We start from the raw sequence: 54189 nt of genomic DNA on the forward strand, positions 1-54189 counted from the left end.
GCCCTATGGCATGGTTTAAGCATCACTTTAAAAGTGGTCATCATCGCCACCATTGGCGGTATTTTCATTGGCACACTGTTGGCACTGATGCGTTTGTCTTCTATTCGCATCTTGAATTTAATTGCCCAAGGTTATGTCAATTTATTCCGCTCGATTCCACTCCTATTGGTATTGATGTGGTTCTACTTTGCTGTACCGTTCATCTACACCACAGTCACGGGAAATTATCTGACCATTGATACCGCTCTGGTCTCCAGTATTGTGGCGTTCATGTTGTTTGAAGCGGCTTATTTCTCGGAAATTGTCCGTGCAGGGATTCAGTCCATTCCTAGAGGGCAATCTGCCGCAGCTTATGCCCTAGGGATGACCTATGGCCAATCTATGCGCTTAATTATCCTGCCACAAGCCTTTCGTAAAATGACACCGCTACTGTTACAACAAACCATTATCTTGTTCCAAGACTCAACCATGGTGTACGCCATTGGCTTATTGGACTTCTTCCGCACCAACTACGTGCGTGGAGATTTGATGTCTCTATTAACGCAATATATTTTATTTGCAGGCTTGGTGTATTTCACCATCAGTATGTTAGCCACATATGCAGTAAAACGATTACAAAGGAGGTTAAGCGTATGAGCGACCAAAAAGTAATGATTGACCTCCAAAATGTCAGTAAATGGTATGGCGATTTTCAAGTTTTAACCGATTGCACAACACAAATTTGCCAAGGTGAAGTAGTGGTAGTCTGTGGCCCATCAGGCTCAGGCAAATCAACCCTGATTAAAACGGTCAATGGTCTGGAAGCCTTCCAACAAGGTCAGATCACAGTTGACGGTATTCCTATTAACGACCCAAAAACAGACTTAACCAAATTACGTAGTCGCGTGGGTATGGTGTTTCAGCACTTTGAACTGTTTCCACACTTAAGCATTACGGAAAATTTGACCATTGCCCAAATTAAAGTATTGGGCCGCTCTGAAACTGAAGCGAAAAAGAAAGGTTTAGGCTATTTAGAACGTGTCGGGCTGAGTGCACATGCTCATAAATTTCCAGCACAACTTTCAGGTGGACAACAACAACGTGTCGCTATCGCCCGTGCACTTAGTATGGACCCGATTGCCATGCTGTTTGATGAGCCGACATCTGCGCTTGACCCTGAAATGATTAATGAAGTTCTTGATGTGATGGTCGAACTGGCACATGAAGGCATGACCATGATGTGTGTCACCCATGAAATGGGTTTTGCCCGCCAAGTGGCCAATCGTGTGCTGTTTATGGATCAAGGTAAAATTGTCGAAGACTGTAGTAAAGATGAATTCTTTAATACTAAACGTGGGGATCGTGCTCAACAGTTCTTAGACAAGATCTTGCACTAGCATAGAGACGTGTTATCCCACCTTAAAAAAAGCAGGTCAAACGATCTGCTTTTTTTAAATTTAGATTCTAGTCTAAAACCAAACGTGCATTGGTGGCTTGAACAGGACGGTTATTCGTATACCCCATCAGTGCAGCGAAGTTTGCGATTTGCTGCGCTGATGCCTGTTGTATATCTTTTAAGACCACCCAACGTACACCCTCAGTACACGGTGGTGTCATAAGTGAACCATTAAAACGATAGTAGCCATGTGTCGCGGGTAAAAAATTCATTCGCTCTCAAACTTAACCCTTTCTTTGATTGTCTTGGTTGCCATAGCCGTTCCAGTGTTAAATTCTTTTTGCCTGCTTCATACATTACCGCAACCACGGCCAACTCACCTTTTTCAGAAACATGAACTAAATGTAATTCTATGGGAAAGCTTTTCCCTTTGATCATATTTTCTGAGGGGCTGAGATGCATTTGCAATAATTGAAATCGTTCACCCTCTAAACTTAAATAACTACCTTGATGAAAATTGATTTGTACCGTATGGGGAAGTTGCACAATATCGCTGGCAGAAGTTTTGTAGTTAAAATGAAGTGCTGCGAGTTCTGCTGAAATCACACGTTCTATATTAATAGGTGATTGATTATATCCCGCACATGCTTGATATTGGGGATTCAACTGACTCCAGTGCTTTTTCTGCTTGATAGCCCCAATCTGATGTTAACTCACTGGCTGACCAACCCACCACACAGGGAAACCCAAACAATGCTGCTATTATTTTATACTTCATATTCCTTCATCAAAAAATAGATCTCAAATGATCCAATATCCTCCATGAATTGACTAGGCTCCAGCAAAACTAAAAATGACATTTCAAACAGATTTTTTCATGTTTTGTTTCAGTGCTTTAAGGATTTAGACAAAACAAAAATACCTCTTTCGATTAAGCTTTTTATTTATTTTTTTAATCTCGACCCTAAAATTGAAATGATCATATATGACAAAAATTACAATTAATAACATTTAGTTATGTGAATTTTCCATCGTTATAAATAAGAAATGAATCTCGATGTAATTCCTAAAACTTTTGGCTTGATTTTAGCCACGCACAATCAAAATGCAGACTTTTTGTTATTTGCGTTCCAAAATAGAACAAATTCAGTTCAAATTGAACCCCATACATTTTTTCCAGACTATTTTTTTTGCTCTCAGCTCAAATGCATCCAAATTTTGCAGTAAATATACAATCACATATTTAAAATAAATAAATGTAATATTTTCAGATATTTATAATTAAATCATATTTTCATAAACGCACCAGTAAGATGCGTGAACACCATCATGGTGCATATTAATGCTTTATATCGGGTCTTATTATTTTTAAGCAAAACTTAATCAATATTTCCTTTTTGCTTAGCTCTTCACGAAATGACAAGCATCAGTATACTGAGCTTCTTTTTGCAAAATTTTGCACTCAAATGGAACCTAAACATGCAAAATATTGACTTACTTTTTCTTCTTCTTGGTGCAGTTTTAGTCCTCGCCATGCATGCAGGTTTTGCTTTTTTAGAACTAGGGACAGTTCGACATAAAAACCAAGTGAATGCCTTAAGTAAAATTTTAACGGACTTTTCACTCTCTGCAATTGCCTACTTTTTTGTAGGTTATTACATTTCTTATGGACATCACTTTTTCCATATCGGGGATACTTTAGCAGCGGATCATGGCTATAACCTAATGCGCTGCTTCTTCCTGCTCACTTTTGCAGCCGCAATTCCAGCAATCATCTCAGGTGGCATTGCTGAACGTGCCAAGATGCGTTCTCAAGCCATTGCAACCGTTTTGCTAGTAGCTTTGGTTTATCCTTTTTTTGAAGGTATCGCTTGGAATGGCAACTTTGGCTTACAACAATGGTTGCAAAGCACTTTCGGTGCAAGTTTCCATGATTTCGCAGGTTCTGTGGTTGTGCATGCTATGGGAGGGTGGATTGCCCTTGCTGCAGTTATTTTACTTGGAGCACGTCACGGACGTTATAAAAAGGATGGTCGGGTCAGTGCTCATCCACCCTCTTCTATTCCTTTCCTAGCCTTAGGTTCTTGGATATTAATTGTAGGTTGGTTCGGCTTTAACGTTATGAGTGCACAACGTTTAGATGCAATTTCAGGACTCGTAGCAATTAACTCCCTCATGGCCATGGTCGGTGGGACATTAGCAGCTAACTTTGCTGGAAAAGATGACCCAGGTTTCTTACATAATGGTCCTTTGGCGGGTCTTGTTGCAATTTGTGCAGGTTCTGATGTTGTACACCCTATAGGTGCTTTAATCATTGGTGCTATTGCAGGACTTATGTTTGTTAAACTCTTCACCTATACGCAAAACAAGCTCAAAGTCGATGATGTACTCGGCGTATGGCCTTTACACGGCGTATGTGGCGCATTCGGTGGGCTTGCAGTTGGTGTATTTGGTCAAAAATGGCTTGGTGGCTTAGGTGGGGTAGCTATGATGTCGCAGTTAATTGGTACATTGTTGGCAATTGGCATAGCCATGCTTGGAGGACTTGTTGTTTATGGCACTTTAAAAGCCACGATGGGGATTCGTTTAAGTCAAGAGGATGAATTCCGAGGAGCAGACTTGTCTATTCATAAAATTTCTGCCAACTCTGATGACAGCATGTTCTAAAATCATGTTCAATTTCAACGCGACCCTTATGGGTCGCTTTTTTATTCTCTGATTTAAACGTCAGTCATTGCTGTTAAATGCTTAAAAATCTCAGACAATGCCGTAATCTGTGGGGCATTTATTGTTACCAATGGTTGATGAAAGCCTGATAACCACAGGGCTTGCATTCCTGCCTGCTGTGCACCGTGTACATCATTAATCGGATGATCCCCAACAAATAAGCACTGCTCAACTTCAACATGTAATTGTTGTGCCGTATCAATAAAAATATCTGGTTTTGGTTTAGCTTGTCCAAATAGCCCAGAAGTATTGATCACATCAAAATAATGCGCAAAGCCCAAGCCATTTAATATAGACAAGCGTGTTGCATGACCACCATTTGAAATAATCGCAAGTTTATATCCCGCTTGCTTTAAATGGGTCAACGTTTGTTCAGCATCGGGCATTGCCACAGCACAGCGACCAAATTGTTCAAACCAAAAATTACTTAAGTCATTCAAATCAGGAGCTAAATTCCAACTAAGCTCCTGTAGCAAAGCATAAGCCACTGAAGCACCAATACTTGTGTGGGTTAAATGTTCTTTTAAGGGATAGCCCCCATTGTCTATACGATTGACGATAGTCTCTATCTGTACAACATTTACACTTTGTAATTGTACGTGATAATAATCCGCAAGCTGTTGGCTAAACGCAGCAACACTGCGTCCACGGTGGGTTAAGGTATTATCTAGATCAAATAAAACTGCACGTATCACGCTGTCTTTTCCCAATATTGTTTAGACTCAACCTAACATCGAATTGCTGCACCACTTTAGCCTTAAATGAATAAGTAAATCACTGATTTTGCTAAAAGCGATGAAAGACCAAAACCGTTAAGCCTGCTTTAAGCTAACACTGTTGGAATAGCAGCTTATTTTTATTTTACGGCGTATCTTGTGTCAGATCAGCAACGTTTTTTTCTACTTCAGTTTTTTATTTTGACACTTGGTTTTTCCATTTTATGGCTCCTCTTTCCAGTGGCAGGAACATTGGATTTACACCTGATTCAACCCTATATGGATCGGACAGGTCATTTCCCATTAAAACGAGATTGGGCCCTAGCCGAACTCAATCATCGCTATGTCAAAGACATACTCATTGCAGTTTACTTGATTTACTTACTGAAATGGGTTGCATCGTATAAGTGGACTGCCCTAAAACCACAGCGCTGGCAAAGTGGTTATTTCATTGGCTTAGTCCTTATCAGCACCAGTTGCATTGGCATATTAAAATCACAATCTGGTCATGCATGCCCATGGGATATGACACTCGCTACCGCACATGATTTCTTTTGGGACTTTTCAGCAACAGCAGGTCATTGTTTTCCTGGTGGACATGCTGCCACAGGATTTGCTCTATTTGTGGGATATTTTGTCTATCGACTCACTGAGCCAAAACGTGCATGGTTTTATTTGTTTGCTGCCCTGATTTTAGGTTTTGTAATGGGCTGGGCACAAATGATGCGTGGCGCACATTTCCTCAGTCATAATCTTTGGACAGCATGGGTTATCTGGTTAATTAACGTATTGGCTTATGCATTGTTTTATAAACGTTTTCTTGGGACTCAAATAAGCCCTAAACTATAAATTAAACATCACCTGAACTTGTAAGCCGCCCAGAGCTTCACTTTGCCCAAAATTCAATTTTGCCCCGACTTTCTCTGCGGCTTTATCGACAATGGACAACCCTAATCCACTGCCGACCTCTAAATGATGATGAACGCGATAGAACCGTTTTAAAATCTGATCATAAAGCTCGGGGGCAATTCCTGCTCCACTGTCTTCAATTTGGAGAATTGCTCGCTGATCTTGCTTATAAATGGAAACATTAATCACTCCCTGCTCTGGGGTATATTTAATGGCATTATCAAGCAAATTATAAACAATCGAATGCACAGCTGAACTTTGACTCTTAAGCCAAATTTGTTCTTGTTGCTCTAAACCTAAATCAATATTCTTGGCAAGTGCCAACTCCATCAATTGCTCCATACAATCTCCAACCAAATCACTTAAGCACACCTGCTGTACTGACTCTAAAGTAGGGACAGATGCATCCTGTTTGGCCAAATTAAGTAATTGAGAAACCAAATGCTGAATCCGAATTAAACCTAAACTCAGATTTTTTAAAGCCTGATGTTCTGGAAATTCATGCAATAAAATTTTCATTTGCAAATTGAGTGCTGTAATCGGTGTTCTCAGTTCATGTGCAGCATCGGCAATAAACTGTTTCTGTTCTTGCTGGAACAATGAAATCCGTTCAAACAAACGGTTCATTTCGTTGATAGTCGGTAAAATTTCAACAGGATAACCAGCTGGACGAATTGCCGTAAGCTCATGTGGTTCACGCTGTGCGAGTTCAGCTTTAAACTCATCTAAAGGCTTTAAACTACGTCCAATAATCCAATTTAACCCCCATAGCGCCAAAGGCATAAACAATAAATAAGGAATCAACATATTCGCTGCAAGTTCTAAAGCCAGTTTTTGTCGCACGCTCCGTTGTTGACTGACCTGAATCTGATATTTTTCTGTAGGTAGAACATAGGTGTTCCACAAACCTTGTGCGGTATGGTGAGTATAAAAACCTGCTTTTTTTACAGGTTGTATTAGGAGGTCAAACTTATGTTCACGCTGTTCTGGAAATTCATACGACCAGACATCTACAAATAAATCCTCTTCATGATAGTGCCGACTTACTTCAAATTCACTCTTGATCGGAGCGGGGTCATGTTCTGCCACACGTTCAGCCAAATTTCGCATTTGTGCATCAAGTATTTCATTGGTCTCTTCAAGGGCAATCCGATAAGCTGCAATCACCAATAAGCAACCCATTACAATACTGAATAAAGAGGTGTAAGTGACCAGTTGTCGCTTTAAGGAAATTGAGGTTGCTTTTGCCACTTATGATTCAACCTGCCCCAAACGATAGCCCAAACCACGAATCGTTCGAATAAAATCTTTGCCCAATTTAGCGCGTAAATGGTGAATATAAACTTCAATGGTATTGCTGTTAATTTCCGAGTCCAAATCGTATAATTTTTCTTCCAAATTTGCTTTGGAAAAAATTTTATTGGGATGGCTAACCAAAGGAATAAGTATCGCCCATTCACGATTCGATAAATCAATCGTTTGCCCTTTGTATTTAGCTAAGTGTAAATCCTCATCAAGCTCTAGCCCTGAAAAACTCAGCGTTTGTCGCTGATTTTGCTGTTTCAAAGCCCCGCTACGACGTAACAGAGCTTGTATACGGGCAAGTAACTCATCAAATTCATAAGGTTTAATTAAATAATCATCAGCACCTTGGTTTAAACCATCAACACGGTTTTGTAACTGATCTCGTGCAGAAATAATCAATACTGGTAAAGTCGGATACAGTAGTCGAATATTTTTTAAGACTTGCATACCATCCATCATCGGGAGACCCAAATCGAGTAATACCACATCAAATGCATGTTGTTGTAACTGTTTTAAACCATCAAAACCATTATTTACCCACACCACATCAAACTGCTGATAGCGCAAAAGGGTTTGCGTGGACTCAGCAATCATAAAATCATCTTCAATAATCAATATTTTTGACATGAATTAAGCTCTCGCCTTGGTCGAGGTACACTGTTCTAGCATATTATTTTTCGAATCAATCACTTCACTTTTCACCTCAAGTAAACTGAGTAAACTTGGGAATAAATGATCTTGACTCAATTCTTGGCTTTTTTGCTGAGCTAAGCAAGTCATTTGTTGTGGATTTTGCTTTTTCCATGTTTCAGAAAACCACATCAGCATCGGCACATGAGTCTGTTGGCTCGGTGCGATAGCATAAGGTGAACCATGTAAATACAGGCCGTGCTCACCAGTCGACTCACCATGATCGGATAAATACCAAAAACCCGTCTCAAAGTTTTGATTTTGCTTTAATACGCCAATCAGCTGGCTTAATATATGATCTGTATAAACAATTGAATTATCATAACTATTTTTTAGTTGTTCCGAGCTACAGCCTTGAATAGCATTGGTCTCACACATTGGTTTAAATGGTTGAAAACCCACTTGTGAACGTTTGTAATAAGCAGGCCCATGGCTACCCATTTGATGCAATACAATTAAACGTGGGGTTTTATCATCACTCGCGATACTGGCAATATAAGCTTTGAAGCTATCCACCAAAATTCCATCCGCACACTCACCATCTGCGGAACACCACTTTTTCTGTATAGGCTCAGGAATCTTAAACTGCTCCACGCGATCACACACGCCTTTGCAACCTGAATTATTATCAATCCACGTCACTTTATAGCCTGCACGTTGTGCTAAATCTAATAAGCCTTCACGATGTTTAGCCAGTTGTGCATCATAATTTTCACGTGTCATCCCAGAAAACATACAAGGTACTGACACAGCCGTTGCTGTACCACATGAACTTACTTGGCTAAAGTTAATAACGTTGAGTTTTTCAAGTTCAGGATTGGTTTTTTTTGCATACCCATTTAAAGAAAAGCTTTCTGCACGCGCAGTTTCACCGACAACCAAAACCATGAGCTTCGGCAATTTTTTCTGTCCAACTTGTTCCACTAAATGCGCATCTTCACCATACTTCACGAGTGGTAAATGCTGCTGCGGTCTATTCTTTTTATAATACGACAGTGTTGAGCTAATCGCATTTTGCGGTGAAATCATCCCTTTAAGATCGCGATGCTCACGGAAAATAGAAGCATAATCCACAAAGAAAACAAACAGCAGGCTGGCAATCACTGCAACAGAAATGGCACTACCCAATAGCTTATGTAACAAAACGGCCTTAAGCGGATCACGACGAATCTTTATCTTAAAGAGAACGACCAATGGCAAGATCACCATCGTCCCAATCCAGAATAAAAGATGCCAAGACAATAAATCACGTACTTCATTACCATCGGTTTGCATCATGTTTTGAATTTGATCAGGCGTGATTGCAACTCCTAAACTATTGACAAAATAGGCACTCATGCCACCAATCAAGATTAAAATAGCGGCAACAGATTTAGCGATTGGGCGCCACTGTATAATTTGAAACACCAGATTATATAATGCCAATATCACCAATACGGTCGCAGCAATGAATGCATAAGCTTTCAAGCCTTGGTATGGTGTGAGTAACTGAATTTGCTTATAAAACATAAAGTTTAATGCCACAGCTAACCACACAGCCAAATACGCATTAAAGCGTAAAAGCGATATTTCTTTGAAGACAGACTGCAAATTGAACATCTTAAATTATGTCTTTGTGATCGGATGTCCCAATGTAGTTTTCTAAACTTAAAACTCGCTTAAATAGAAAAGAGTGCTGTCGCTTTGTGTCAATTCATAACGGTAAATTAAACTATCGGATGAGATTTTTAAGACCCAACGTATGCTTTGATATGTGGAATACCCTTGCTCAACCAGAACATGAATAGAAGTATGGCTTTTATGTGCAGGGCCCGTCGAAGGATTTTATGGTGGTGTATATTGCGCCACTAGATGTTTTTGTTTTCGGCTAAACGAGAGAATAAACAAGCTCTGTGCTGAATGTCAGATACTAAGATTTCATCTTTTGGGCAAAAATTAAGGCGTTTCATAAAACGCCTTAATTAGATTGGCTTTAGTCTGTATATGCCTGAGCCTGTTCTACAGCTTAAAATTTGTATTCGATCCCAGTGCCGACTACAGGTTGCTTGGTTTCAAAAGATGCTTGTTCAAGTGTCAAAATTCCTGCATAACCATAAGCTTTGACTTGCTTGGTAAAGGCATAATCAGCACCTGCAATAAACTGCTGCGCATCAAAGTCGTCTTTAGCCGTTTTAAAACTGGTTGAGTTTTGACTGTATTGCGCTTTCACTGTCCAAGCTTTGGCATTCTGAAAGTTATATTCAGCCCCAACCAACCAGCCTTGTGCGTCGTCTATGGCAGCCGCGGCAGCATCATTGCCTTGTACATCCGCCACTTCAGAAGTTTGATATAAAGCTTTCAACGCCAAACCATTATTCAAATTGACTCGACCAATGGCACGTAAGGTATCTGCTGCTGCAAAAGCACTGCCTGCCACCCCGCCTGTCACCTCAGGCGCTGATGCATTCAAAATACCACGTCCTGCAAAGGTTGATGGAATGGCCTTATCATAACCAATCCCGGCAACAAACTTTTTACTGTCATAAACCACTGACGCTGACCATGCATCGCCCAGACCACGTCCTGCAACTTTTGCTCCGCCTTTGGATTTTTCAATACCCCCTGCTTCACCAGTGGCTAACAGTGCAGTAGCTTTCAGTTTTCCTGTGCCAAGCCCCCAAGCTGGCGTTTCATAGACCACAACATTATCTATACGGTTTTCACCAGTGAAAATCCCTGCCACATCAGCTTTGTTGGCCACATAGTTATTAAAGGTATCTACCACTGAAGACAGTTGTTTAACGGGAGTATCAATTTTGCCGACTTTCAATGTCCCTAATTTTTGGTCTTGTAAGCCAACAAGTAAATTACGTGGAACAAAAGTATCTGTGCTACCCCCATTGTCCACATAGAAGGTAAATTCTGCTTGATATAGTGCATTTAAACGATCTGTGAGTTTTTCTTCGCCTTTTAAGCCTAAAAAGGAGTTATTAGAGTTCAATTCAACGACATCACGGTCTTTATTTGGAGAGGCATTATCTTCAGGTAAATAATCGGCCGTGACATCAATTTCACCATAAAAAGTAGGTGCTGCGAATGTTACCCCTGCCACTAGGCTTAAAGCGATTGCGACTGCAATTTGTGTTTTCATTATCAAAATATCCTACGGTAAATTTGTTACAAATATTACCGTTCAGACATATATGACAGAACGATTAAAAAAATATTTAGTTATATTTTTTAATAATTTACATCACTATTTAGCATTTTTTATGATTTGTTTATGAAAGCATTATGAAAAATCTGAATGCGTTGCAATGGCACGCCATTTAAAAATAAACCACAAACTCAACATCGCAATGACCACAATAATACACAGATAATGGAAATAGCCGAGCCAGTCGCCCAATATCCCGCTGACACTATATAATCCACCACTGACGGTGGCCATCAATGCCACTTGAAAGGTAAAATCGGTGCCTGCCATCTGTTTACGACTATATTGCATCACTAGGGTGAGCATGACCACCAACAGCATAGATGAAGTCATATCTTCAAAAGCATTAATCAGATAAATTAACCACGGCTGAATGCCATACTTAATTTCATACTGAAAAGCCAACCATGCATAAGCTACCAAACTGAAGATTTTAAGCAGCGAGTACGCTACTAAAGCAGTGGAACGCCGAATAAATTTCAAACTATAGCCCGCAAGTCCAGCACCCATTAAAGCGGCACAGGCCCCCAGCATGGTTACATATAGACCAATCTGGGAAAAACTTAAGCCTAAATCAACCATTAAAGGCTTCAATAGTGGCCCTGCTAAACCATCCGCTATTTTAAAGCTCAAAAGCACTGCTAACCATGCTGCGAGTACAGGACTCTGGATAAAATAAGCTAAATAGTTTTTGATCTGTTGAAAATTAAAAGATACGGTTTGCGTTTCTGAAATCTTTCTATGCTGTGGCTCTGAGTAAACTAAAATCGCCACTGTATTTATAAAAACAATTGCCGCCAAAATCAAAAAAGTAGATTGCCAACTCAGCCAATCCAGTGCCCACAAGATTGCCCCGCCACCGACAATAAAACCAAGACGCGATCCAATCACCTGAAAGGTATTACCCCAGTGCTGTTGCTCCCCTTTTAAAATATTGACCGCCAACCCATCGGTTGCAATATCTTGCGTTGCCCCGAGCAAATTCATACTGAGTAGGCCCACAAAGAAAGCCCATAAATAAATAGGTTGATTTAATCCATCAATCGGGAGGAAAGACAGCCCAATCAACACCAGTACAGTCAATAGTTGTAATGGAATAATCCAACTACGATAGTGACCAAAACGGGTGATCCCAAAACGATCTAACAAAGGCGCCCAAAACACTTTAATCGACCACGGTAACATCAGCAGTCCAAAACCTCCAATCTGTGCCAGTGAAACCCCCTGTGCTCTCAAAATCACGGGCAAAGCATGGGTCATAAACCCCACAGGTAAACCTTGTGCCCAATACAGAGAAAATAGCAAAATATATACATTTCGGGTCTGTAACATGGTCGTCCTAAATTCATCAATTGGGCAAAGTGTTCATTTTGGCTCGGTAGGCATTCACTATTTTGCCAATGAATTCAAACCGATCAATGCCTATTATTGAAATCATATTCATCTTGATCGTTTGAGTAAAATAATAATGAGTCCATCTTTTCCAGAACTACCAGATCAAGTGCCTCATCGTAATTCGTCTGCATTCACTCGCACTATGTTTAAGCAGATTTTTTTAGTGCAAGGTTGGCGCTTTGTTGGTGAATTTCCCAACCTGCCTAAAGCGGTAGCAATTATCTCGCCGCATACCTCCAATATTGACGCATGGCACGGTTTCACCGCCTTGCTAGGTTTAGGCATTCAAATTACCATTTTTGGTAAGAATAGTTTGTTTCATACCCCGTTGAAACCATTGCTGGAATGGATTGGGGTGATTCCTGTGAATCGCACCCATGCCCAAGGCTTAACCCAAGACATTATCGCGATTATCAACAGCAAAGAAAAAATTTGGGTCGGTATGGCGCCTGAAGGCACCCGTAAACACGCCGAATCTATTCGTAGCGGTTTTTATCGTATTGCTCACGGTGCACAAGTTCCGATTGTGATGTTCTCTTTTGACTATACACAAAAGACCATTCACTGCTTGGGCGTGTTTCATCCTACTGGGCATTTTGAGCAAGACCTTGAGAAAATTTTAGATTTTTATGTTGGTAAATTTTCAGCCAAGAACCCAAAATGGTTGGCCAAGCCTTTACAAAAACGCTTAAAAAATCGCTAGTAAATCAAGGTCGAATCTGCTGAGATGTGCAGCATTATTTGTTTTACATTTTAGTACTTTTGACCATGAATTTTGCTCGTTTATCTCTGATTGGTGCACTCACACTGACTATGGCAGGATGTGATCTTGCATCAAAGAAAACACCAACAACAACTCCCATTCAAGCCCGTGAACCTGTGATTGCCATTGCCCTCGGCGGTGGAGGTGCCAAAGGCTTTGCACATATTGGTGTACTGAAAGTTTTGGAGTCACATGGCATCAAACCCAAAATTGTCACGGGAACCAGTGCTGGCAGTTTTGTGGGTAGTATCTATGCCAGTGGTAAAACACCTTATCAACTTCAACAAATTGCGCTGACTTTAAAAGAATCGGACATTCGAGACTTAACCCTCAATTCACAAGGTTTTGTGCAAGGACAAAAACTGCAAGACTATGTCAACAAACATGTCGGCAATAAACCGATTCAACAGTTCCCCATCCGCTTCGCTGCAGTCGCTACCCGTCTGGATACAGGACGTAAAGCCGACTTTATTAAAGGCAATGCGGGTCAAGCTGTTCGAGCATCCTGTAGTATTCCGAACGTTTTTGTCCCTGCGGTGATTGGTGGAACCAAATATGTCGATGGTGGCCTTGTTAGCCCAATTCCAGTGAAAACTGCCAAAGATATGGGCGCGGATATTGTAATTGCGGTTGATATTTCAGCCCGTCCCGTTGGAAACAAGCCACTGAATATGTGGGGTTTGCTCGATCAAACCATTAACATCATGGGGCAGCAAAGCATCAATGAAGAGCTAAGCCAAGCAACTGTAGTGATTCAACCCAAAGTTGGCCACCTAGGTACTTTAGACTTAACAGCGAGCAATCAATCTATTTTAGAAGGTGAAAAGGCAGCACAACTCAAAATTAAGTCAATTGAAAAAGCCATAGGCGACTTTAAAAAGTCACCAGCAGCCTTTAAACCTGCACCTAAAGCCAAATTCTAAAAAGTTTGATTTTTAATATTCAAAGACTTATTCATCTGCTAAATTGATATAGATGCTGCTGCATCTATATCCCTATAACGAATATATGAGTAGATGTATGGAATTTGCTTTTGAACCTTGGCACTGGTTTGTATTGGGCGTTCTGTTAATGTTATCAGAGCTGATTCTGCCTGCTTTTGCCGCATTGTGGTTCGGTATTGCGGCCATTATGGTTGGTATTCTGTACTGGATGTTCCCAATGATGGGCGTTACCACGCAATTTGTAACGTGGATTATTTTGTCGATTTTATGCACTTTACTTTGGTTTAAGTTTATTAAACCACTTTCGACTGACAAAACCAAAGCAGGACTGTCTCGCGAAGCAACCATCGGTCAAATTGGCATGGTCATTCAAGCGAGTCCTGAAAATGAACACATACGCGTTCGCTTTCCCATTCCAGTTCTCGGTTCAGATGAATGGAACTGTCGCACTTTAGATAAAGTCCAAGTCGGTGACCGAGTGCGTGTCGTTGAAATACTGGGCAATGATTTAATGGTCAAAGCACATCTCTCAAGCAACGAAAATACTTAAAAGTGAGTTAAGACTATGTCTGGTGGATTTATTATTGTTTTAGCAATTTTGGCTTTTGCCGCTGTCACCATTTTTAAAGGTGTCCGCATTGTACCGCAAGGTTATAAATGGATTGTGCAACGTCTGGGTAAATACCATACTACATTGAGCCCAGGTCTCAACTTTGTGATTCCTTATGTCGATGAGGTGGCTTATAAAGTCACGACCAAAGACATTGTATTAGACATTCCCTCTCAAGAAGTGATTACCCGAGATAATGCGGTTTTGCTCATGAATGCCGTGGCGTATATCAACATCACCACGCCTGTAAATGCAGTCTACGGCATTGAAAACTATACATGGGCCATTCAAAACTTAGTACAAACATCACTACGTTCTATCGTGGGTGAAATGGATCTCGATGATGCACTCTCATCTCGTGACCATATTAAAGCCAAATTGAAAGCGGCTATTTCGGATGATATCTCAGACTGGGGCATTACCCTAAAAACCGTTGAAATCCAAGATATTCAACCTTCTTCAACCATGCAAGCTGCAATGGAAGCACAAGCTGCTGCAGAGCGTCAACGTCGTGCAACCGTGACCAAAGCAGACGGTGAAAAACAAGCCGCGATTTTAGAGGCAGACGGTCGTTTAGAAGCATCACGTCGTGACGCAGAAGCACAAGTCGTCTTAGCAGAGTCTTCTCAGCGTGCCATTGAAATGGTCACTTCGGCTGTGGGCGACAAGGAAATTCCTGTTGCTTACTTATTGGGTGAACAATATGTCAAAGCGATGCAAGACATGTCTAAATCAAACAATGCCAAAACAGTGGTTTTACCAGCCGATATTTTAAGTACCATCCGTGGTGTTATGGGACGTAAAGATATTTAACTGACTCCTGCGTTTAGCCAAAAAGGACAGCTTTCGAGCTGTCCTTTTTGTTCTACCTGCGAAAACAATAAAAGCCTGCTAAATTACGCATCATTTTTAATATTGTAAAATTCTTCCAGCTTTTTTGAGCATTTGAATTTTAATCTCTCTGCCATCTTAATATGGACATCGTATGAGCTCCCTCAATCCCACCCTCATTACTTTTCTTTTTTATATTGTCGCCATGGTCATTATTGGTCTGGTTGCCTACCGTGCGACCACCAATTTCTCTGACTATATTTTAGGCGGTCGCCGCTTAGGAAGCTTTGTCACCGCATTATCTGCGGGGGCATCCGACATGAGTGGTTGGTTACTCATGGGACTACCAGGCGCAATTTATCTCTCTGGTTTATCTGAAGTTTGGATTGCAATTGGCTTGATCATCGGAGCTTGGCTAAACTGGTTATTGGTCGCAGGACGCCTGCGTGTACATACCGAAGTGCAGTTCAATGCGCTCACCTTACCAGACTATTTTTCCAATCGCTTTGATGACCAAAAGAAAGTCTTGCGTATTGTCTCAGCCTTGGTCATTTTGATTTTCTTTGCAATTTACTGCGCCTCAGGCATGGTGGCAGGTGCACGCTTATTTGAAAGTATGTTTGCCATTCCCTACAGCACTGCACTTTGGATCAGTGCAATTGCAACTATTAGTTATGTCTTTATTGGCGGGTTCTTAGCAGTCAGCTGGACTGATACCATCCAAGCAGGTTTAATGATTTTTGCCCTATTGCTCACGCCTATTGTAGTTCTTCTGAGTTTCTCCGACTTAAACCATATGACTACAGTCCTTGAAGCAGCACGCCCACAAGCTTTTGATGTACTTGGTAATTTAAACCTTGTTGCCATCATTTCTCTATTGGCTTGGGGCTTAGGCTATTTTGGTCAACCTCATATTTTAGTGCGCTTCATGGCTGCCGATTCTGTTAAATCTATTCCCAATGCACGTCGTATCGGTATGACTTGGATGACACTCTGCTTAGGCGGTGCCGTAACGGCGGGCTTTTTTGGGATTGCCTATTTTGCAGAACACCCTGAGCTAGCTGCTGTGGTTAATGCCAACCCTGAAACCGTGTTTATGGAGCTTACTAAAATTCTTTTCAATCCGTGGATTGCTGGAATTGTTTTAGCTGCAATTTTAGCGGCGGTCATGAGCACTTTGAGCTGCCAACTTTTAGTATGCTCAAGTACCTTGACCGAAGATTTTTATAAATCGTTCTTACGTAAAAATGCCTCACAAACCGAACTGGTTTGGATCGGTCGTTTAATGGTGCTACTGATCGCCCTGCTTGCAATTTGGATGGCAGGTAATCCTGAATCTAAAGTTTTGGGCTTGGTAGCTTATGCATGGGCAGGTTTTGGCGCTGCATTTGGTCCACTCATCATTCTGTCTTTGTTCTGGAAACGCATGACTTTAAACGGTGCACTCTCGGGTATGATTGTCGGTGCGGTTGTGGTCATTCTTTGGAAAAACCTTTTTGCAGCTACAGGCCTTTACGAGATTATTCCCGGCTTTATCTGTTCACTCATCACGATCGTTGTTATCAGTCTTTTGGGTAAAGCACCAACGCAAGACATTACAGATCGTTTTGAAGAAGCAGATCGTGTATATAAAGCATCTCAATAAACCGCTACACATATAAAAGAGGACATCAGCTGTCCTAAAATATTAGAAGAAGAGCCTCAACTGAGGCTCTTTCTAATTTTTCAACGTTATTTATCAAAGAAAAAATAAGTTTTAAAGCTTCTTTTCAAATCAATTCACATGAACATTTGTTGCACATCTAATCTTCTTGTGCCAAATGTCTTGCGAAGCTCACAAGTAGATGGCAATGACTTGGCTCTTAAACAAACCGAATATCGCTTCAATCATCGCCACGCTAATTTATACGCGATTCACTGAAACTACTCCATAACAGTCCACTTTTACGTCCTAACCCCAAAAAGTTTCAATATAAATCAAACTTCGAGCACTTAAGAATAAGTTTGACCAAATAAATTATCCGTCCAGCATCGCTTTATATTGTTATTTCTAGTTTGGGCCAATCCAAAATTTGATATAGGGTAAGTTGAGGGGTAAAAGCACAGATAAAAAATAAGCCCTTGTTTTTACAAGGGCTTATTTAGATATTTGGCGGAAGCGGTGAGATTCGAACTCACGGAGGACTCACACCCTCGTCGGTTTTCAAGACCGGTGCATTAAACCGCTCTGCCACGCTTCCATGGGCGACATAATATAAACATTCGATCTACTTGGCAAATACTTTTCTTTAAAAACCGCACTAAGTGGCTAAAATTAAAACAAAATCATTTAGTTCTCTAAATTTTCACTGTTTTCATAACGAATCGCATTCACATACCAAAGTTTTTTGCCCGTTGGTGTCACGACTTCAACCTCATCATCAACTTGCTTGGATAGTAAAGCTCGTGCCATAGGCGAATCGATTGAAATATGCTGTGGGTGATGATCATAAATTTCATCTACCCCCACAATCCGTAAAGTTTTTTGCTCACCTGCTTCATTTTCAATATCTACCCAAGCCCCAAAATAAATCTTGCCCGCTTGCTCTTCTGAAAAATCAATAATTCGCAACTCTTCAAGCCGTTTCCCTAAGTAACGAACACGTCGATCAATCTTTCGTAACAGCTGTTTGTTGTACTGATAATCTGCGTTCTCGCTACGGTCTCCGAGGCTTGCTGCCCAGTTTACTTTCTTGGTAATTTCAGGCCGTTCTTCATGCCAAAGGTGCTTTAATTCTGCCACTAATTTGTCGTGACCAACACGTGTAATTAAGTTTGATTTCATGATGAATGTCGTCTAAATCAGCTGGTTTATTTACAACAAAGATTTATTTTATCCCTTATTTCTTCACAACAGAAGTTTATAAAATAAATTCCCTAATTAAATTAAATCGTTATGTTACATTTCTTAAAAAAATATTGCACAAAATTTGACACTTTAGAATTTGCCCGATATTATGCGCACATCTTAAATTAGCTGCTTATTTTTTAATCTATGTAGTTTTTCTACATAATTCCTTTAATCCCATGTCATTTTGAATGACGTCATGAATGCCCAACCCCTTATTGAATTTAGCAAACTTGAACTCGTTTTAAGGCATGGTTTTGCCTTTGCGTTCTGGGGCATAAATTACTTGTAGCGGAGACAACATGCACAGTAGTTCAACTTCTGGATCGAGGCTTTGCCTTAATTCATTAACTTTCTCTCTCCCGTTGAAAGCCCTTGCTTTAAGTACTCTGTTAATTCCTTTTCATAGTATTAATGCAAGTAAGACTTACCAATATGATAATGTCGTCAATCATAATAAATTGACTGTCGTTTCAGTGGAAAATCCAACGACCGTTTTTAAAGATGGTCAACATTTGCATGGTTTTGGTTATGACCTTGCACGTAACTATGCAGATAGCTTAAATGTAAAGCTAGACTTCAAAACGGTTCCTGATAATGCCACGGCACTCAAATGGGTCGCTCAAGGCAAAGCAAATTTTGCAATGACAACCGCCAGCGTTCAAACGATTGAACAAAAGCATTTGTCTACTTTTTCTGCAACTTGTGGTGATTTGAACGTTTTACGTAAAAATGGCCTCAATACTGAGCTGAATTGGGTGTTTAAACATGCGAATGATCCACTCACCCAAACAGCCAGCGGATTCGTATGTCAAAGTAAACAATCAGGTTCAATTGGTCAATTGGCCTCTTTTTACAACCGCAATGTCGTGAAGCCTGAAAACTGGAATACGATTCAACGTGATTTGCGTCAACGTATGCCGATCTATAAGGCCAGTTTTAAAAGCACAGCGCAAAAATACGACTTAGATTGGCACTTGTTAGCGGCCATTGGTTATCAAGAATCTTATCTTAAACCGAACTCTGTTTCTCCTACAGGTGTTCGTGGTTTAATGATGTTGACCAATAGCACGGCCAAAGCAATGGGTGTGAATAACCGTACTGATCCTGCACAAAGCATTCAAGGCGGTGCCAAGTACTACGACCAGATGCTGAGCCGCTATACCGATATTCCGTTCCCTGACCGCAACTGGTATGCACTAGTTGCCTACAATATGGGGCCAGGTGCGGTGAGCCAGATTCAAAAACGCATTCAAGCGCAAGGTAAAGACCCAAATAACTGGCTCAATCTTTATGCTTATTTAGAGCATAACCAAGCCAAAAATGGTCGCTACCGACAAGCGCTTCAGTATGTGACACGTATCCGTGCCTATCTTGAGCACATTAAAACCACGCCACAGTTGGTCAATATCTAAACTTTGCATACCCAGAATTGATCATCATCGCAAAAAAAAAGCTTACCTTTTGAGGTAAGCTTTTTTTGTTTCAGAATACTTAAGCTGTTAGTTCAAGTACTTTCTTAAATAAATCTTTTTGCTCTTGGCTTGGCTTTGCCGTTTGCAATGCCATTAATTGTGACATATCACCCTGAACTTTTATTTTTCCTGTCATGAATGCTTGCATTGCTACTGCCATATCAAACTCAAGGAAGACTTTACGTAAAGTTTCAGCGTCCATGTTCAAGGTTGTTTTCGCATTTGAAGACAAGCCTTTTTTAATTGCGCCACCATCTAAAGATAATTCGGTATTACCCGCATTGTCAGCAACAACTAAGTTAATTGCAAGATTTGCAAGTGCAGGTGGAAGGTTTAGATTCCCCGCTTGAGCAGTTAATGTTTCTACGGTTGAAAACCAATCATCAGTTAAAAAAGCAGGCATGATGTTTCCTCAATTCTTTGTTCGTTGTGTGCTGCCTATCCAGACGGCATCATTGTGAAGCTAAATACGCTTGCAGATTGTTATAGCATGTATATCTTATATGTGCCTAAAGTTTTTTGTACGTACCGTTCATATTTTATATTTCTTATACAAAGTTTATCAAAATCATTCACATAAAAAAAACACCAATCAATGATTGGTGTTTTGCATTGGCTGAAATGACAAAATTAATCTGCCACAAAGCCAAGATTGACCATGTTAATCCGTTTGCTTTCAGGTTCATCTTCCGTTGAACAACTTTCACCCTTAAAGTCGAACTCTCGTTCACTGTCTAAGGCTTCAAAGTCAAACAACTCACGATCGGCCAATTGTGATGGGGACACATTTTGCAAGGCACCAAAAATACTGTGTAGGCGTTTTGGATGGGCCTTATCCCACTCTCGCAGCATGTCATTCAACATAGCGCGTTGCAGATTTTCCTGAGAACCACACAAGTTGCACGGAATAATTGGAAACTGACGCATTTCGGCATATTTGATGATGTCTTTTTCTTCCACATAGGCCAGTGGACGAATCAAGATATTCTTTTTATCAGAAGACAACAACTTGGGTGGCATCGCTTTCAAACTGCCACCATGGAACAAGTTTAAGAAGAACGTCGCCAAGATATCATCACGGTGATGTCCCAATGCTACTTTGGTTGCCCCTATTTCTTGTGCAAAGCCGTATAAAGAACCACGGCGTAAACGTGAACACACTGCACAATAGGTCTTGCCCTCAGGCGTCAACCGTTTGGTAATGCTATAGGTGTCTTTTTCTAAGATATAATAAGGAATATTATTTTCTTCTAAATAGCGCGGCAATACATCTTCTGGGAAACCAGGCTGCTTCTGGTCCAAATTCACCGCCACCACATCAAAATTGATCGGTGCAATGCGTTTAAACTGCAACATAATATCGAGTAAGGTGTAACTGTCCTTACCACCTGAAATGCAGACCATCACTTTATCGCCTTCTTCGATCATTTTAAAATCACGAATGGCATGACCCACCTGACGGCGTAGCTTTTTCAACAAACGATAATACGCAGAGCTAGTGGGTAGTTCTGGTTTAAAATTAAATCCCTGATCGGACTCAACTGGCGAGAACATAGACGAGTTAAACCTTAAAAAAAATACCGCGCAATTTTATCCGATTCGTCGTCATCTCGCACCTAAAGAATGTAAATTCTCATGAATTGTCATTGCTGTCATATTCATGTATTAAAATCGGTTTAACTTTGAACGATTGCGTTCATTTTCTGGCTGAACTGCTTATCTTTTGGACTTTTCCACATTTTTCCACAAAAGCTGTGGATAACTTTGTGGATTCTAGCAGGCTTGACAAGGTGTTCATCCCATACTTTAAGGCTTCTATTTAAATTGATCATTTTTTGATCAATTTATTTTTTATTTAATTTCAATACCTTATCTTAGTCAAGCAATCCTCATTAAAAATAAATTAATTATTTTTTTTGATTACTCTCTCAGCAATTGGACTTGATTTTTACAAAGTCATAGATTTTTTGAACTTAAAATAGTTTCAGGCTGTTATTTTTTTGCTAAACTCAATTCTAGTCACTGAAAACGATTTTTTACGATTAATAATAGATAATGAAAAATAAGCTGCTTTTGACTCATTTTTATGTTTTGGGGTGTATGACGATTTCGTTCATGGCACTGAATTGTCACGCAGGTCAAACCATCTATCAACTCAAAGATTCGAACGGCACGACTTTGTTGACCAATAAACAAAGTCGTTATAGCAATTTAAAAGTTGAAAAGAAAACCTATTATCCAGACAGCAACATCCACAGCTATAGCAATTGGGGAGCATCTGAATCCTCGGTATTACCCAGTTATAGTCGCAACAAAAATGCTTTTGACCACATTATTCGCCAAGCAGCGCAAACCCATGGTGTTTCAGAAGGCTTAATCAAAGCCGTGATGCATACAGAATCAGGCTTTAATGTGAATGCCCGCTCTCCTGTTGGTGCACAAGGCCTAATGCAACTGATGCCAGCAACTGCTCGTCGCTTCAATGTCTCGAATGCATACGATCCACAACAAAACATTAACGCTGGTGCGAAATACCTTGCGTGGTTGATGAAACGCTTTAATGGTAATACCAGCCTTGCCCTTGCAGGCTATAATGCGGGCGAAGGCAATGTGCAAAAGTATGGTGGCATTCCACCGTTTCGTGAAACACAAGACTACGTGAGACGTGTCAGCAGTCGATATAGCAATTTATATTCAGGCAGCTTAAATATCAGTTCAAATAGTCCAGCAAGTAATACTCAAGTCATTGCGCAATCTGCTAACTATAATGAAGACTCAGCCCCAAGCACACAGTTGAGCGTGAGTCGCACTGCGCCTGCACGCCAAATCATTCTAGCCTCTGATGGCAGTTATACTGATGCCCCCGGTTCCTATGCCACCACAAATGCAACCGCCTCCGCCCGTATTCATATTTCTGAATAATTTTTATAGCAGTTTTATTATTTTTTCTTGAATTTTGAAGAATTTCACCTCATATTGAGATCAATGATTTTTGATTTATAAATCAGATTATTTTTTTATTATAAGAGGATTTTCTCAATGATGCGGATTGGTTTGTTCTTGCTAACCAACCTCGCGGTACTGGTTGTAGCTGGCATTATCTTGTCACTCTTCGGTGTCGGTAGTTACCATGGCGCGGGTGGCTTAAATCTAGGTAACCTTTTGGTTATCTGTTTTGTCTTTGGTATGGTTGGCTCAATGATTTCTCTATTCATGTCAAAATGGATGGCGAAGAAAACAACTGGTACAGAGTTAATTGACCCCAATGCCCCACGTAACCAAGCTGAAGCATGGTTGCTACAAGAAGTCGCTCAATTGGCGCAACGTTCTGGTATTAAAATGCCGGAAGTCGGTATTTTCCCCTCTTACCAATCGAATGCCTTTGCTACAGGTTGGAACAAGAACGATGCATTAGTTGCCGTTTCTACTGGCTTACTTGAGCGTATGAATAAAGACGAGCTTCGCGCAGTCTTGGCTCACGAAATTGGTCACGTGGCCAATGGTGACATGGTGACTTTGGCGCTCGTTCAAGGTGTCGTGAACGCCTTCGTGATGTTCTTTGCACGTGTTGCAGGTGATTTTATTGATCGTAATGTCTTTGGACGTGAAGACGGAGAAGCACCTGGTTTAGCTTATTTTGCCATTACTATTGTGCTTGATATTGTCTTTGGTGTTTTAGCTTCTGCAATCGTGATGTGGTTCTCCCGCTACCGCGAATATCGTGCAGACGAAGCAGGTGCCCGTCTTGCAGGCAAACAAGCGATGATTTCAGCCTTGTTGCGTTTACAAGCAGAATCACAACTTCCAGATGCCATGCCTAAAGAAATGAAAGCGTTTGCGATCGCGGCAGGTCAAGAGCAAGGCTTTAGTTTAGCCGCTTTGTTCCAAACCCACCCGACGATTGAACAACGTGTTGTTGCTTTACAACAGCTCGATTGTCCATAAAAAACTCGTTCACTAGATTTTAAAAAGCCTCCTCTTGGAGGCTTTTTTGTGACTCTGCATCACAGATGCATCTTCATTCAATCGTCACTTCGATACAGCGTAATAAACTACCATTTGGGTCAATGATACAAAACTGGCGGATCTCGTCAAAATCCTGAATATCAGTCATGCGGGCAGTTCCCCACAACGCCCAATTCACTTTAGACCAATATTCATAATAGGGGTGAATCTTCGCTACGCGAATACAGGCACTATGCCATGAACTGTTTGGATCTAAATGTGGATGATGGAAAAATTCCAGTATCATCGTACCCAAACGCAAAATCATCCACTCTGCGGATTGATAGATCAGATCAAAGCCCAAGCTTTAGTAAAATGAAGCCGTGCATACCAAATCAATCACTGGCAAATTCGCCGTAATCTGACCTTCAAATTTCATCAGCAGCTATCCTAGGTTTAGTCCTTGTAACCAATGCCACATCACACTGCCACCCCACCATAATAAGCCAATAAAACAGACCAAAAAGATCAGGCCAAACAAATCGGGGATGTGTAGCCAAAGCCATGCAATTACTGGATTTCGCCAAAATGCGGACTGTTGCTGTTTCTTTTCCAATTTTTCATGAAGAAAGGGATGAGTCACATGATGCTCTGAATGAATTTGGTATTCTTCCCGAATATGGTCATGAACCACATCCAGTGCTTTACGACTCGGACGGATAAAAATATCAAACAATGTCCCTAATACAGGGATAAAACCAACGACGGCATCAATCATAGCCAGCTTCAACACTGGACTTAATTTCTCTTGCGGCACGCCAATTTGTTTAGCTTTATAAATGGCATAACAAGTCAAGGCAAAACCCGCGATATCCCCAGCGATGGGAACAGTACTCAGCGCTGCATCGGCACCTACACCCTGCTTGGTGAACGGAATACGCACCACCGAATCCATCATATTGGCATATTTGGCCAAATCACGCTCTAAACGAATGACATCTTGCTGGCTCATTTTTTTTTGTTCTAAGGGTTCAGGCATGTTGGTACTGACCTCCATTATTTCAACCACATTAACATCATAAAACCACTGAATTATGCTGGTTTTTATCACTTTTTTCTGTGCTAACTTTGTGCTGAAACAAGTGCTTATAGGCTTAGGACAAGCTTAAAATTTGCGATGCAATCAGCAGATATACCACCACGCCTGATGCATCACAAATTGAAGTGACCAAAGGTGCAGATGCACTGGCTGGGTCGAGTTTTAGGCGGTTTAAGATAAACGGCAGACTCATACCAATCAGACACCCCATCAACACAATACCCATCATACTTAGCGCCAAAACCACGGCGACCAAAATATCCCCACGGAAATAGCCCAAAATAGAGACTGCCGTTGCCATGGTTCCACCTAAGCACAGCGCAACCAGACTTTCACGTCCGAGCAAATAAAACCAGTCTTTAAAATGTACATCACCCGTTGCTAGTGCGCGTACCATTAAAGTTGCGGACTGGGACCCTGCATTTCCGCCACTTCCCACCAGTAAAGGGAGAAAAAATACCAAAACGATATGTGCTGCAATCAAGTCTTCAAAATGCGCAATTCCCAGCCCTGAGAGTAAACTGCCAAAAACCAGAAATACCAACCAAAACACCCGCTTCTTATACAGTAAGAGGATTGGAGCCGTTTTAATACTCATCTGCGGACTGGCCGCAACCGCACTACTTTTTAAAATATCTTCTGTGGTTTCTTGTTGTACCACATCCATTGCATCATCGTAGGTCACAATCCCCAATAGACGCTGCTGCTCATCAACGATTGGCAAAGCCATAAAATCATAATGGGCCAATTTCTGTGTGATACTTTCCTGATCTTCACTGACTAAACCCGTGATGACATGGTGAGTCATAACCTGTCCAATAGATTGCTCAGGCGGGGCTTGGATGATTTGTCTCAGCGAAATCACCCCTTGCAGACGATGCAATGTATCAATGACATAAATTAGATATAAAGTTTCACTTTCCGCTGCATGTAACCGTATATGTTGAATCGCCTGTTGCATAGTCATTTCAGCATGTACCGTAATGACTTCAGTGGTCATGATGGCACCTGCGGACTCAGCAGGATAATCCATCAACGTCTTCAGTTGGACTTGAATCTGCGCATCTAATTTAGAAAAAAGTTGAGTTTGAAGCGCGAGAGGCAAGCTTTGAAATAAATCGGTGCGATCATCCGAATGCATGTGAGCCAGTAAGCTCAGCAGCAAAGTCTGAGGCAATCGCGCTGCTAGCTGCTGCTGCTCGGTCAACGCTAAAAACTCAAAAACATAACTGGCTTGAGGTAATTTTTCCAATAGCTGAATTTGCGCAGGTATAGGCAGCCCCATTAAAATATCAGCCAAATCCGCAGTGCTGTACTGTTTTAGGCTTTGGATAAAAGCATGGTTATCGGGCTGATTTAGCTGATCTTCAAAACCTTGCTGTGAAAATGATGGATTTGGCATATAGCACTCAAATATTGTTCTTCTTTATTTGTCCGAGTATAGCAAAGGATCTTTAAATATCTGGAGCATCCTGTGGCTACAGTTTAAAGATCCGCTATGCATATTAAACTCTATACATGTTTCGGCTTGGACTTAGACTTCATCCTGCTGAGTTCGCCCATGAAACACATGACGAACCAGAACATACATTAAAGGTATAAACAACAATACCAGCACGGTTCCAAAAATCACTCCACCGAGTACACTTACTCCAATTTCCTGACGACTTGCCGCCCCTGCACCAAAGGCAAAAACCAAAGGGGTCACACCTGCCCCAAAAGCCAAAGATGTCATTAAAATCGGACGTAGACGTAGGCTGGCCCCTTCTAATGCAGCTTGAATTGCTGTTTGACCTTTTTGCTGTGCCAATGAGGCGAATTCCACAATTAAAATCGCATTTTTGCAGGATAAACCAATCGTGGTGAGTAATGCGATCTGGAAATAAATATCATTTGGAAAGCCCGTCAGATAACTAAACAAAATATTACCACCAATCCCTAATGGAATCGCACTCATCACTGCCGTTGGGATACTCCAACTCTCATACAGTGCTGCTAAACATAAAAAAATAAAGCCAATGGAGACCAAATACAGGAGCAATGCTTGGTTATTAGACTTATTTTCTTCATAAGATAAACCACTCCAAGCCAGATCAATCCCCTCATGTGCTTGTAGCATTTTCTGGACATCTTGCATGGCTTGACCCGAACTAACGTTTCTGGCGGTATCTGCTTCCATTTCTAGGGCGGTATAACCCATAAAACGATTTACCACTTCAGGACCGCCACTCCAAGATACTTGGGAAAAATTGCTAAATGGAATCATTTGGTTCAGATCATTGCGCACCGTCCAAGCCTGAAGATCTTCAGGTTTAGAACGGAACGCGGCATCAGCCTGCATAATCACCCGCTTAATCCGACCACGGTCAATGAAATCATTGATATAAGTTCCACCCCATGCACTCGACAAGGTACTGTTAATCGCAGTTTGACTAAGCCCATTGGCTAATGCCTGCTGTTGGTTAATATCAACCTTGAGTTCGGCTTTATCTGGGTTGGAACGTTTATCTAAATTGCTAAAACTAGAGTACTGCTTGGATGCTTCCTGCAAAGCCTTGAACTGTGCTTCTAAATAAGCACGACCTTCACCATTAATGTCTCGGATCCAGAACTCCATACCATCGGTTTGCCCCAAACCATTCACCGATGACGGCAAATTAATATTAATTTGTGCATTTCGATGTGCATTAAAATGAGCAATTGCACGCTCTCGAATCGCTTGCGCTGAGTTGTCCTTCCCCTTACGCTCATCCCAATGTTTGAGTGCAATAAAGCCTTGACCCAAGTTTTGTCCTGTCCCCGAGAAGTTACGCCCATAACGGATCATTACCAAATTGATATTGGCCTGTTCTTGGTCTAAGAAATATTGGCGAATCTCTTCTCCAACGACACGACTTTGACTCAGTGGTGCACCATCAGCCAATTTAAATTGCACACTTAAAATACCTTGATCTTCACTTGGAATAAAACTGGTCGGCAAAACCCGGTAAAACAACGCAAACACGGTAATGAGTGCCACAAAGATGAGTAACATGATTTTACTGTGTTGAATCGTCTGAGTGCTTAATCGTAAATAATGCTGTTTTAACTGATCTAGCTTTAAGTTGAACCACGTTGCCCAACGGGCAGATTTATCATTCGGTTTCAAAATGAGGGCACATAAGGCAGGAGTGAGCACCAATGCCACCAATAAAGACAGTGCCATGGCCGCCACTAAAGTGATGGAAAACTGACGATAAATCACTCCCGTTGAACCACCAAAAAATGCCATGGGAATAAATACAGCAGTTAACACCAAAGTAATCCCGATCAATGCTCCGCTGATTTCCTGCATAGATGTAATAGAGGCCTGCTCTGCACTCATATTCTGTTCATGCATCAACCGTTCAACGTTTTCCACTACCACAATCGCATCATCCACCAAAAGACCAATCGCTAAGACCAATGCAAATAGTGTTAAGGTATTAATACTCATCCCAAGTACGTATAAAATAGCAAGTGTGCCTAAAATCACGACAGGTACTGTAATGGTCGGAATCAGTGTTGCACGCCAGTTTTGTAAAAATACAAACATGACCACAATCACCAGAAGCACCGCTTCAAATAGTGTTTTGACGACTTCCTTAATCGACTCTTGCACAAAAGGTGTGTTATCACGCGGATAAACAATTTGATAACCTTCAGGCAGTTTAGAAGACAAGCGGGCAACTTCTTGTTTAATCAATGCAGACGTTGCTAAGGCATTGGCACCTGAGGACAGAGAAATCCCAATCCCAGCTGAAGGAAACCCATTAATGGTATTAAACGACTGGTAATTTTCCGCGCCCAGTTCAATCCGAGCCACGTCTTTTAAATAGATAAAACCGCCATCACGGTTCGATTTCACAATAATGTTTTCAAATTCTTCAACAGTTTTTAACCGTGTGCCAGATGTCACTTTAGCATTCAAATATTGATCTGATAGGGTTGGCAAATCGCCGATTGCCCCTGCCGCAACTTGGGTATTTTGCGCTTCAACCGCTGCACGAATATCACTGGGCATCAGTCCATATTGGCGTAGTTTATGTGGATTGAGCCATATACGCATAGCATACTGAGAACCAAAAACATCAACCTCTCCAACGCCATCAATACGGGCTAAGTCTTGCTCTAAGTGGGTCATCATATAATCTGACAACTCAATATTATTGCTTTTTCCTGTTTGGTCATATAGACCAATCACCATATGCGTATCGCCCAAAGACTTATAAACATTGACGCCTTGACGTTGTACATCTTCAGGTAAACGGTTAATCACACCATTGACCGCATTTTGTACTTGAACCTGAGCAGTATCAGGATCGGTACCATTTTCAAAGCTAATGCTGATTCGACTACGACCATTTGAATCGCTACTGGAGCTAAAATAAAGTAAATGATCAATCCCTTTTATTTGTTGTTCTAAAACCTGAGTGACACTTTCTTCTACAGTCTCAGCCGATGCCCCTGTGTATGTTGCACCTACCGTAATTCTAGGCGGTGCAATATCTGGATAACGTTCCACAGGCAACTGAAAGGTTGCAAACAAACCAAATGCCATGACAATAATTGCGAGTACACCTGCAAAGATTGGCCGATGAATAAAAAACTTAGAGAGCATGGAATGGTGTTACTCTAGGGTTAGGGTCTGAATCTAAAAACTTCATGTAACTACATGCATGATCTTCCATGACGAATCATTAAAAAACAAGACCTAACAACATGAAAGAGAACATTAAAGCGAAATATGAAGAAACTATGAAGAAATATTTTTGACCATTTGATGACAACCACTAATTTTCTGTAGTTAGACATGAATTTGACATGTTTAATCCAAATACTAACGACACAACACTAACTAAACTTTGAGGGCAAAATGCTAAAAATGCGCTATCGCTTACAAGGTCTCTAGGCTTAGCTGACAATCAGCAGGATAATAAAAACGGTACAGTCGTAGCTACAATACCCCATCAATAATGAATACATTCAGGCTGTATAACTGATTATCGGGCATCGAGAGCAAAAATAGGTACGACCTAACCAGACTTAAATCGAATCCAACATACAACAAGCAACACCATCCGATTTTATGGTCATGTGCATGCCATAAGGCTAATAGCCCATCTTTATATCCTTCTCGCTGAAAACGATTCCCCCCTTTTAGACTGGTGTGCAATCTCGGTTATAAATAAGAGAAAGATACACTGGCAACGTTTTAAACATTTATTAAAGCAAGTTTAGATTGTATTTTCACTAATTACACAGCTCTCGGTCATAAAGCAATTCACAGCTTTTAGAAGCAAAGAAGCTCGTTATTTACATTCCCGAAGCAATCAGATTACGTTTTCTGCTCAGCGCGCATTGCTTCGTTTTTCAATGGCTTTCGGTAAAAAATAAAAATATGAGTATATGGTTCTACCCTCTTTATCTAGCTTTATCTAAAAGCACAACGGCATTCATCACATCTTTAAGCGACTTTTAATATAACTTGGGTATTGTGTTTAAAATTTTAAAATAATGGCAGCTATGACTCTATATTCCCCATTTAAAGGTAGCTCTGGCGTTAAACGCATTTTAAATGCAACGCAATATTCTCTTTCTGGTTTCAAAGCCGCTTTTGCCCATGAAGCTGCTTTTCGTCAAGTTCTTTGGATTAATCTCATTCTTATTCCTGTAAGCTTTTTATGTGATGTGAGCCGTTTTGAACAAGCTTTAATGGTTGCAGTCTGTTTACTGGCGCTCATTGTTGAATTATTCAACTCGGCAATTGAAGCCGTGGTGGATCGAATCTCTCTTGAACGTCATGAACTTTCAAAAAATGCCAAAGATATGGGCAGTGCTGCACAATTCGTTTCTTTGAGTATGATCTTTATTGTATGGCTATTTATATTAATCCCTTAAAATTTCAAATCTGATCGCTCAGTTGATATCTAATCACAATTAAAATCACCAACCATAAAAAAACCCTGCTTTCGCAGGGTTTTTTGAATCAAGTCAAAGCTTAGTGAGCTGAGAATTGGTTCATTGTGTTTTTAGCATCATCGTGCGCTTTAAGAGCGTTGTCACCAGAGAAGATTTCTTTGTGATCATCACCGATGTCAGAACCCGCCATTGCTTGGTGTTTAACACAAGCGATACCACCACGGATTTCTTTACGTTGTACGCCAGCAACATAAGCCAACATACCTTCAGAACCGAAGTAACCTTGTGCAAGCTCATGAGTAGAAAGAGCAGCAGTGTGGTAAGTAGGAAGTGTGATCAAGTGATGGAACACACCCGCTTCACGAGAAGCATCAGCTTGGAATGTACGTACTTTCTCATCAGCATCAGCAGCTAATTCAGTTGCATCGTACTCAGCGCTCATTAATTTAGCACGGTCGTAAGCAGAAACGTCTTTACCTTCAGCAACCCAACGGTCGTAAGCTTGTTGACGGAAGTTTAAAGTCCAGTTGAATGATGGGCTGTTGTTATAAACAAGCTTAGCATTTGGAACTGTTTCACGTACACGGTTAACCATGTGAGCGATTTCTTCAACGTTTGGAGTTGCAGTTTCGATCCAAAGAAGATCCGCACCATTTTGAAGGCTAGATACACAGTCAAGTACAACACGGTCAATTTGAGTGTCAGCACGGAACTGGTATAAACCAGAAGCTAAACGCTTAGGACGGTGTAATTTACCATCACGCTTGATCAAGATTTCATCTTCTTGGGCATCAGCGATGTCAATTTCAGTTGTGTCTAAGTAGCTGATGTATTGAGAAGCAATGTCACCTGGCTCTTTAACCACTGGGATTTTTTGAGTTAAGTCAGCGCCTTCAGAGTCAGTACGCGCAACGATGATACCGTCATCAAGACCCATTTCTAAGAATGCATAACGTAATGCATGGATTTTAGCGATGAAGTCTTCGTGTGGAACAGTTACTTTACCAGCTTGGTGACCACATTGTTTAGCATCAGATACTTGGTTTTCGATTTGAAGTGCACAAGCACCAGCTTCAATCATTTTACGAGCAAGTAAGTAAGTCGCTTCTTCGTTACCGAAACCAGCGTCGATGTCCGCAATAATTGGCACAACGTGAGTTTGGAAACCGTCGATTTGAGCAGTGATTTCAGCAGCTTTAGCAGTATCACCAGCTTCGTTTGCTTTTTTAAGCGCACGGAATAAATCGTTAAGTTCTTTCGCATCAGCTTGACGTAAGAAAGTGTAGATTTCTTCGATCAAAGCAGGTACTGAAGTTTTTTCGTGCATAGATTGGTCAGGAAGTGGACCAAATTCTGAACGAAGTGCAGCAACCATCCAACCAGAAAGGTAGATATAACGACGTTCAGTTGTACCGAAGTATTTTTTGTTCGCAATCATTTTTTGTTGTGCGATGAAACCGTGCCAGCAACCCAAAGATTGAGTGTATTTGCTAGAATCAGCATCATAAGCAGCCATATCACGACGCATAATCGCAGCTGTGTATTTAGCAATGTCTAAACCAGTTTTAAAACGGTTTTGTAATTGCATACGCGCAGCATCTTCAGGACTGATGTCTGCCCAAGTGCTACCGAATTTTGCTTTTAATTCGCGGATTGCATCAATCGCTGTTTGGTATGTAGTCATGATATTTCCTGTAATAATATTAGGATTTTCTTCAACGAATGGCTAAAATCAGACCCTCGAGCTTTTGCTTAGATTTAGAGCGCTTCGTTGCGATGAATACAGATTAGATTGGCAGAAAAAATTAATCCAATATTCTGCATTAATTTTCGGTATTTATTTAAAAAATGGGTAGATAAAAGTCGAATTATATTTTACTCAATTCACTTTAAGTTCATGTTATTTATTATTTTATATAAAATATAAAATGCTTTAAATTTAAACATTAAGTTCAATATTTCTTCATTAGACTTAAGTCTCGGCAGTTCAAAAAAACAGTTTAAACTAGAAATCAATGTTTCATTTAGCTCAAATGACAAAAACCATTTGCTTGGGTTAAAGTATATTTTTCACACATTTATTCCACTAATAATAGTAATTTCAAACCAATTTTTTTGCCTAAATTACCATCAACCATCGTGCCTTCCCAATCTAAATATTGACCCAAATTCCAATAGATTTTCAGATTAAAAACATTCTATTTAGCGCACCTTTTAAGAAGAATTCCGAATACACTTTGATGCTTTTTTTTTCATCAGTTTCTCACACAAGCCCGATGGCTTATGGCATAATGCAAACAATTTCATGATTTTATTCTCGGTATTTTTTTTATGAATCTGGAGCGGGTTGATCTAAACCTATTAATTTACTTGGACGTACTCTTACGTGAAAAAAATGTAACCCGAGCTGCTGAACAATTGGGTGTCACCCAACCAGCTATGAGTAATATCCTACGTCGCCTTCGTAACTTATTTAACGACCCTCTCCTGATTCGCTCTTCCGAAGGGATGACTCCCACAGAACGTGCTTTAGAATTACAACCCCGCATTCGCGACGCACTTTCCGATCTTTCCATGATTTTGGAACCTCGTACCGAGTTCCGTCCTTATACCTCAAATCGCGTATTCCGTATTATGACTTCGGACTATGCTGAAGCAACTTTGGTTCCTCGTCTCGTGAAAGCGCTTCGCTCTGAAGCACCCAACGTCGTTTTAGACTTTTTAACCCCAAGTGACGTGTCCTATCGCGACATGGAACAAGGGAAAGTCGATTTAGCCATCAACCGCTTCAATGAAATTCCACAAAGCTTCCACCAAGTTCTTGTTTGGCGTGACAGTTTCTCTTGCCTACTTAACAGTAAACACCCTGCTGCTGGCAATTTGAACTTAAAAAGCTATTTAGATGCTCAACACATTTGGGTCTCTAAAACTGGTATGGGCGTTGGTTTCGGCGTCAACCCTGAAAAACAAGCTGGACTCGGCTGGATTGACCAAGCTTTGGAACGGATTGGGCAAAAGCGTAAAATTTCGGTCTTTACTCGCCACTACCAAATGCCTGCTCTACTGGCATCTAATGTCGACTTAGTTGCAACCTTACCAACACGTATTGCACGCTTACAAGCCAAGAGCCAAAGCCTACTCATCAAAGACCCTCCGTTTTACATTCCAGAGTTTGAGCTCAAGATGGCATGGTGTCCTCTACTCCATCATCATCCTGCGCACCGTTGGCTCAGACAACTCATTTTATATGTGGCACGTCAAATGATTGAGGAAGAAAATCGTGAGTTTCTGGGCAATAACTCACAATTCTCACATTATTAAGCATTCAAGTTCTAAATAATTCATTTTCATACCAATACTCAGGTATGATAGAAGGCAGTAATTTATTACTGCCTTCATTTTTTGTGTTAAAAATATTCATAATAACGATGAATCACAGGTGGATTCCGTGAGCCTTTTTCAAAACATAGTTATCATTCTAGTCCTAATTGCTGGGGCGGGTTTCTTGTCTCTGACAGAAATAGCACTAGCAGGAGCGCGTAAAGTCAAGCTAAAAATCTTGGCTGAGTCTGGCGATGATCGAGCACAGAAAGTTTTGAATTTACAAGAAAATTCTGCCGACTTCTTTGCTGCTTCGCAGATTGGCTTAAATGCAGTGGCGATCTTGGGCGGTATTTTAGGTGAGGGGGCTTTTCGTCCTTATTTCATGACCTTTGTTTCTCGTTTTTATACAGGACCATGGGCGGAAACCATTAGCTTTGCATTGTCATTTACCTTAGTTACCTCCCTGTTCATTTTGTTTGCAGACCTCATGCCAAAACGTTTGGCTATGATTGCACCTGAGAAAATTTCGATTGCGGTGATCAACCCGATTCAAGTTTTTATTAAAGTCTGTAAGCCACTTGCTTGGATTATTAACGCAGTGGCCAATTTGCTGTTCCGCCTGTTTAAGGTCAACACGACACGGGATGATAACATTACCTTTGATGATATTTCTGCGGTGATGGATGCTGGTGCGCAAGCGGGAGTCCTACAAAAGCAAGAACACCATTTCATTGAAAACGTATTTGAGCTAGAAGAACGAAATGTTCCATCTAGTATGACCACTCGTGAAAATGTCATTTACTTTACGTTGAATGAACCTGAAGAAAGTATTCGCCAAAAATTAGCTCAATATCCTTATTCTAAATTTCTTGTTTGCAGTGAAAATATTGACGATGTGATTGGCTATGTCGATGCCAAAGACATTCTGGTCCGCATTCTAAATAATCAATCTTTACTGCAACTCAACGAAAGTACCATTCGTAATGTACTCACCATTCCAGACACATTAACCTTATCTGAGTTATTAGACCGTTTCCGCTCCACCAAAGAAAAGTTTGCAGTCGTGATTAACGAATATGCTTTGGTCGTAGGTGTGATTACCCTCTCAGACATTATGATTACCGTCATGGGTGACTGGGTTACACCGATTGAGGCTGAGCAACAAATTATTAAACGCGATAATAATTCATGGTTGATTGATGGCAGTACACCCATTGAAGATATTAAGCACGCACTTGAAATTGATGAAATGCCAGATGAAGAGAATTATGAAACGCTTGCAGGTTTTATGATGTACCGTCTGCGAAAAATTCCACGTCCTGCCGACACTGTTGAATATGCAAGCTTTAAGTTTGAAGTCGTGGATGTCGATCATTTTAAAATTGACCAACTCTTAGTCACACGCCTACTTGAAGAAATCAAAACATCTGAAAGTAAAAGTGATGAAGAATAAGCTACTCTTCTTTTAATAAAAAACCTTGCCTCTAGTGCAAGGTTTTTTTTTGAAATACTCAAAGCATCTTTTGAGTTATACAAATTAAGTATCTCTACCATACTTTATAGATATATATTATTTTTTAGAAAAATAGAATGGAAAACCACATTTGTTTAAGAGCATTTAAAAATTCTGTTGAATTGCATACTATCGCTATCACTTGATTAATAAACAGACTTAACACGTTCAAAGGATTGATTCATGCTGACCATATTAGGTTTAGGCATGATTATGTGCTTCATGTACTTAATCATGTCTAAACGTCTGAGCGCCCTCGTTGCCCTAACTCTAATCCCTATCATTTTCGCTTTACTTACTTATGTTTTAAGTCTTTTTGTTGATAATTTAGCTGGATTTAATATTGCCGAACTTGGCGATATGATGATGGAAGGCATTAAAAAACTTGCACCGACTGGTGTGATGTTACTTTTCGCTATCCTGTATTTTGCCATCATGATCGACACTGGGCTTTTCGATCCTTCAGTAAAATGGATTCTAAAGCAGGTTAAAGGTGATCCTTTAAAAGTGACCCTCGGTACCATTACCCTAACTTTAATTGTGTCTTTAGATGGTGATGGTTCAACCACTTACATGATCTGTGTCGCTGCAATGCTACCGCTGTATAAGCGTATTGGTATGAGCCCTTTAATCATGGCTTGTTTAATGATGCTTGCGAGCGGCATCATGAACTTAACGCCATGGGGTGGACCAACAGCGCGGGCAGCAACCGCATTACATGTCGATCCAAATGATGTCTTTGTTCCTATGATTTTGCCAATGCTCGTTGCTATTGGATGGCTATACTTCCTCGGCTTTATGTATGGTCGTATGGAACGTAAGCGTATTGGTATTGTGGAATTAGACATTAGCCATGGCGACAGTATTCAAATTTCACAAGAACCTGAAGCCAACCGCGCGCACTTAAGATGGTTCAATGCACTATTGACCTTAGTACTTATGGTCTGCCTAGTGATGGGGCTATTGCCTGCAGCAATTCTGTTCATGGTTGCACTGTGTATTGCATTAGTGGTGAACTATCCTGATTTAGACATGCAAAAGCGTTTGGTGGGTAACCACTCTGCCAGTGCCTTAGCTGTAGTCGGGATTATCTTCGCGGCAGGTATTTTTACCGGCATTCTATCTGGTACAGGTATGGTTGAAGCCATGTCTCAAGAACTGGTTGCAATTATTCCTGAAAGTATGGGACCGTATTTAGCGCCAATCACAGCTGTGATTAGTATGCCACTGACTTTCTTTATGTCGAATGATGCCTTCTATTTTGGTGTACTGCCTGTGCTCTCTGAAGCCGCTGGACACTATGGTATCAGCCCTGTGGAAATGGCGCGGGCTTCGATTGTTGGTCAACCCGTACACTTACTTTCACCTTTGGTGCCATCGACTTATTTACTCTGTGGATTAGCCGGTATTAACTTTGGTGAACACCAAGAATTTACCATCAAATGGGCAATCATTACGTGTTTAGTGATGCTCGTCACTGCAGTGATCTTTGGTATTTTCCCACTCTATTCAACTCTCGGCTAAATAAACAGCATGCAATGATTCAAAGCACACCATTTTGAATCATCTTCACACATAAATACCCGATGGATCACATCGGGTATTTTTTCATTTATAATACGTTGAAATAACTATACTAATAGAGTCAAACTCATGTCTTTTTCATTGCCTGCTGTGCTGGCATGTACCTTTTTTTATTCTGCACTGTATTTAATTTATGACTATTTTTTCCAGTACAGTCACACCTTACTGATTGTTACTGCTGTTGTTTTACTGATTTTGGCATGGCGTATCACACCTTATGCTTATGAACGTGGACAACGAAGCTTTAACGATACTCTGTCTTTTGGACAATATTTTTGGAATCCACTCATCACATGGTGGCGACTTTTTATTTGGCCTATCAGCCTACTATTGGCGTGGATTTTCAACTCCTAAATACTAGTCGATAAAAAAGCACCCGAAGGTGCTTTTAATCCTGCGATCTTAACGACCATATAATTCAAGTAATTGATCTAAAGTCGCTTGATAATGAATAGTAATATCTTCAGCTAAGATTTTATAGGCACTGTCAAACTGAACCATTGGCCAGCCTTCTTTCCAAAATGGGAAGATGTTGTGTAAATCATGGGTCACGGTTGCATCTTCACGTACAATCGCCTGCGCAACTTGTGACAAGACTTGTGCTGTTTCCGCGCCATCAATTGCCATGTAGTCGATACCACGCACTTTTAAAATGCGAATACGGTCTTTCTTGTAGCGAATTTTTTTGGCTTGGGCATCATTAAGACCCAATGCCAAAGCCACAGCCTCAACAAACTTACTTTCAAAAGATTGGTTCAAAGCCACAATCGCAAGTTTATGTGCTTCTTGACGACCAGCTTTCCCCCCTTTACGGATCTCTTCTTTTGCCTCTGTATCAAGCACATCGTCTTTCATAGACTGCAAAATGTCTAAAATTTCGATATCACTTAAAGATTCAGGAGATTGATCAGTCATGAACTGCCCTTAGACAAAAAAATTGAATCGTCTATTTTCGCATAATTCGGCATGAAAAAATTAAATTCTTCATCATTTCATACTGAATATTCTGATTATCGTATTTTTTTGCACGATAACGACGCAAATCCTCTATAGTAAAGGCTATTTTTTCATACGCTCTTTTTTTTGACGATGCAATCTAAACAAGTCCAACTGTTACTGCAACAATTAGAGACCCTTTACCCCGCTGCATTTAAGCGCAATTTTTTATTGTATAGCCAAATCAAAACACGTGGTATTTTGGATGACTGGCGGGAACTCGTTCCTTGGGTCTTGGCGGTGATGATTTTTATTCCGATCAGCCTTATTTTACAAAATTTTTTCTCAAATCATCTGGAAAAGTTGGATGCATTTCAAAGTCAGAGCTATGCCATTATTAGTATTTTATTGGTACTAATGTGGGTGCTACCCTTTGTCATTAAACAAATTAAACACTCATCGCACTCGCTCTATCAACTGTTACGTCACGCACCAATCAAGCTTGCAGTTGTAATTCTCTTGAGTGGGCTGAATTTAATGTTCACTGAAAGCAGTTTGCTGATGTGGATCTTGTTTTATTTTGGCGTTAACTTTGGTTTTGTCCGCTTCTATAAAGAGAATTTATTTCGTGACCATAGCCAGTCGCTTGAGCATTATCAACTACAACAACTTAGACGCATCTGCTTTTGGGCCTACAAGCAAACGGTCAAATCGCGCCTTAAATTACGTCTAATTTCGAGTCAATCTAGCCATTACCAAGCCAGAAAAATACAATTGGGACATGAAGCAGATTTATATGTAAAACTTCTCAAGTATGAACAGGCTTATTGCAAACAGATCAAACATCTCGATCTGGATAGTTATATTGATGAAAAATTATAAAAAAACCGAGCAATGATGCTCGGTTTTTTATAGACAGCATTTATGCCGTTTGCTTTAAACTGCCGACTGGCAATAAGCTTGGATCCAGTATCACTTGATATGATCGTGTTTCATCTACGCTGTATTCTTTTTGCTTAATGGTATCAACAAATATCCAATCTGCCTGTACTTGCTCAGCAGTAAAACTGACTTTCAAATAGCCACGCTGATTTAAATTGCAATAATTCAGCTCATCAATCAAGGTTGTAAAAGCAAACTCAAACTCTTTGAGTTGTTGCATCGGAATAGACAAATACTTTTCCATACCGGGCGAGGAAACTGAGCTTGTCGCCAACTCCACGCCTACAAACTGCCCTGTTAAATCATGTAAGTCCGATGCCCATGCATTATGTGTATCACCAGCCAAGACCACAACTTTTTTATTCAAATACTGCAGTGTGCCGTACAGCGTCTCGCGTTCAACTGCATAACCATCCCACGCATCTAAATTGTAAGGAACCACAGTCTTAATACGAGACAACTGCTCTACCGTTAAAGAAGGGTCATTATTTAAGTAACGCAGTTTTATTTCGACCAATTCTTTAATCAGTTGATTCACCTGCACTAAAACTTCTGGAGTTACCGCACCACTACTGATTGCACTGAGCACTTGTAACATTTCGGCTGGAATGAGCATTTTGCTCATCAACACCTGCTGACCCAAAACTTGCCATGTGGCTTTTGAGCTCGCAAGTTGCTGTGTTAACCATGCGCGTTGATTCAAGCCGAGTAACGTTCGATTTGGGTCTTGCATATCTGTAGTAAAGCGTACAGCATCCAAACCCGATGCGGTTAAATAGTCCGCATAATCTAACTGTTTACTTCGCGCCAAGATGCGCGTATCCAACATATTCAACTGCACCAAATTACCAAAGTTAAACTGGCGATAAATATTTAAATGATCTTTTTCAGAAAGCGGACGGATTGGCATCCATTCAAAATACGCAGCCAGCGCGGCAAATTTACGTTCTGCAAAATCACCTTCTGTGTCTGACTGATGGTTCTCAGCACCATCTTTCCATGTATCATTGGCTAACTCATGGTCATCCCATACCACAATAAAAGGATGGCGTTGATGTGCAGCTTGTAAGTCTAGATCTAAGCGATATAAGGCATAACGTTTACGATAGTCATCTAAGTGAATAATTTCTAAGTTGTTATCATCCGCCAGCGCACGTCCCATCGCTACTGCTTCTTCTGTTGCGTAGCCCCCCATACCATACTCATAGATGTAATCTCCCAAATGAATGACAACATCCACATCCTGTTTTGACATTTCTTTATAAATATGGAAATAACCCGCTGGATAGTTTGAACATGAACAAACTGCAAATTGAACGGCTTGCACCTCATCTGCTAAAGTCTTGGTTTGTCCGATCATCGAATAATTTGAAGCATATTTAAAACGATAGAAATAACTTTGCCCTGCAACTAAGCCAGTGGCATCGACTTTCACGGTAAAATCCTGCGTGGCAGTGGTCAGTACCTTCCCAGTTGCTACAATTTGTTTAAAGTCCGTGTCCTTTGCTACTTCCCACTGTACTTCTAAACGTGCACTAGTATCGCTAGGCGTCAAACGAGTCCAAATGATGACCTGCGTTTGCAAGGGGTCTCCACTTGCCACCCCATGTAAAAACTGTGCTTGAGTTGTCGGCTGTGTGTCGGAGTCTGAACCATCTCCTCCACATGCAGTCAGTGAAATCGGTAAAGATAACGCTCCAAATCCAGCCAAAGTTTTTTGAATCAGTTCTCGGCGGTTCATTTTTTTTGTCATGTGGATAGCCTAAAGACGATATGGACTTGAAATTTATGCGAAAAAGATGACATGCATATCTCAAGTCGATGACATTTTTATGAAGCCTGAACGAGTGCAGTACAGATGATTGTGCTAGTTTTTAAACATAAACCGCTGAATTGATTGAAAAGAAAGCAAATAAGCACAAATAGACTTGCCAATATTTATTTCCTCCTCTATTATTGCGCTCATGCCCGAGTGGTGAAATCGGTAGACACAGGGGATTTAAAATCCCCCGCCCACAAAGCGTGCCAGTTCGAGTCTGGCCTCGGGCACCATTCTTAAAACAATTAAGATGGTGCAATAAAAGAACCCAGCATTATGCTGGTTTTTTTATACCTATAATTTATAAATCAAAATCACTAAACCACAACAATATGAAAAAAATTCTAAGCTTTATTACTTTAATCCTGAGCCTTTCAAACATCACTCACGCAGAAACAAAGACTTCAGAGATAAATACTGAAAAATTTTATGATCTGTTCGCAGGGACCATCATTGAAAAAGACCAACAGCTTTACTTACATGCGTGTAAATCTGTAGATGCAGAGTTTAAATTAAGTTTTAACCATACACGTGATGAACAACACATACGCACACTCATAAAAACTTATCCAAAGTTTTGGCTGAATCTCAGTGCAAATACTGAAATGATTAAAGATCAATATGTGATGACGGTTGATGCAATTGAAAATGAGCACCTAAATCAAAGCTGTCATCTAAGTGACTTTTTAGATGAACTTTAAACCTTTCGTTCATCCAGTCTATCTCACGAACATAAGCATAGAGAGGGATTCACCACTCTCTATTGACCACCAACTCTTCCATTTCAATATCCATATAACCTGCACCTTGCACCACCATCATCATGGCTTCTGCAATAAAGTCTGCAGCAGTATCATCCAAAGATGAATCCAGATCTTCAAAATGGGGCTTCATTTCATTTATTTCAGCGACAGTTGCATTGGCATATTGATAAATATCATCTTCAGACTTTGCTTTCACAATTTTCTTGGCAAAAGCTTCAACATGTTGTTTCACTTCGGCAACAAGAATATCTGGATAGTATTCATCATCAAACATAGGGAGAAGTAAATCTGCAAACATACAGGCACTCAAAACGAGAAACTTAAAAAACGAGTCTGTATAACATAAACCAAACAAATCACCAAATAAAAAAGCAGAACCCCAAGATCCTGCTTGTTTAAATAAATGCTTCAGGTCAACTACGCTAATAGCTCAAGCTATCATTACTGCATTTTCCGCTAAGCTAAGTTCATTGCATTCCAAACTTTAATCGCATCGCTCATCGCTTTGACATCATGGGCACGTACCATAGACGCACCTTGTTGAATACTCATTAAATGTCCTGCTACAGAACCCACAGCTCGTTGCCTTGCATCAGCCCCACCTAAAGCTTCACCTATAAAGCGTTTTCGTGACAATGCGGACAAAATAGGATAACCCAGTTGGTTCAGTTGATGAAATTCTTTTAAAAGTTTAAGGTTCTGCTTTGCGTTTTTAGCAAAGCCAAAACCGGGATCAATCATAATATTTTCTGGCCGCACCCCTGCTTTTAAGGCATCATCCACACGTAGGGAAAGCTCTGTTATTACATCTTGAGTAACATTATCATAGTGATCTAAGCCATTCATGGTGGTCGGCTCACCACGCATATGCATAATAATTACAGGAATATTCAGTTCAGCAGCAGTCTCTAATGCCTTCGGGCGTGTCAAAGCTCGGACATCGTTCCAAATGTGCGCACCAGCGGCAACAGCAGCTCGAATCACCTCAGGTTGAGAAGTATCAATCGAAATAACCACATCAAGTTCAGCCAAGGCTTCCACCACTGGAACAACACGACGAATTTCTTCCTCGACCTCAACCACAGATGCACCTGGACGTGTGGACTCGCCCCCTACATCAATCACCGTTGCTCCATCTGCAATCATTTGCTTCGCATGTGCAATCGCCTGCACTTTACCATTATGTTGTCCACCATCACTAAACGAGTCTGGCGTCACATTCAGAATACCCATCACCTGCGGTACCGACAAATCGAGTGATAGTTCACCACAATGTAGGATTTTCTTTGGTAAAGCCATCAATTGCATCTAATTTACTCCAGTTCAACTGGGATTATCTTAACGCGTGTAGCAGAGCTGTGTGCTTATTTTTCTTTAAAACATAAAAAAATATGCACAATAAAAAACCACCCGAAGGTGGTCCTTTATTTCAAGAGTTAAATCTTAAGTTGCTGATGGCAACGGTGGTGGTGTGCTTGGACCATCTGTTGGTGTTACATCAATCACAGGATTTTCTGCAACATACACTTTCGGTGGTTGTGGCTCACGGCCTTCCATAATGTCACGAATTTGCTCGCGATCAATCGTTTCCCATTCCATCAAGGCTTTCACCATCGCATGCGCGATATCTTTGTTATTTTCCAAGATGTCACGTGCAACACGGTATTGCTCATCAATGATACGGCGGACTTCAGCATCAACCTGCTGTTGAGTTGCTTCAGAAATGGTACGGCTACCAATACTACCCATGAATGATTGCTGAGAATCATCTTCATACACCATTACACCAAGTTTGTCAGACATACCGTACTTAGTGACCATCGCACGTGCCATTTTAGTTGCACGTTCAAAGTCGTTTGAAGCACCTGTCGACATTTGGTTGATAAAGATTTCTTCGGCAATACGACCACCAAACAAAATTGAAAGTTCATTCAACATTTTGTCTTTATAGTGGCTGGTTTGGTCATGTTCAGGCAACTGCCATGTTACACCCAGCGCCCAACCACGTGGCATAATGGTCACTTTATGCACAGGATCTGTGCCCGGTAGAATTTCAGCCACAATCGCATGACCCGCTTCATGGTACGCGGTTGCGCGACGTTCTTCTTCACGAATCACCATCGACTTACGTTCAGGGCCCATATACAACTTGTCTTTTGCATCTTCAAAATCATGCATATCGACAGTGTTCTTGTTACGACGTGCAGCAAAAAGTGCAGCTTCGTTCACAAGGTTTGCCAATTGCGCACCTGAGAAGCCCGGTGTACCACGTGCCAGTACTTGTACATCGACACCAGTCACTGAAGGCAATTTCTTCATGTGAACATTTAAGATTTGCTCACGACCTTTAATGTCTGGTAAGCCAACCATTACTTGACGGTCAAAACGACCTGGACGAAGTAAAGCTTTATCTAGTACGTCTGCACGGTTTGTTGCAGCAATGACGATAATCCCTTCATTGCCTTCAAAGCCATCCATTTCAACCAACATTTGGTTCAAGGTTTGCTCACGCTCATCGTGACCACCACCTGTACCTGAACCACGGTGACGACCCACAGCATCAATCTCATCAATAAAGATGATACAAGGCGCATGGCGCTTCGCTTGTTCAAACATGTCACGGACACGAGACGCACCCACACCCACGAACATTTCAACAAAGTCAGAACCTGAAATACTAAAGAATGGCACTTTCGCTTCGCCTGCAATTGCTTTTGCAAGTAAAGTTTTACCTGTACCCGGTGGACCCACCATCAATACACCCTTAGGAATTGTTGCACCTAAACGTTTAAATTTTGATGGATCTTTTAAGAAATCAACAATTTCAACAACTTCTTGTTTTGCTTCGTCACAACCAGCCACATCGGTAAATGTGACTTTAATTTGGTCTTCTGCCAACATTTTAGCTTTCGACTTACCAAAACTCATTGGACCGTTTTTACCACCAGCTCCGCCACCCATGTTGCGCATAAAGAACATGAATAACAAAATGATTAAAAGTACTGGGAAGCTTGCGATCAAAAGTTGCATCAATAAACCTTGGCGTTGTGGTGCTGTACCTTCAACGACAACGTTATTTTTAATCAGATTAGGCATAAGCTCTGGGTCTTGAACCGCAGGACGAATACTTTCAAACTCTGAACCATTTGATTTTTGGCCATGAATTCGTTCGCCATCAATTGTCACTTGCTTAATTTGACCAGCATTCACCGCAGCAACAAACTCTGAATAATTCATTGCTGTCGGCTTTTCATTGCTACTGACGTTACTGAAAATAAGGATCAGTACACCCAGTATCACTAGCCACAATATGGCATTCTTGAAGAGATCGCTCAAAGCTTTATTCCCATATCAATCTAATTTGATCATGCCCTAGCGGGTGACCTTAAAGTTTCTGCTGAAGATCAGCTTCGCAAAATATAAAAAGGTACAAAATGCACAATTTTTAACGACTTGGCAAGTAAACTTTATTTGAAAGCCTTCTTACGGCCTTGTCCGACTAAGAATACTTCCTTCGATCGGGCACGTGATGCAGCAGGTTTTGCTGTTTTTAACACATCAAAGTTATCGACTACTTGCTTACGGAATTCGTCAAAGCCTGTACCTTGGAATACCTTTACAACAAATTGACCATTTGGACCGAGCACTTTCGTTGCAAAATCGATAGCTAGCTCACATAGGTAAATTTGGCGCGGTTGATCAACAGCCTTATTACCTGATGTATTGGGGGCCATATCTGAAATTACAACGTCTACTTTACGTCCATCTAAAATATTTAACAATTTATCGAATACTTCTTGTTCGCGAAAGTCACCTTGTAAGAAGGTCACATCTGGCAGAGCATCCATTTCCAAAATATCTGATGCAACCACCAATCCTTTATCACCGACCAATCTCCCTGCAATTTGAGACCAACTTCCAGGTGCCGCACCCAAGTCAACCACGGTCATACCCGGACGAATGATGTTATATTTTTCTTGAATTTCAAGTAACTTATAAGCTGCACGCGCACGATAACCTTCCTTTTGCGCTTTTTTCACAAAATGGTCATCGAGATGCTCTCTCATCCACGCACGGCTACTTTTGGATAACTTTTGGTTGGTAATGCGTGTTGCCATATCTCTCTAAAACATTAAAATTTCTTAAACTTAATTGTACGTTAAATTCTCTAGGCTTGCAGTATACATCTGTATCCAAATCTTGGGTTTTAGATGTTTTTTTCTATTATCTAAATCGATTATTTCCACAGAATATAAAGCGTTTAATTGCGCAGTTTGTTATACTAAGCCGTTTTTAAAATTAGGTTATCTTTATGGCGACTTTATCCATTCAGGAACGCAAGCGTTTGCGTCAAATCGGACATGCTTTAAACCCTGTAGTTATGCTCGGCGGTTCAGGTCTGACTGAAAATGTCGTTGAAGAAATTTTACGCGCTTTAAATGACCACGAATTGATTAAAGTCAAAATCGCGGGCGAAGACCGTGAAGAACGTGCTGCAATCATTGCAGAAATTGCATCTACTACGGGTGCAGAAGTAGTACAAACGATTGGTAAAATTGCATTGCTTTACAAAAAAGCGGCGAAACAAAATGCCAAATTGTCTAACTTAGTTCGTTTCGCACACGCAGCAAAATAGTTGTAATTTTTTTATGGCAAGTTACGAACTCAGTGCATTTGATCGTCGTTTTCAAGCAATTTCGCTTGTCGGTGCGATCGAACAACAAAGCCCGTATACCCTCAATATCGGCTTTTGGCTACGCGACCCTAATGTGTACATGCACTGGCCCGAAGTCGTGAATTCAAATCCTCGTCAAGACTTTTTATGGGAAAACACCTGTTTTGAAGTCTTTATCGGGGTAAAAGGCGAAGACTACTATCGCGAGATTAATCTCTCCCCTTCTCAAGCTTGGCAAGCCTATCAGTTTGAGGAATATCGTTATCCTGAAGATATGCCGCCACAGGTCGCTTACGATATTGAACTCAATCAATTGAAGCGCACCCACTATGGTTTAAATGTCAGTATTGATCTGACTGAGTTTATGTTGCAACACAAACTGAAATGGGCTGACCTATATCTAGGCTTATCTGCAGTGTTGAATACCTCACAAGGTGAACAGTTCTATGCCATGCAGCATAGCGGTCAACAAGCCGACTTTCACAACAAACGTGATTGGCTACATCAGTTCTAAGCTATACACAAACTAAGCATATAAAAAAGTGAGGCATTGACCTCACTTTTTTATGGATATATTTCAATTCAAGTCAGCACAAAGACCATTATTTACTTGAAACTTTATTCCAAGCCTCAAGCGTATGTTCTTTAGAGCGCTTAAAGGTTTCTGTTAACTGATCTTTATGCTTCACCGAAATTTCACTGACATCACCTTTTAGCTCTTTGCCCAGTTTAGTTAAATCATCTAAAACTGCAGTAAACTCAGTTTTTACAAACTCTTTTAGTTCTGAGATATCTTTTTGAGAATTTGCCAACTGCCCTTTAATGGTTTCTAAACGCTGCAACAATTCTTGTTTAAACTGACGCAATTGTTCTTGCACACTGGCATTCAACTGCTTTGCTTCTGCCTCAAGCTTTTCTTTACTCTCAACTACAGCTTCCGTGACTTGCTCTGATGCTTCTTTTGCCACTTGCTCTAGCTTTTCAGTACTTTCTGCGACGACTTCTTTCAGCGCAGGCTTTGGTTTAGCTACTCTTTTTGGTTCAGCTTTTGGTTCAGTCATGATTTTATTCCTGTTGTTATATAGACAGTGACAGCTTAACGTGATTTGATAAAATTTAGATTTTGATTTGTCAGACAATTATTTGTTGTTACATTTTCCTCACAAAACTTTAAAAACAGCTTTCGCCTCAAAATACAAGTCTTTTATATTATTTATTCCTTGTTATTGGCATGGACTTTAATAGTGCAGTTGCGTATAATGCCGTGTTAAGTTCAAGCGAGCAGACATAGGGAGGGTAGGTTTTTAGATAGCCTTCCTTTTTTTTCGTCTACTCGCTTTTTTACAGCCTAAATTTCAGGAGCTTTGGTTTGAGCACCCCAGCAATTTTAGCCCTTGCCGATGGTACGATCTTTAAAGGAACGTCTATTGGTGCATCGGGTAGTACGACTGGTGAAGTCGTTTTCAACACTGCCATGACTGGCTATCAAGAAATTTTGACTGACCCAAGTTATGCACAACAACTTGTGACTCTAACTTACCCACACATCGGTAACACAGGTTGTAATGATGAAGACGCTGAGTCAGGTCGAATTCATAAAGTATGGGCCAATGGATTGATCATTCGTGACCTACCTTTATTGCATAGCAACTTCCGATCAACGCAATCTTTAGGCGAATACTTAAAAGAACATAATGTCGTTGCGATTGCGGATATTGATACGCGCAAATTGACTCGTATTCTACGTGACAAAGGCGCACAAAATGGTTGCATCCTTGCTGGTGAAAATATTACTGAAGAACAAGCTTTAGAAAAAGCTCGTGCCTTTGGTGGTTTAAATGGTTTAGACCTAGCGAAAGAATGCTGTGACCCAACAGGCTTCGAATGGACCGAAGGTTCTTGGGTTTTAGGCAAAGGCTTTACACAACCTGAACTTAAATTCCATGTTGTTGCATACGACTACGGTGTCAAAACCAACATCTTACGTATGCTTGCTGACCGCGGTTGTAAACTCACTGTGGTACCTGCACAAACTCCTGCTGCTGACGTACTTGCGTTGAATCCAGATGGCGTGTTCTTATCGAACGGCCCTGGCGATCCAGCTGCATGTGACTACGCAATTAAAGCTGTAAAAACAATTGTAGAAGACGCTCGCAACTTACCTGTCTTTGGTATTTGCTTAGGTCACCAAATTCTTGCACTCGCTTCTGGCGCTAAAACGGTGAAAATGCCGCATGGTCACCACGGTGCTAACCATCCAGTACAGAACATCGAAGATGGTACGGTGATGATTACTTCTCAAAACCATGGCTTCGCAGTGGATGCAGAAACACTTCCTGCAAACTTAAAAGCTACGCACAAGTCTTTGTTCGATCAAACTCTTCAAGGGATTCATCGTACAGACAAGCCAGCGTTCAGCTTCCAAGGTCACCCTGAAGCAAGCCCTGGTCCGCATGACTGCGCACCATTGTTCGATCATTTCATCGAACTTATCGAAGCATCTAAGAAGTAATTAAGGAAGCGATCATGGCTAAACGTACAGACATTAAAAGCATCTTAATTATTGGTGCAGGTCCGATTGTCATCGGACAGGCATGTGAGTTTGACTACTCAGGTGCGCAAGCGTGTAAAGCCCTTCGTGAAGAAGGTTACCGTGTTATTTTGGTGAACTCTAACCCAGCGACCATTATGACTGACCCTACAATGGCAGACGCAACGTATATCGAGCCAATCACTTGGCAGACTGTTGCGCAAATCATTGAAAAAGAGCGTCCAGATGCTGTCCTTCCAACAATGGGTGGTCAAACAGCATTAAACTGTGCGCTTGCACTTGATGCCAACGGTATTTTAGAAAAATACAATGTTGAATTGATTGGCGCGACCAAAGAAGCGATTGAAAAAGCTGAAGACCGTAAACTGTTTGATGAAGCAATGCGTAAAATTGGTCTTGAATGTCCAAAAGCTGCGATTGCTGAAAACATGGAAGAAGCTTTAGAGATTCAAGCGCGCTTCGGCTTCCCTGTGATTATCCGTCCGTCATTCACGATGGGTGGTTCAGGCGGTGGTATCGCATATAACCGTGAAGAATTCCTTGAAATCTGTGAACGCGGTTTCGACCTTTCACCAACTAAACAATTATTGATTGATGAATCTTTAATTGGTTGGAAAGAATATGAGATGGAAGTTGTTCGTGACAAAAACGACAACTGTATCATCGTTTGTTCAATTGAAAACTTTGACCCAATGGGCGTGCATACAGGTGACTCAATCACTGTTGCACCTGCGCAAACATTGACAGATAAAGAATATCAATTGATGCGTAATGCATCTTTAGCAGTTCTTCGTGAAATTGGTGTGGAAACAGGTGGTTCTAACGTTCAGTTCGGTATTTGCCCGAATACTGGCCGTATGGTGATCATCGAGATGAACCCACGTGTATCACGTTCATCTGCTCTTGCATCAAAAGCAACAGGTTTCCCGATTGCAAAAATTGCTGCGAAGCTGGCTGTTGGTTATACCCTTGATGAATTGAAAAATGACATCACAGGTGGTACTACTCCTGCGTCATTCGAACCTGCAATTGACTACGTGGTAACTAAAGTTCCACGTTTCAACTTTGAAAAATTCCCACAAGCAGACGCGACTTTAACGACACAGATGAAATCTGTGGGTGAAGTCATGGCAATTGGTCGTAACTTCCAAGAGTCTGTAAACAAAGCACTTCGTGGTCTTGAAGTGGGTGTTTCTGGTTTTGACGAAAAAATCGAAGTGGGTGCTGAAGGCGCACGCGAAAAGATTCTTCAAGAGCTTAAAGTTCCGGGTCCTGAGCGTATTTGGTATGTAGCTGATGCTTTCCGTCACGGTTTTAGCTTAGACGATGTTTTTGAAGCAACCAAAATTGACCGTTGGTTCTTAATCCAAATCGAAGACATCATCAAAACTGAAAATGAAATCAAAACCCTAGGTTTTGGTGATTTGAATGCGAATAACATTCGTTCGTTCAAACGTAAAGGTTTATCTGACCTTCGCATCGCGAACTTGATGGGTATTTCACAAAAACAATTCCGTAAGCACCGTTGGAACTTGGGCGTGACTCCAGTTTACAAACGTGTGGATACTTGTGCAGCAGAGTTTGAATCTGACACTGCATACATGTATTCAACTTATGATGACGAGTGTGAATCAAACCCATCTGATAAAGATAAGATCATGGTGATCGGTGGTGGTCCTAACCGTATTGGTCAAGGTATCGAATTCGATTACTGCTGTGTACACGCAGCGCTTGCAATGCGTGAAGATGGCTACGAGACCATCATGGTGAACTGTAACCCTGAAACGGTTTCAACGGATTACGACACGTCTGATCGTTTGTACTTCGAACCAATCACTTTGGAGGATGTACTTGAAATCGTACGTACTGAAAAACCAAAAGGCATTATCGTTCAGTATGGTGGTCAGACTCCGCTTAAATTGGCTCGTGCTTTAGAAGAAGCGGGTGCGCCAATTATTGGTACATCACCAGATGCGATTGACCGTGCAGAAGACCGTGAACGTTTCCAACAAATGATTCAACGTCTTCAACTTCGTCAGCCAAACAACAGCATCGTAAAATCTGCTGAAGAAGGTATGGCTGAAGCATCGAAAGTAGGCTACCCACTTGTGGTACGTCCTTCTTATGTACTCGGTGGTCGTGCGATGGAAATCGTATACAACGACGAAGAGCTTAAACGCTACTTACGTGATGCAGTTCAAGCATCAAATGAAGCGCCTGTTCTTCTTGACCGTTTCTTAGATGATGCGATCGAAGTTGACGTAGACTGTGTATCTGACGGTAAAGACGTTGTGATTGGCGGTATTATGCAGCACATTGAACAAGCAGGAATTCACTCAGGTGACTCAGCATGTTCGATTCCTCCGTACTCGCTCTCAGTTGAAATCCAAGACGAAATGCGTCGTCAAACTGTTGCGATGGCGAAAGAGCTTGGCGTGGTTGGTCTGATGAACGTACAGTTTGCTGTGAAAGGCGAAGACGTTTACATCCTAGAAGTGAACCCACGTGCGTCGCGTACTGTGCCATTCGTTTCTAAATGTATCGGTGAGTCTTTAGCGAAAGTGGCTGCACGTTGTATGGCGGGTCAGTCTTTAGAATCTCAAGGATTCACAAAAGAAATCATCCCGACTCACTTCTCTGTAAAAGAAGCAGTGTTCCCATTCAACAAATTCCCGGGTGTTGACCCTATTCTTGGCCCTGAGATGAAATCTACAGGCGAAGTCATGGGTGTAGGTAAAACATTTGGTGAAGCCTTCTACAAAGCTGTGTTAGGCTCGAATGAACGCGTACCTGGTCTTCCTACAGAAGGCGAAGTAAAGCATGCATTTATCTCTGTGCGTGACTCAGACAAGCCTCGTGCTGTTGGTATTGCGAAAAAATTAGTAGACTTTGGTTTCAAAGTACTTGCAACTGGCGGTACTTACGAGTTTATTAAAGCTGCTGGTATTGAGTGTGAACGTGTAAATAAAGTCACTGAAGGTCGTCCTAATATCGTGGACCGCTTGAAAAATGGCGAAGTTCACCTCATTATCAATACAACTGAAGGCAAACAAGCTCAACAAGATTCGTTCTCGATTCGTCGTTCAGCGCTTCAAGCGAAAGTGTATAACACAACGACCTTGAACGGTGCTGATGCTGTATGCCAAGCTTTTGCAATTCAATTGCCAATGGATGTATACCGTTTGCAAGATTTACAAACTGTAGGTTAATTCGTTTACCGAGAAGTCCCGTCACCTCTCGGTGGCGGGCTTTTTTCATTTATAAACCTATATTTTTTACACTCACAGACTTGAGGGACAACAATGCAACGTTATCCTATGACTCCCCAAGGCAAGTTAGCCTTAGAGAAAGAATTACATCAATTAAAAAGTATTGAACGTCCACGTATTATTGCGGCAATTGCTGAAGCACGTGAGCACGGGGATTTAAAAGAAAATGCGGAATACCATGCTGCCCGTGAGCAACAAGGTTTCTGTGAAGGTCGTGTTCAAGACATCGAAGGCAAATTGGGTGCAGCTCAAGTGATTGATGTCAAAGAACTTGAACAAAACGGTCGTGTAGTTTTTGGGGTGACAGTCACTATCGAAAACTTAGATACCGAAGAACAAAAGACCTATATGATCGTGGGTGATGACGAAGCTGATTTTAAAATCAATAAAATTTCAGTGAACTCTCCTATCGCACGTGGCCTTTTGGGCAAAAGCGAAGGCGACGAAGTAAAAATTCAAACACCTCAAGGTGAAGTTGAATACGAAATTGTAAAAGTTGCATATATCTAAGTTTCTTTGATATTTACGGCTGTAAAACCCCTCGTTTGAGGGGTTTTTTGTTTTTATATTTCCCAAAATACCTCTCCTTTATCCTCTTATTATGGACAAGGGAAATTTCATTACAAAAATGCGATGGGTTTAAGATATACAAACCTGCCTACCAAAACCCAAAATTTAATTCGCCATGGATACTCCTTCCATCTAAAGAATACGGTTAGGATGAGGTACATCAAACAAGAGAGTGTTAGATTTAAGGCATTCATTCCCCTCTCTTTTTCAAAGCAAGACTTTTATTTGTTATAATTCCTTACACCCTACAATGTTATCATTCTATGTCTGAACCTTTGATCAATTCTCCTGTCAAACACTGGTGTGAGTTTGAGTTCATCTCTAAAACGGTGAAGAATCCAAATATTCACATTAAAGGGAATTATTCTTACTACTCAGCGTATTGGGATCAGGGTTTTGAACGTTGTGTCGTGCGTTATTTACATGATAAGCCTTCAACCATAGATAAACCGATTGATCAGCTCTATATCGGTAACTTTGTTTGTTTTGGCGCGGAATGCGTCATTATGATGGGTGGTAACCAACTGCATCGTACTGACTGGATTTCAGCCTTTCCCTTTGATACGCGTAGTTTTGTTCCCGCAGGTAATACCATCATTGGCGATGGATGCTGGATTGGCTCTCGTGCCATGATTATGCAAGGTGTGAAGTTAGGTGAAGGTGCTGTAGTAGCAACAGGTGCTGTCGTGACCAAAGATGTTCCACCCTATGCTGTTGTGGGTGGAGTACCTGCCAAGATTATTAAATATCGCTTTCCCGAAGCAGACATCGAAAAACTGCTTGCACTGAAGCTCTATGACCTAGATGAAAAGCAGTTTTTAAAAATGCGTGAGCAGTTACAGACGAGTGATATTAACGCTATAACCAATTTTATAGAAAGTTAAAGTCCTCTTTTAATATAATTTTCCCAATTTTTTATAAAATTATTTGAATGATCAAAATCACAGATTGAGACATTTCTTAAAAAAACACTCAGTTGATATTCTGAGTCATTACTGTTTCTAGCAACATTATAAGCATTCAGTAGCTGATCTATAAACGTATTTTCTATATTCAGATCATGATTCAAAATTATACGATACCATTCAGATTCATTTATATCATCAATACCTTTATTTCCCATTACGTGCAAATTATGCTTTCTTAGTAAACTTCTTTTATCCTTACACAAGTAATTATTTAATTTCTTAGCAACTGAATCTATATAAATATGATAATTCACATAAGGTTCTTGTCCCATTATTAAACTAAGTAAAATTAGATTTTTCTTTTGATCTAGAGTTCGCAACAACGCAAATGTATTTATTCTTTTACTCAACTCTCTACTGTTTAATTTTTTATCTAATTGCAATCCAAGTGCCCAATAAAACAACTCATTAGTATCTTCAAAAGAATTGAGTTCCCCTATTCGAAAGAGTTGTAATTTTATTACTTC

At 40.8% G+C, this 54189-nt stretch carries 45 protein-coding genes, 2 tRNA genes and 4 pseudogenes (1 of these 51 cut by a window edge); 27 read left to right on the forward strand and 24 right to left on the reverse strand.

Annotated elements, in window-relative coordinates:
• Both DPG01_RS04630 and DPG01_RS04635 read left to right on the forward strand, forming a co-directional pair.
• Nucleotides 1-636, forward strand: partial view of an ABC transporter permease subunit gene (locus tag DPG01_RS04630; protein WP_086208545.1) — the 3' portion only. It extends 48 nt beyond the left edge of the window; the window shows 636 of its 684 coding nt (coding positions 49-684); the start codon falls outside the window, past its left edge; its stop codon occupies nt 634-636.
• A gap of 14 nt (nt 637-650) precedes the next feature.
• The gene (locus DPG01_RS04635; RefSeq protein ID WP_171264431.1) at nt 651-1376 is read left to right on the forward strand and encodes an amino acid ABC transporter ATP-binding protein; all 726 of its coding nucleotides are present in this window, start codon (nt 651-653) and stop codon (nt 1374-1376) included.
• A 67-nt stretch (nt 1377-1443) separates the two neighbouring features.
• Here DPG01_RS04635 and DPG01_RS04640 read toward each other — a convergent pair.
• A pseudogene (locus DPG01_RS04640) lies at nt 1444-2153 on the reverse strand (carbonic anhydrase).
• A 701-nt stretch (nt 2154-2854) separates the two neighbouring features.
• Here DPG01_RS04640 and DPG01_RS04650 point away from each other — a divergent pair.
• On the forward strand, nt 2855-4042 hold the full coding sequence (locus DPG01_RS04650) for an ammonium transporter (protein WP_086208548.1): 1188 nt from the start codon (nt 2855-2857) through the stop codon (nt 4040-4042).
• Nucleotides 4043-4095: 53 nt separating this feature from the next.
• Here the strand turns inward: DPG01_RS04650 and DPG01_RS04655 are convergent, their stop codons facing one another.
• A complete protein-coding gene (locus DPG01_RS04655) occupies nt 4096-4797 on the reverse strand; it encodes an HAD family hydrolase (protein ID WP_110974351.1) in 702 nt (233 codons plus the stop codon).
• 180 nt (nt 4798-4977) lie between these two features.
• Here DPG01_RS04655 and DPG01_RS04660 point away from each other — a divergent pair, with 180 nt between their 5' ends.
• Nucleotides 4978-5667: a phosphatase PAP2 family protein gene (locus tag DPG01_RS04660; RefSeq protein WP_086208550.1), complete on the forward strand. Its 690-nt coding sequence runs from the start codon at nt 4978-4980 to the stop codon at nt 5665-5667.
• Here DPG01_RS04660 and DPG01_RS04665 read toward each other — a convergent pair.
• The 5 genes from DPG01_RS04665 to DPG01_RS04685 all read right to left on the reverse strand — a co-directional run bounded on the left by DPG01_RS04665 (nt 5662) and on the right by DPG01_RS04685 (nt 12250).
• Complete coding sequence (locus DPG01_RS04665) at nt 5662-6978, reverse strand: ATP-binding protein (RefSeq protein ID WP_110974328.1); 1317 nt, start codon at nt 6976-6978, stop codon at nt 5662-5664. The genes DPG01_RS04660 and DPG01_RS04665 overlap by 6 nt on opposite strands.
• Nucleotides 6979-7659 (reverse strand): response regulator transcription factor, encoded by a 681-nt coding sequence (locus tag DPG01_RS04670; protein WP_110974329.1) that lies wholly within the window; start codon nt 7657-7659, stop codon nt 6979-6981.
• Nucleotides 7660-7662: 3 nt separating this feature from the next.
• Nucleotides 7663-9321, reverse strand: coding sequence for a phosphoethanolamine transferase (locus DPG01_RS04675; RefSeq protein WP_110974330.1), 1659 nt, complete (start codon nt 9319-9321; stop codon nt 7663-7665).
• Nucleotides 9322-9727: 406 nt separating this feature from the next.
• The gene (locus tag DPG01_RS04680; protein ID WP_110974331.1) at nt 9728-10852 is read right to left on the reverse strand and encodes a porin; all 1125 of its coding nucleotides are present in this window, start codon (nt 10850-10852) and stop codon (nt 9728-9730) included.
• A gap of 141 nt (nt 10853-10993) precedes the next feature.
• Nucleotides 10994-12250 carry an MFS transporter gene (locus tag DPG01_RS04685; RefSeq protein ID WP_110974332.1) on the reverse strand — a complete coding sequence of 419 codons (1257 nt, stop codon included), beginning with the start codon at nt 12248-12250 and terminating at the stop codon, nt 10994-10996.
• A 136-nt stretch (nt 12251-12386) separates the two neighbouring features.
• On the opposite strand from DPG01_RS04685, the gene DPG01_RS04690 reads away from it, so the two are divergent.
• The 6 genes and pseudogenes from DPG01_RS04690 to DPG01_RS19055 all read left to right on the forward strand — a co-directional run.
• Complete coding sequence (locus DPG01_RS04690; protein ID WP_110974333.1) at nt 12387-13016, forward strand: 1-acyl-sn-glycerol-3-phosphate acyltransferase; 630 nt, start codon at nt 12387-12389, stop codon at nt 13014-13016.
• A 65-nt stretch (nt 13017-13081) separates the two neighbouring features.
• Nucleotides 13082-13999 carry a patatin-like phospholipase family protein gene (locus DPG01_RS04695; RefSeq protein ID WP_110974334.1) on the forward strand — a complete coding sequence of 306 codons (918 nt, stop codon included), beginning with the start codon at nt 13082-13084 and terminating at the stop codon, nt 13997-13999.
• Nucleotides 14000-14096: 97 nt separating this feature from the next.
• Nucleotides 14097-14570, forward strand: coding sequence for an NfeD family protein (locus tag DPG01_RS04700; RefSeq protein WP_086208558.1), 474 nt, complete (start codon nt 14097-14099; stop codon nt 14568-14570).
• Nucleotides 14571-14585: 15 nt separating this feature from the next.
• Nucleotides 14586-15443: an SPFH domain-containing protein gene (locus DPG01_RS04705; RefSeq protein WP_086208559.1), complete on the forward strand. Its 858-nt coding sequence runs from the start codon at nt 14586-14588 to the stop codon at nt 15441-15443.
• Nucleotides 15444-15615: 172 nt separating this feature from the next.
• Complete coding sequence (putP, locus tag DPG01_RS04710; RefSeq protein ID WP_110974335.1) at nt 15616-17106, forward strand: sodium/proline symporter PutP; 1491 nt, start codon at nt 15616-15618, stop codon at nt 17104-17106.
• A gap of 210 nt (nt 17107-17316) precedes the next feature.
• Nucleotides 17317-17405, forward strand: a pseudogene (locus DPG01_RS19055) (IS1595 family transposase); the annotation flags it as partial.
• A 206-nt stretch (nt 17406-17611) separates the two neighbouring features.
• On the opposite strand, the gene DPG01_RS04715 reads toward DPG01_RS19055, so the two are convergent.
• Nucleotides 17612-17701: transfer RNA gene (locus tag DPG01_RS04715), tRNA-Ser, on the reverse strand.
• A gap of 89 nt (nt 17702-17790) precedes the next feature.
• Nucleotides 17791-18285 (reverse strand): transcription elongation factor GreB, encoded by a 495-nt coding sequence (greB, locus tag DPG01_RS04720; RefSeq protein WP_086208030.1) that lies wholly within the window; start codon nt 18283-18285, stop codon nt 17791-17793.
• A gap of 365 nt (nt 18286-18650) precedes the next feature.
• On the opposite strand from greB, the gene DPG01_RS04725 reads away from it, so the two are divergent.
• Nucleotides 18651-19763 (forward strand): transglycosylase SLT domain-containing protein, encoded by a 1113-nt coding sequence (locus DPG01_RS04725; protein WP_110974336.1) that lies wholly within the window; start codon nt 18651-18653, stop codon nt 19761-19763.
• Nucleotides 19764-19842: 79 nt separating this feature from the next.
• Here DPG01_RS04725 and DPG01_RS04730 read toward each other — a convergent pair whose 3' ends face one another.
• Both DPG01_RS04730 and ttcA read right to left on the reverse strand, forming a co-directional pair.
• Entirely contained in the window at nt 19843-20226 is a 384-nt protein-coding gene (locus DPG01_RS04730) for an SCP2 sterol-binding domain-containing protein (protein ID WP_110974337.1), read from the reverse strand.
• Nucleotides 20227-20453: 227 nt separating this feature from the next.
• Nucleotides 20454-21377 (reverse strand): tRNA 2-thiocytidine(32) synthetase TtcA, encoded by a 924-nt coding sequence (ttcA, locus tag DPG01_RS04735; RefSeq protein ID WP_086208033.1) that lies wholly within the window; start codon nt 21375-21377, stop codon nt 20454-20456.
• 501 nt (nt 21378-21878) lie between these two features.
• On the opposite strand from ttcA, the gene DPG01_RS04740 reads away from it, so the two are divergent.
• Both DPG01_RS04740 and htpX read left to right on the forward strand, forming a co-directional pair.
• A complete protein-coding gene (locus DPG01_RS04740) occupies nt 21879-22745 on the forward strand; it encodes a lytic transglycosylase domain-containing protein (protein WP_086208034.1) in 867 nt (288 codons plus the stop codon).
• Nucleotides 22746-22862: 117 nt separating this feature from the next.
• Nucleotides 22863-23768, forward strand: a complete 906-nt coding sequence (gene htpX, locus DPG01_RS04745) for a protease HtpX (protein WP_110974338.1) — start codon at nt 22863-22865, stop codon at nt 23766-23768.
• Nucleotides 23769-23841: 73 nt separating this feature from the next.
• Here the strand turns inward: htpX and DPG01_RS04750 are convergent.
• The 4 genes and pseudogenes from DPG01_RS04750 to DPG01_RS04765 form a co-directional block, all read right to left on the reverse strand.
• Nucleotides 23842-24207: pseudogene (locus DPG01_RS04750) on the reverse strand (bleomycin resistance protein).
• Between the two features lie 6 nt (nt 24208-24213).
• On the reverse strand, nt 24214-24807 hold the full coding sequence (locus tag DPG01_RS04755; protein WP_086208035.1) for a DUF4112 domain-containing protein: 594 nt from the start codon (nt 24805-24807) through the stop codon (nt 24214-24216).
• A 115-nt stretch (nt 24808-24922) separates the two neighbouring features.
• A complete protein-coding gene (gene mgtE, locus DPG01_RS04760; RefSeq protein WP_110974339.1) occupies nt 24923-26269 on the reverse strand; it encodes a magnesium transporter in 1347 nt (448 codons plus the stop codon).
• Between the two features lie 132 nt (nt 26270-26401).
• On the reverse strand, nt 26402-29506 hold the full coding sequence (locus tag DPG01_RS04765) for a multidrug efflux RND transporter permease subunit (protein ID WP_110974340.1): 3105 nt from the start codon (nt 29504-29506) through the stop codon (nt 26402-26404).
• Nucleotides 29507-30411: 905 nt separating this feature from the next.
• Between DPG01_RS04765 and DPG01_RS04770 the strand changes: the two genes are divergently transcribed.
• A complete protein-coding gene (locus tag DPG01_RS04770) occupies nt 30412-30786 on the forward strand; it encodes a diacylglycerol kinase (protein WP_086208252.1) in 375 nt (124 codons plus the stop codon).
• Nucleotides 30787-30886: 100 nt separating this feature from the next.
• Here the strand turns inward: DPG01_RS04770 and DPG01_RS04775 are convergent, their stop codons facing one another.
• On the reverse strand, nt 30887-32491 hold the full coding sequence (locus tag DPG01_RS04775) for an isocitrate lyase (RefSeq protein WP_086208038.1): 1605 nt from the start codon (nt 32489-32491) through the stop codon (nt 30887-30889).
• A gap of 647 nt (nt 32492-33138) precedes the next feature.
• Between DPG01_RS04775 and DPG01_RS04780 the strand changes: the two genes are divergently transcribed.
• From DPG01_RS04780 to DPG01_RS04795, 4 genes are all read left to right on the forward strand, one after another.
• Nucleotides 33139-34128 (forward strand): LysR family transcriptional regulator, encoded by a 990-nt coding sequence (locus DPG01_RS04780; RefSeq protein ID WP_086208039.1) that lies wholly within the window; start codon nt 33139-33141, stop codon nt 34126-34128.
• Between the two features lie 127 nt (nt 34129-34255).
• Nucleotides 34256-35584, forward strand: coding sequence for a hemolysin family protein (locus DPG01_RS04785; protein WP_110974341.1), 1329 nt, complete (start codon nt 34256-34258; stop codon nt 35582-35584).
• A gap of 243 nt (nt 35585-35827) precedes the next feature.
• Complete coding sequence (locus DPG01_RS04790) at nt 35828-37168, forward strand: CitMHS family transporter (RefSeq protein ID WP_086208041.1); 1341 nt, start codon at nt 35828-35830, stop codon at nt 37166-37168.
• Nucleotides 37169-37297: 129 nt separating this feature from the next.
• Nucleotides 37298-37582 carry a hypothetical protein gene (locus DPG01_RS04795; RefSeq protein WP_110974342.1) on the forward strand — a complete coding sequence of 95 codons (285 nt, stop codon included), beginning with the start codon at nt 37298-37300 and terminating at the stop codon, nt 37580-37582.
• A 48-nt stretch (nt 37583-37630) separates the two neighbouring features.
• Here the strand turns inward: DPG01_RS04795 and DPG01_RS04800 are convergent, their stop codons facing one another.
• On the reverse strand, nt 37631-38143 hold the full coding sequence (locus DPG01_RS04800; RefSeq protein ID WP_086208043.1) for a hypothetical protein: 513 nt from the start codon (nt 38141-38143) through the stop codon (nt 37631-37633).
• Nucleotides 38144-38317: 174 nt separating this feature from the next.
• On the opposite strand from DPG01_RS04800, the gene DPG01_RS04805 reads away from it, so the two are divergent.
• Nucleotides 38318-39046 (forward strand): hypothetical protein, encoded by a 729-nt coding sequence (locus DPG01_RS04805; protein ID WP_086208044.1) that lies wholly within the window; start codon nt 38318-38320, stop codon nt 39044-39046.
• Nucleotides 39047-39086: 40 nt separating this feature from the next.
• On the opposite strand, the gene DPG01_RS04810 is transcribed toward DPG01_RS04805, so the two are convergent.
• The gene (locus tag DPG01_RS04810) at nt 39087-40859 is read right to left on the reverse strand and encodes an alkaline phosphatase D family protein (protein ID WP_110974343.1); all 1773 of its coding nucleotides are present in this window, start codon (nt 40857-40859) and stop codon (nt 39087-39089) included.
• Between the two features lie 213 nt (nt 40860-41072).
• On the opposite strand from DPG01_RS04810, the gene DPG01_RS04815 reads away from it, so the two are divergent.
• Together DPG01_RS04815 and DPG01_RS04820 are read left to right on the forward strand one after the other, a co-directional pair.
• Nucleotides 41073-41158 (forward strand) — tRNA-Leu (locus DPG01_RS04815).
• Between the two features lie 99 nt (nt 41159-41257).
• Nucleotides 41258-41626 (forward strand): hypothetical protein, encoded by a 369-nt coding sequence (locus DPG01_RS04820; RefSeq protein ID WP_110974344.1) that lies wholly within the window; start codon nt 41258-41260, stop codon nt 41624-41626.
• A gap of 49 nt (nt 41627-41675) precedes the next feature.
• Here the strand turns inward: DPG01_RS04820 and DPG01_RS04825 are convergent, their stop codons facing one another.
• The 4 genes from DPG01_RS04825 to rlmE all read right to left on the reverse strand — a co-directional run bounded on the left by DPG01_RS04825 (nt 41676) and on the right by rlmE (nt 45807).
• A complete protein-coding gene (locus tag DPG01_RS04825; RefSeq protein ID WP_086208047.1) occupies nt 41676-41987 on the reverse strand; it encodes a DUF5713 family protein in 312 nt (103 codons plus the stop codon).
• Nucleotides 41988-42145: 158 nt separating this feature from the next.
• Nucleotides 42146-42997 carry a dihydropteroate synthase gene (folP, locus tag DPG01_RS04830; RefSeq protein ID WP_110974345.1) on the reverse strand — a complete coding sequence of 284 codons (852 nt, stop codon included), beginning with the start codon at nt 42995-42997 and terminating at the stop codon, nt 42146-42148.
• Between the two features lie 135 nt (nt 42998-43132).
• Nucleotides 43133-45025, reverse strand: coding sequence for an ATP-dependent zinc metalloprotease FtsH (gene ftsH, locus DPG01_RS04835; protein ID WP_086208049.1), 1893 nt, complete (start codon nt 45023-45025; stop codon nt 43133-43135).
• A 131-nt stretch (nt 45026-45156) separates the two neighbouring features.
• Nucleotides 45157-45807 carry a 23S rRNA (uridine(2552)-2'-O)-methyltransferase RlmE gene (gene rlmE, locus DPG01_RS04840; protein ID WP_086208050.1) on the reverse strand — a complete coding sequence of 217 codons (651 nt, stop codon included), beginning with the start codon at nt 45805-45807 and terminating at the stop codon, nt 45157-45159.
• Between the two features lie 194 nt (nt 45808-46001).
• On the opposite strand from rlmE, the gene yhbY reads away from it, so the two are divergent.
• Complete coding sequence (gene yhbY / locus DPG01_RS04845; protein WP_086208051.1) at nt 46002-46325, forward strand: ribosome assembly RNA-binding protein YhbY; 324 nt, start codon at nt 46002-46004, stop codon at nt 46323-46325.
• A gap of 13 nt (nt 46326-46338) precedes the next feature.
• Complete coding sequence (locus DPG01_RS04850) at nt 46339-46878, forward strand: DOMON-like domain-containing protein (protein WP_086208052.1); 540 nt, start codon at nt 46339-46341, stop codon at nt 46876-46878.
• An 88-nt stretch (nt 46879-46966) separates the two neighbouring features.
• On the opposite strand, the gene DPG01_RS04855 is transcribed toward DPG01_RS04850, so the two are convergent.
• Nucleotides 46967-47425, reverse strand: coding sequence for a hypothetical protein (locus tag DPG01_RS04855; protein WP_086208053.1), 459 nt, complete (start codon nt 47423-47425; stop codon nt 46967-46969).
• 308 nt (nt 47426-47733) lie between these two features.
• Here DPG01_RS04855 and carA point away from each other — a divergent pair, with 308 nt between their 5' ends.
• From carA to DPG01_RS04875, 4 genes are all read left to right on the forward strand, one after another.
• Nucleotides 47734-48876 carry a glutamine-hydrolyzing carbamoyl-phosphate synthase small subunit gene (gene carA, locus DPG01_RS04860; RefSeq protein WP_086208054.1) on the forward strand — a complete coding sequence of 381 codons (1143 nt, stop codon included), beginning with the start codon at nt 47734-47736 and terminating at the stop codon, nt 48874-48876.
• Nucleotides 48877-48890: 14 nt separating this feature from the next.
• Nucleotides 48891-52124 (forward strand): carbamoyl-phosphate synthase large subunit, encoded by a 3234-nt coding sequence (gene carB, locus DPG01_RS04865; protein ID WP_110974346.1) that lies wholly within the window; start codon nt 48891-48893, stop codon nt 52122-52124.
• Nucleotides 52125-52217: 93 nt separating this feature from the next.
• Nucleotides 52218-52694 carry a transcription elongation factor GreA gene (gene greA, locus DPG01_RS04870; RefSeq protein WP_004695598.1) on the forward strand — a complete coding sequence of 159 codons (477 nt, stop codon included), beginning with the start codon at nt 52218-52220 and terminating at the stop codon, nt 52692-52694.
• Between the two features lie 323 nt (nt 52695-53017).
• Nucleotides 53018-53638 (forward strand): CatB-related O-acetyltransferase, encoded by a 621-nt coding sequence (locus DPG01_RS04875; RefSeq protein ID WP_110974347.1) that lies wholly within the window; start codon nt 53018-53020, stop codon nt 53636-53638.
• Here DPG01_RS04875 and DPG01_RS04880 read toward each other — a convergent pair.
• Nucleotides 53635-54189: pseudogene (locus tag DPG01_RS04880) on the reverse strand (P-loop ATPase); the annotation flags it as partial. The gene DPG01_RS04875 and the pseudogene DPG01_RS04880 sit on opposite strands and share 4 nt — an antisense overlap.

It is taken from the genome of Acinetobacter sp. WCHAc060042 (assembly GCF_003231195.1).
Classification (GTDB): Bacteria; Pseudomonadota; Gammaproteobacteria; order Pseudomonadales; family Moraxellaceae; genus Acinetobacter.

Excerpts from the sequence above, each read along its gene's own strand:
- carB (WP_110974346.1), top strand. The coding sequence starts at position 48,891 with ATGGCTAAACGTACAGACATTAAAAGCATCTTAATTATTGGTGCAGGT.
- rlmE (WP_086208050.1), bottom strand. The coding sequence starts at position 45,807 with ATGGCAACACGCATTACCAACCAAAAGTTATCCAAAAGTAGCCGTGCG.
- htpX (WP_110974338.1), top strand. The coding sequence starts at position 22,863 with ATGATGCGGATTGGTTTGTTCTTGCTAACCAACCTCGCGGTACTGGTT.
- DPG01_RS04650 (WP_086208548.1), top strand. The coding sequence starts at position 2,855 with ATGCAAAATATTGACTTACTTTTTCTTCTTCTTGGTGCAGTTTTAGTC.
- DPG01_RS04695 (WP_110974334.1), top strand. The coding sequence starts at position 13,082 with ATGAATTTTGCTCGTTTATCTCTGATTGGTGCACTCACACTGACTATG.
- DPG01_RS04820 (WP_110974344.1), top strand. The coding sequence starts at position 41,258 with ATGAAAAAAATTCTAAGCTTTATTACTTTAATCCTGAGCCTTTCAAAC.
- yhbY (WP_086208051.1), top strand. The coding sequence starts at position 46,002 with ATGGCGACTTTATCCATTCAGGAACGCAAGCGTTTGCGTCAAATCGGA.
- DPG01_RS04790 (WP_086208041.1), top strand. The coding sequence starts at position 35,828 with ATGCTGACCATATTAGGTTTAGGCATGATTATGTGCTTCATGTACTTA.
- DPG01_RS04740 (WP_086208034.1), top strand. The coding sequence starts at position 21,879 with ATGAAAAATAAGCTGCTTTTGACTCATTTTTATGTTTTGGGGTGTATG.
- DPG01_RS04700 (WP_086208558.1), top strand. The coding sequence starts at position 14,097 with ATGGAATTTGCTTTTGAACCTTGGCACTGGTTTGTATTGGGCGTTCTG.
- DPG01_RS04780 (WP_086208039.1), top strand. The coding sequence starts at position 33,139 with ATGAATCTGGAGCGGGTTGATCTAAACCTATTAATTTACTTGGACGTA.
- DPG01_RS04685 (WP_110974332.1), bottom strand. The coding sequence starts at position 12,250 with ATGTTACAGACCCGAAATGTATATATTTTGCTATTTTCTCTGTATTGG.
- DPG01_RS04875 (WP_110974347.1), top strand. The coding sequence starts at position 53,018 with ATGTCTGAACCTTTGATCAATTCTCCTGTCAAACACTGGTGTGAGTTT.
- DPG01_RS04670 (WP_110974329.1), bottom strand. The coding sequence starts at position 7,659 with ATGTCAAAAATATTGATTATTGAAGATGATTTTATGATTGCTGAGTCC.
- greB (WP_086208030.1), bottom strand. The coding sequence starts at position 18,285 with ATGAAATCAAACTTAATTACACGTGTTGGTCACGACAAATTAGTGGCA.
- DPG01_RS04730 (WP_110974337.1), bottom strand. The coding sequence starts at position 20,226 with ATGCCTGCTTTTTTAACTGATGATTGGTTTTCAACCGTAGAAACATTA.
- putP (WP_110974335.1), top strand. The coding sequence starts at position 15,616 with ATGAGCTCCCTCAATCCCACCCTCATTACTTTTCTTTTTTATATTGTC.
- ttcA (WP_086208033.1), bottom strand. The coding sequence starts at position 21,377 with ATGTTCTCGCCAGTTGAGTCCGATCAGGGATTTAATTTTAAACCAGAA.
- DPG01_RS04635 (WP_171264431.1), top strand. The coding sequence starts at position 651 with ATGATTGACCTCCAAAATGTCAGTAAATGGTATGGCGATTTTCAAGTT.
- mgtE (WP_110974339.1), bottom strand. The coding sequence starts at position 26,269 with ATGCCAAATCCATCATTTTCACAGCAAGGTTTTGAAGATCAGCTAAAT.
- DPG01_RS04800 (WP_086208043.1), bottom strand. The coding sequence starts at position 38,143 with ATGACTGATCAATCTCCTGAATCTTTAAGTGATATCGAAATTTTAGAC.
- DPG01_RS04690 (WP_110974333.1), top strand. The coding sequence starts at position 12,387 with ATGAGTCCATCTTTTCCAGAACTACCAGATCAAGTGCCTCATCGTAAT.
- DPG01_RS04810 (WP_110974343.1), bottom strand. The coding sequence starts at position 40,859 with ATGACAAAAAAAATGAACCGCCGAGAACTGATTCAAAAAACTTTGGCT.
- DPG01_RS04775 (WP_086208038.1), bottom strand. The coding sequence starts at position 32,491 with ATGACTACATACCAAACAGCGATTGATGCAATCCGCGAATTAAAAGCA.
- DPG01_RS04705 (WP_086208559.1), top strand. The coding sequence starts at position 14,586 with ATGTCTGGTGGATTTATTATTGTTTTAGCAATTTTGGCTTTTGCCGCT.
- DPG01_RS04855 (WP_086208053.1), bottom strand. The coding sequence starts at position 47,425 with ATGACTGAACCAAAAGCTGAACCAAAAAGAGTAGCTAAACCAAAGCCT.
- DPG01_RS04825 (WP_086208047.1), bottom strand. The coding sequence starts at position 41,987 with ATGTTTGCAGATTTACTTCTCCCTATGTTTGATGATGAATACTATCCA.
- DPG01_RS04755 (WP_086208035.1), bottom strand. The coding sequence starts at position 24,807 with ATGCCTGAACCCTTAGAACAAAAAAAAATGAGCCAGCAAGATGTCATT.
- folP (WP_110974345.1), bottom strand. The coding sequence starts at position 42,997 with ATGCAATTGATGGCTTTACCAAAGAAAATCCTACATTGTGGTGAACTA.
- greA (WP_004695598.1), top strand. The coding sequence starts at position 52,218 with ATGCAACGTTATCCTATGACTCCCCAAGGCAAGTTAGCCTTAGAGAAA.
- DPG01_RS04850 (WP_086208052.1), top strand. The coding sequence starts at position 46,339 with ATGGCAAGTTACGAACTCAGTGCATTTGATCGTCGTTTTCAAGCAATT.
- DPG01_RS04675 (WP_110974330.1), bottom strand. The coding sequence starts at position 9,321 with ATGTTCAATTTGCAGTCTGTCTTCAAAGAAATATCGCTTTTACGCTTT.
- DPG01_RS04770 (WP_086208252.1), top strand. The coding sequence starts at position 30,412 with ATGACTCTATATTCCCCATTTAAAGGTAGCTCTGGCGTTAAACGCATT.
- DPG01_RS04680 (WP_110974331.1), bottom strand. The coding sequence starts at position 10,852 with ATGAAAACACAAATTGCAGTCGCAATCGCTTTAAGCCTAGTGGCAGGG.
- DPG01_RS04725 (WP_110974336.1), top strand. The coding sequence starts at position 18,651 with ATGCACAGTAGTTCAACTTCTGGATCGAGGCTTTGCCTTAATTCATTA.
- DPG01_RS04805 (WP_086208044.1), top strand. The coding sequence starts at position 38,318 with ATGCAATCTAAACAAGTCCAACTGTTACTGCAACAATTAGAGACCCTT.
- DPG01_RS04795 (WP_110974342.1), top strand. The coding sequence starts at position 37,298 with ATGTCTTTTTCATTGCCTGCTGTGCTGGCATGTACCTTTTTTTATTCT.
- DPG01_RS04765 (WP_110974340.1), bottom strand. The coding sequence starts at position 29,506 with ATGCTCTCTAAGTTTTTTATTCATCGGCCAATCTTTGCAGGTGTACTC.